At 34.6% G+C, this 57,671-nt stretch carries 56 protein-coding genes, 2 tRNA genes and 1 pseudogene (1 of these 59 only partly in view); 40 read left to right on the forward strand and 19 right to left on the reverse strand.

All coding sequences use genetic code 11. The annotated features are described in order from the left end of the window. The first annotated feature begins 221 nt into the window (after positions 1-221). The 7 genes from N3Z16_RS07590 to N3Z16_RS07620 all read left to right on the forward strand — a co-directional run bounded on the left by N3Z16_RS07590 (position 222) and on the right by N3Z16_RS07620 (position 5,941). On the forward strand, positions 222-1,208 hold the full coding sequence (locus N3Z16_RS07590) for a peptide MFS transporter (protein ID WP_282486029.1): 987 nt from the start codon (positions 222-224) through the stop codon (positions 1,206-1,208). 121 nt (positions 1,209-1,329) lie between these two features. Continuing rightward, positions 1,330-1,500 carry a hypothetical protein gene (locus N3Z16_RS07595; protein ID WP_282486030.1) on the forward strand — a complete coding sequence of 57 codons (171 nt, stop codon included), beginning with the start codon at positions 1,330-1,332 and terminating at the stop codon, positions 1,498-1,500. 46 nt (positions 1,501-1,546) lie between these two features. Next, positions 1,547-1,846, forward strand: a complete 300-nt coding sequence (locus N3Z16_RS07600) for a transposase (RefSeq protein WP_282485684.1) — start codon at positions 1,547-1,549, stop codon at positions 1,844-1,846. A gap of 7 nt (positions 1,847-1,853) precedes the next feature. Further along, complete coding sequence (locus N3Z16_RS07605; protein ID WP_282485683.1) at positions 1,854-2,672, forward strand: IS3 family transposase; 819 nt, start codon at positions 1,854-1,856, stop codon at positions 2,670-2,672. 254 nt (positions 2,673-2,926) lie between these two features. After that, positions 2,927-4,060, forward strand: a complete 1,134-nt coding sequence (locus N3Z16_RS07610) for an IS91 family transposase (RefSeq protein WP_282486031.1) — start codon at positions 2,927-2,929, stop codon at positions 4,058-4,060. Between the two features lie 62 nt (positions 4,061-4,122). Then, positions 4,123-5,160, forward strand: a complete 1,038-nt coding sequence (locus tag N3Z16_RS07615) for an IS630 family transposase (RefSeq protein WP_282485609.1) — start codon at positions 4,123-4,125, stop codon at positions 5,158-5,160. A 214-nt stretch (positions 5,161-5,374) separates the two neighbouring features. Continuing rightward, positions 5,375-5,941, forward strand: coding sequence for a POT-type proton-dependent oligopeptide transporter (locus N3Z16_RS07620; RefSeq protein ID WP_282486032.1), 567 nt, complete (start codon positions 5,375-5,377; stop codon positions 5,939-5,941). Between the two features lie 279 nt (positions 5,942-6,220). Here N3Z16_RS07620 and N3Z16_RS07625 read toward each other — a convergent pair. From N3Z16_RS07625 to N3Z16_RS07655, 7 genes are all read right to left on the reverse strand, one after another. Then, positions 6,221-6,297: transfer RNA gene (locus N3Z16_RS07625), tRNA-Arg, on the reverse strand. A gap of 75 nt (positions 6,298-6,372) precedes the next feature. Then, positions 6,373-7,668 (reverse strand): ABC transporter ATP-binding protein, encoded by a 1,296-nt coding sequence (locus N3Z16_RS07630; protein WP_282486033.1) that lies wholly within the window; start codon positions 7,666-7,668, stop codon positions 6,373-6,375. A 20-nt stretch (positions 7,669-7,688) separates the two neighbouring features. Continuing rightward, on the reverse strand, positions 7,689-9,386 hold the full coding sequence (locus tag N3Z16_RS07635) for an ABC transporter permease (RefSeq protein ID WP_282486034.1): 1,698 nt from the start codon (positions 9,384-9,386) through the stop codon (positions 7,689-7,691). Between the two features lie 223 nt (positions 9,387-9,609). Next, entirely contained in the window at positions 9,610-10,059 is a 450-nt protein-coding gene (locus N3Z16_RS07640) for a hypothetical protein (protein WP_282486035.1), read from the reverse strand. 571 nt (positions 10,060-10,630) lie between these two features. After that, positions 10,631-11,620: a virulence protein RhuM/Fic/DOC family protein gene (gene rhuM, locus N3Z16_RS07645; RefSeq protein WP_282486036.1), complete on the reverse strand. Its 990-nt coding sequence runs from the start codon at positions 11,618-11,620 to the stop codon at positions 10,631-10,633. Then, on the reverse strand, positions 11,613-12,032 hold the full coding sequence (locus tag N3Z16_RS07650) for a type II toxin-antitoxin system VapC family toxin (RefSeq protein ID WP_223939266.1): 420 nt from the start codon (positions 12,030-12,032) through the stop codon (positions 11,613-11,615). Before N3Z16_RS07650 ends, rhuM begins: the two co-directional genes overlap by 8 nt. Further along, positions 12,029-12,238 (reverse strand): type II toxin-antitoxin system prevent-host-death family antitoxin, encoded by a 210-nt coding sequence (locus tag N3Z16_RS07655; RefSeq protein ID WP_223939267.1) that lies wholly within the window; start codon positions 12,236-12,238, stop codon positions 12,029-12,031. The genes N3Z16_RS07650 and N3Z16_RS07655 overlap by 4 nt, the downstream gene beginning before the upstream one ends. A 393-nt stretch (positions 12,239-12,631) precedes the next feature. Between N3Z16_RS07655 and N3Z16_RS07660 the strand changes: the two genes are divergently transcribed. Together N3Z16_RS07660 and N3Z16_RS07665 are read left to right on the forward strand one after the other, a co-directional pair. Next, entirely contained in the window at positions 12,632-16,165 is a 3,534-nt protein-coding gene (locus tag N3Z16_RS07660) for a glycoside hydrolase/phage tail family protein (protein ID WP_282486037.1), read from the forward strand. Between the two features lie 26 nt (positions 16,166-16,191). Next, the gene (locus tag N3Z16_RS07665; RefSeq protein WP_282486038.1) at positions 16,192-16,848 is read left to right on the forward strand and encodes a DUF2793 domain-containing protein; all 657 of its coding nucleotides are present in this window, start codon (positions 16,192-16,194) and stop codon (positions 16,846-16,848) included. Here the strand turns inward: N3Z16_RS07665 and N3Z16_RS07670 are convergent. From N3Z16_RS07670 to N3Z16_RS07680, 3 genes and pseudogenes are all read right to left on the reverse strand, one after another. Next, complete coding sequence (locus tag N3Z16_RS07670) at positions 16,845-16,997, reverse strand: hypothetical protein (RefSeq protein WP_282486040.1); 153 nt, start codon at positions 16,995-16,997, stop codon at positions 16,845-16,847. The two genes, N3Z16_RS07665 and N3Z16_RS07670, sit on opposite strands and share 4 nt — an antisense overlap. Positions 16,998-17,184: 187 nt before the next feature. After that, positions 17,185-18,314, reverse strand: a pseudogene (locus N3Z16_RS07675) (IS91 family transposase). A 73-nt stretch (positions 18,315-18,387) separates the two neighbouring features. Continuing rightward, positions 18,388-18,642, reverse strand: coding sequence for a hypothetical protein (locus tag N3Z16_RS07680; RefSeq protein WP_282485543.1), 255 nt, complete (start codon positions 18,640-18,642; stop codon positions 18,388-18,390). A gap of 149 nt (positions 18,643-18,791) precedes the next feature. Here N3Z16_RS07680 and N3Z16_RS07685 point away from each other — a divergent pair, with 149 nt between their 5' ends. The 14 genes from N3Z16_RS07685 (at position 18,792) to N3Z16_RS07750 (ending at position 31,735) form a co-directional block, all read left to right on the forward strand. After that, positions 18,792-19,139 (forward strand): hypothetical protein, encoded by a 348-nt coding sequence (locus N3Z16_RS07685; protein WP_282486042.1) that lies wholly within the window; start codon positions 18,792-18,794, stop codon positions 19,137-19,139. Between the two features lie 18 nt (positions 19,140-19,157). Next, on the forward strand, positions 19,158-19,619 hold the full coding sequence (locus N3Z16_RS07690; RefSeq protein ID WP_282486043.1) for a lysozyme: 462 nt from the start codon (positions 19,158-19,160) through the stop codon (positions 19,617-19,619). Between the two features lie 389 nt (positions 19,620-20,008). Beyond that, positions 20,009-20,185 carry a hypothetical protein gene (locus N3Z16_RS07695; RefSeq protein ID WP_282486044.1) on the forward strand — a complete coding sequence of 59 codons (177 nt, stop codon included), beginning with the start codon at positions 20,009-20,011 and terminating at the stop codon, positions 20,183-20,185. A 10-nt stretch (positions 20,186-20,195) separates the two neighbouring features. Further along, positions 20,196-20,648 carry a JAB domain-containing protein gene (locus tag N3Z16_RS07700; protein ID WP_282486045.1) on the forward strand — a complete coding sequence of 151 codons (453 nt, stop codon included), beginning with the start codon at positions 20,196-20,198 and terminating at the stop codon, positions 20,646-20,648. A 142-nt stretch (positions 20,649-20,790) separates the two neighbouring features. Next, positions 20,791-22,176 carry a glutamate--tRNA ligase gene (gene gltX, locus N3Z16_RS07705; RefSeq protein WP_282486046.1) on the forward strand — a complete coding sequence of 462 codons (1,386 nt, stop codon included), beginning with the start codon at positions 20,791-20,793 and terminating at the stop codon, positions 22,174-22,176. A 16-nt stretch (positions 22,177-22,192) separates the two neighbouring features. Then, the gene (locus tag N3Z16_RS07710) at positions 22,193-22,993 is read left to right on the forward strand and encodes a DNA polymerase III subunit delta' (protein ID WP_282486047.1); all 801 of its coding nucleotides are present in this window, start codon (positions 22,193-22,195) and stop codon (positions 22,991-22,993) included. A 127-nt stretch (positions 22,994-23,120) separates the two neighbouring features. Continuing rightward, on the forward strand, positions 23,121-23,906 hold the full coding sequence (locus tag N3Z16_RS07715; protein WP_223938814.1) for a succinate dehydrogenase iron-sulfur subunit: 786 nt from the start codon (positions 23,121-23,123) through the stop codon (positions 23,904-23,906). A gap of 19 nt (positions 23,907-23,925) precedes the next feature. After that, positions 23,926-24,231 carry a hypothetical protein gene (locus tag N3Z16_RS07720; RefSeq protein WP_223938813.1) on the forward strand — a complete coding sequence of 102 codons (306 nt, stop codon included), beginning with the start codon at positions 23,926-23,928 and terminating at the stop codon, positions 24,229-24,231. A 57-nt stretch (positions 24,232-24,288) separates the two neighbouring features. After that, positions 24,289-25,611, forward strand: coding sequence for a tRNA lysidine(34) synthetase TilS (gene tilS, locus N3Z16_RS07725; RefSeq protein ID WP_282486048.1), 1,323 nt, complete (start codon positions 24,289-24,291; stop codon positions 25,609-25,611). A 9-nt stretch (positions 25,612-25,620) separates the two neighbouring features. Continuing rightward, the gene (gene ftsH / locus N3Z16_RS07730; RefSeq protein ID WP_282486049.1) at positions 25,621-27,558 is read left to right on the forward strand and encodes an ATP-dependent zinc metalloprotease FtsH; all 1,938 of its coding nucleotides are present in this window, start codon (positions 25,621-25,623) and stop codon (positions 27,556-27,558) included. Between the two features lie 31 nt (positions 27,559-27,589). After that, positions 27,590-28,522, forward strand: coding sequence for a thioredoxin-disulfide reductase (trxB, locus tag N3Z16_RS07735; protein WP_282486051.1), 933 nt, complete (start codon positions 27,590-27,592; stop codon positions 28,520-28,522). Between the two features lie 9 nt (positions 28,523-28,531). Next, complete coding sequence (locus N3Z16_RS07740; RefSeq protein WP_282486052.1) at positions 28,532-29,953, forward strand: replicative DNA helicase; 1,422 nt, start codon at positions 28,532-28,534, stop codon at positions 29,951-29,953. 16 nt (positions 29,954-29,969) lie between these two features. Then, positions 29,970-31,076 (forward strand): glycoside hydrolase family 3 N-terminal domain-containing protein, encoded by a 1,107-nt coding sequence (locus tag N3Z16_RS07745; protein ID WP_282486054.1) that lies wholly within the window; start codon positions 29,970-29,972, stop codon positions 31,074-31,076. A 17-nt stretch (positions 31,077-31,093) separates the two neighbouring features. Next, on the forward strand, positions 31,094-31,735 hold the full coding sequence (locus N3Z16_RS07750) for a superoxide dismutase (protein WP_282486055.1): 642 nt from the start codon (positions 31,094-31,096) through the stop codon (positions 31,733-31,735). 34 nt (positions 31,736-31,769) lie between these two features. Here N3Z16_RS07750 and N3Z16_RS07755 read toward each other — a convergent pair whose 3' ends face one another. Genes N3Z16_RS07755 through N3Z16_RS07765 form a run of 3 tightly spaced genes read right to left on the reverse strand, consistent with a single transcriptional unit; the run spans position 31,770 to position 33,544 of the window. After that, positions 31,770-32,150 carry a fluoride efflux transporter FluC gene (locus N3Z16_RS07755; protein ID WP_282486056.1) on the reverse strand — a complete coding sequence of 127 codons (381 nt, stop codon included), beginning with the start codon at positions 32,148-32,150 and terminating at the stop codon, positions 31,770-31,772. Positions 32,151-32,201: 51 nt separating this feature from the next. Next, entirely contained in the window at positions 32,202-32,837 is a 636-nt protein-coding gene (locus tag N3Z16_RS07760) for a 3-oxoacid CoA-transferase subunit B (RefSeq protein ID WP_223938617.1), read from the reverse strand. Beyond that, positions 32,837-33,544 carry a CoA transferase subunit A gene (locus N3Z16_RS07765; RefSeq protein ID WP_282486057.1) on the reverse strand — a complete coding sequence of 236 codons (708 nt, stop codon included), beginning with the start codon at positions 33,542-33,544 and terminating at the stop codon, positions 32,837-32,839. Before N3Z16_RS07765 ends, N3Z16_RS07760 begins: the two co-directional genes overlap by 1 nt. 173 nt (positions 33,545-33,717) lie before the next feature. Here N3Z16_RS07765 and pgsA point away from each other — a divergent pair, with 173 nt between their 5' ends. Beyond that, positions 33,718-34,266, forward strand: coding sequence for a CDP-diacylglycerol--glycerol-3-phosphate 3-phosphatidyltransferase (gene pgsA / locus N3Z16_RS07770; protein ID WP_282486058.1), 549 nt, complete (start codon positions 33,718-33,720; stop codon positions 34,264-34,266). A 59-nt stretch (positions 34,267-34,325) separates the two neighbouring features. Here pgsA and N3Z16_RS07775 read toward each other — a convergent pair whose 3' ends face one another. Further along, complete coding sequence (locus N3Z16_RS07775; RefSeq protein ID WP_282486059.1) at positions 34,326-36,092, reverse strand: ankyrin repeat domain-containing protein; 1,767 nt, start codon at positions 36,090-36,092, stop codon at positions 34,326-34,328. A gap of 360 nt (positions 36,093-36,452) precedes the next feature. On the opposite strand from N3Z16_RS07775, the gene N3Z16_RS07780 reads away from it, so the two are divergent. Further along, positions 36,453-39,578, forward strand: coding sequence for a translocation/assembly module TamB domain-containing protein (locus tag N3Z16_RS07780; protein ID WP_282486060.1), 3,126 nt, complete (start codon positions 36,453-36,455; stop codon positions 39,576-39,578). Positions 39,579-39,762: 184 nt separating this feature from the next. Then, positions 39,763-40,674 carry a signal recognition particle-docking protein FtsY gene (gene ftsY, locus N3Z16_RS07785; RefSeq protein ID WP_282486061.1) on the forward strand — a complete coding sequence of 304 codons (912 nt, stop codon included), beginning with the start codon at positions 39,763-39,765 and terminating at the stop codon, positions 40,672-40,674. A 462-nt stretch (positions 40,675-41,136) separates the two neighbouring features. Here ftsY and N3Z16_RS07790 read toward each other — a convergent pair whose 3' ends face one another. From N3Z16_RS07790 to N3Z16_RS07805, 4 genes are all read right to left on the reverse strand, one after another. Beyond that, positions 41,137-42,450, reverse strand: coding sequence for an IS5 family transposase (locus N3Z16_RS07790; protein WP_282485558.1), 1,314 nt, complete (start codon positions 42,448-42,450; stop codon positions 41,137-41,139). A 117-nt stretch (positions 42,451-42,567) separates the two neighbouring features. After that, on the reverse strand, positions 42,568-43,008 hold the full coding sequence (locus N3Z16_RS07795) for a phasin family protein (protein WP_282486062.1): 441 nt from the start codon (positions 43,006-43,008) through the stop codon (positions 42,568-42,570). 146 nt (positions 43,009-43,154) lie between these two features. Continuing rightward, positions 43,155-43,364, reverse strand: a complete 210-nt coding sequence (locus N3Z16_RS07800; RefSeq protein ID WP_223938604.1) for a hypothetical protein — start codon at positions 43,362-43,364, stop codon at positions 43,155-43,157. Positions 43,365-43,391: 27 nt separating this feature from the next. Further along, positions 43,392-43,646, reverse strand: coding sequence for a BolA family protein (locus N3Z16_RS07805; RefSeq protein WP_223938602.1), 255 nt, complete (start codon positions 43,644-43,646; stop codon positions 43,392-43,394). 76 nt (positions 43,647-43,722) lie between these two features. On the opposite strand from N3Z16_RS07805, the gene N3Z16_RS07810 reads away from it, so the two are divergent. Both N3Z16_RS07810 and N3Z16_RS07815 read left to right on the forward strand, forming a co-directional pair. After that, positions 43,723-44,961, forward strand: a complete 1,239-nt coding sequence (locus tag N3Z16_RS07810) for an EAL domain-containing protein (protein WP_282486063.1) — start codon at positions 43,723-43,725, stop codon at positions 44,959-44,961. Positions 44,962-45,355: 394 nt separating this feature from the next. Next, positions 45,356-46,741, forward strand: coding sequence for an FMN-binding glutamate synthase family protein (locus tag N3Z16_RS07815; protein ID WP_282486064.1), 1,386 nt, complete (start codon positions 45,356-45,358; stop codon positions 46,739-46,741). 2 nt (positions 46,742-46,743) lie between these two features. On the opposite strand, the gene N3Z16_RS07820 is transcribed toward N3Z16_RS07815, so the two are convergent. Continuing rightward, a complete protein-coding gene (locus tag N3Z16_RS07820; RefSeq protein ID WP_282486065.1) occupies positions 46,744-47,406 on the reverse strand; it encodes a phosphatase PAP2 family protein in 663 nt (220 codons plus the stop codon). A gap of 21 nt (positions 47,407-47,427) precedes the next feature. On the opposite strand from N3Z16_RS07820, the gene N3Z16_RS07825 reads away from it, so the two are divergent. The 12 genes from N3Z16_RS07825 to rpoB all read left to right on the forward strand — a co-directional run. Then, entirely contained in the window at positions 47,428-48,174 is a 747-nt protein-coding gene (locus tag N3Z16_RS07825; RefSeq protein ID WP_282486066.1) for an MBL fold metallo-hydrolase, read from the forward strand. Between the two features lie 153 nt (positions 48,175-48,327). Beyond that, a complete protein-coding gene (rpsL, locus tag N3Z16_RS07830; protein WP_223938595.1) occupies positions 48,328-48,705 on the forward strand; it encodes a 30S ribosomal protein S12 in 378 nt (125 codons plus the stop codon). Between the two features lie 34 nt (positions 48,706-48,739). Then, entirely contained in the window at positions 48,740-49,219 is a 480-nt protein-coding gene (rpsG, locus tag N3Z16_RS07835; protein ID WP_282486067.1) for a 30S ribosomal protein S7, read from the forward strand. A gap of 12 nt (positions 49,220-49,231) precedes the next feature. Beyond that, positions 49,232-51,316, forward strand: coding sequence for an elongation factor G (gene fusA, locus N3Z16_RS07840; RefSeq protein ID WP_282486068.1), 2,085 nt, complete (start codon positions 49,232-49,234; stop codon positions 51,314-51,316). A 91-nt stretch (positions 51,317-51,407) separates the two neighbouring features. Then, positions 51,408-51,483 (forward strand) — tRNA-Trp (locus N3Z16_RS07845). 29 nt (positions 51,484-51,512) lie between these two features. Continuing rightward, positions 51,513-51,710: a preprotein translocase subunit SecE gene (secE, locus tag N3Z16_RS07850; protein ID WP_223938590.1), complete on the forward strand. Its 198-nt coding sequence runs from the start codon at positions 51,513-51,515 to the stop codon at positions 51,708-51,710. A gap of 27 nt (positions 51,711-51,737) precedes the next feature. Further along, positions 51,738-52,268, forward strand: coding sequence for a transcription termination/antitermination protein NusG (gene nusG / locus N3Z16_RS07855; protein ID WP_282486069.1), 531 nt, complete (start codon positions 51,738-51,740; stop codon positions 52,266-52,268). A gap of 160 nt (positions 52,269-52,428) precedes the next feature. After that, on the forward strand, positions 52,429-52,863 hold the full coding sequence (gene rplK / locus N3Z16_RS07860; protein WP_223938588.1) for a 50S ribosomal protein L11: 435 nt from the start codon (positions 52,429-52,431) through the stop codon (positions 52,861-52,863). Between the two features lie 33 nt (positions 52,864-52,896). Then, entirely contained in the window at positions 52,897-53,583 is a 687-nt protein-coding gene (rplA, locus tag N3Z16_RS07865) for a 50S ribosomal protein L1 (RefSeq protein WP_223938586.1), read from the forward strand. Between the two features lie 21 nt (positions 53,584-53,604). Then, on the forward strand, positions 53,605-54,117 hold the full coding sequence (rplJ, locus tag N3Z16_RS07870) for a 50S ribosomal protein L10 (protein WP_282486070.1): 513 nt from the start codon (positions 53,605-53,607) through the stop codon (positions 54,115-54,117). A gap of 35 nt (positions 54,118-54,152) precedes the next feature. Beyond that, entirely contained in the window at positions 54,153-54,524 is a 372-nt protein-coding gene (gene rplL / locus N3Z16_RS07875; RefSeq protein WP_282486071.1) for a 50S ribosomal protein L7/L12, read from the forward strand. A 579-nt stretch (positions 54,525-55,103) separates the two neighbouring features. After that, positions 55,104-57,671: the 5' portion of a DNA-directed RNA polymerase subunit beta gene (rpoB, locus tag N3Z16_RS07880; RefSeq protein WP_282486073.1), read on the forward strand. 1,533 nt of this gene lie beyond the right edge of the window; the window shows 2,568 of its 4,101 coding nt (coding positions 1-2,568); the start codon lies at positions 55,104-55,106; the stop codon falls past the right edge of the window.

Consider the following 57,671-nt stretch of genomic DNA (forward strand, 5'->3'; position numbering starts at 1 on the left):
AATTTTTACTTATACTTGTTTTAGTTTTGCAGTAAGTCATAGCAAGCGGTTAAACATTGCTTATTAGCTTTCGTAATGCTTATATTTTGGTAAATCAGCGTTGCGTTTTATAGCTTTATAAAAATGCTATATCATATGTTACTCTTCTACCATTAGTGGTTGGGCGGGCTAAACCCAGTATTTAAGTAAAATCCATTTTATATTATTATGAGGTATTCATTATGAGTAATTCTGCAAACCTATCTAACGTAATTAGTATAGGTAAAGACGACCGGGAGGTCATAAGATATCCAAAATTTTTAAAACTTATATTTTTTGTGGAGATGTGGGAGCGTTTTAGTTATTATGGTATGAGAGCGTTACTTGTATTATTTCTTACATCACATCTCGGTTTTAGCGACGCTAAAGCTTATGCCATATATTCTTTATTTGCTGCTATTGGTTATACTGTCCCTGTAATTGGGGGAATCATGGCTGATAAATTGATGGGATTCCGTAATATGATTCTCATTGGTGGTATTGTGATAATAATGGGCCATATTTGTATGACTTTTGTAGGGTGGAATACATTTTTGGTATATTTAGGCTTGGCATTGATAGCTATAGGAACAGGACTATTTAAAGGTAATATAACAAATTTACTAGGTTCGTGTTATAAGGATAATGACCCTAATAGGGAAAGAGGGTTTACCTTATTTTATGTTGGAATAAATTTAGGCTCATTTTTTGCGTCTATCTTGTGTGCTATCGTTGCAAGTAATTATGGGTGGGATTATGGTTTTGGCCTAGCCGGTATTGGTATGTTTATTGGCCTTGTTGTATTTACTAAATTTCAGCATATTTTAGGATCAAGTGGAACATCACCAAAGCCGAACCTTATAAATAAGAAGTTATTTTTTGGTATGAATTTAATTACCATAACAATAGCAGTTAGTTTTGGCTTGGCTTTTCTTGTGTCTAAAATGTTAGAATCCGCTGAGTTTTTTGCCAATATACTTAGTATCGTAGGGTTGGTAGTTTTCGGGATATTTGCTTATATCGTAGTGAAATCTCCTTCTATTCAGAGGCGCAACTTAATTGCTTTGGCTATCATGGTATTTTTCTTAATGTGTTTTTTCGGTTTAGAAATGCAGCTTGGCTCTCTTATCAACTTATTTACAGCAAGAAATATAGATAACAAGATAAGCCACCTATCGGTGGCAGCTTAAAAGAAGATACTCTTGACCGATAAATATTTATGGAGGATTATAATACTGGTATTTGATTTGTTTTAACTTGAGTTATAAAGACTGAATGTTAGACATACATAAGATAATATATAATTGAGTTATGAGTAACTTGCACTCTGAGCAGCATTTGGTCAATGAATTAGCGGTAAAAACTCTTAAGGCCATTTCTAAAGAGCAAGCAATTCCTTACAGCAGGATCAAAAAGATTTTTTCCGAAGGAGATAAGGAAATAGCCAAGGCTTATAATGGTACCCAAAAACTGGACTGCTAAAAATGAAGAATGAGATATAATTTCACAACAAGGAAATGGAAATTATATGTCTAAAAAAGCGAAGCAATATAGTGCGACGGAAAAAACAAAAATTGTTATAGAAGCAATAAAAGCTGAAATGACAATAGCACAAATAAGCAGTAAGTACGGGGTTCATGCAACTCAAATACAAGCATGGAAAAAAAGAGGTATAGAAAATTTAGTTAGTGGTTTTCAAGTTAAGCCGGCAACAAAAGATCCAGACAATCAAGATTTGATAAAACAATTATATGAACAAATAGGACAGTTAAGCGTTGAGCGTGACTGGCTGAAAAAAAAATCTACATTGTTTGGACTTGGAAACTAGGAAAAGTATGATTGATAATAATTGTATAAATCTAAGCATTGTTAGGCAATGCGATCTACTTTTAATTAATAAATCTACTTATTATTACAAGGCAAAAGGAATAACTACAAGAGACTTAGAAATAATGAAAGTAATTGATGAAATCTATACAGAGCATCCGTATTTCGGGGCCAGAAGAATGTCCAAGCATCTTGTACCGTTTGGAATTGTTATTGGTCGCAAAGCGGTAAGTCGTTATTACGGAATAATGTCAATAGAAGCCATTTATCCTAAAATGAATTTAAGCAAGCGCAACCAAGCTCATAAGGTATATCCTTATCTTTTAAAAGGCGTTGAAATTACTAAGACAAATCAGGTATGGAGCACCGATATAACTTATATTAGAATGGCACAAGGATTTGTATATCTAGTAGCCATTATTGATTGGTTTAGCCGTTATATTCTGAGCTGGAAGGTTTCTATTAGCTTAGAAAGTGATTTTTGCATCGACGCACTAGAAGAAGCCCTAGAAAAGCACGGTCAACCTGAGGTTTTTAATACCGATCAAGGTTCTCAATTTACGTCAAAAAATTTCATCTACGAACTTGTTAAACGTGAAATCAAGATTAGCATGGACGGTAAAGGTAGGGCTTTAGATAATGTATTTATTGAAAGATTTTGGCGTTCATTAAAACAAGAAAAAATATATTTGATAATTTTAAATACTGTCAAGGAGGTAAAAAATGCTATAACAGATTACATAACTTTTTATAATAGTAAAAGGATGCACCAATCCTTGGAATATTTAACTCCAGAACAGGTGTATTTAACAAAAATTATTGGCTAATATTATAACGCAAATTATATCTCATAATTTCTGATTTTTAGTCTAGACAAATTGGGCCACCTTAGCTTTCTGGATAATGTTGCGAAAAATATCTCCCAATCATAAGTATAATTCTGTTTACTATTGCCCTGATTGTAAAGAATTTGATTTAGAACGCAAAGGAAGAAAGATTCCTTGGTAAGAAAACATTAACTATAAGTAATTTATGGAAATAGTCGGTAAAGGAATATCTATAAAACATATTTTTCTAGACCGTGGTAATTGGTCTCGATTTCGCTAAAAAATACGGCAAGCTAAGATACGGCATTATTTTCAACGTCACTAAAGTTATATCGTGTGGAACGAAATATTTAGGATTTAAACGTTATAGCTGCCGTGATTGTAACCGCAATAAATCGGTAGCATTCAGCTGTAAAGGTAGGTTTTGTTCTCGTTGTGGTAAGAAACAAACGGATCAATGGGTGAGTAAGGCTAGCAATGTTCTACCAAAAACACGATGGCAGCACATTACATTTACAATGCCGGACTCTTTATGGCCGATATTTTGGCTCAATCGTGATCTGTTTGGATTGATTTCCGGTATTGCAGCAGGAATTATTAAGGAGATAGCTACAAAGAAAAATCTTGTGGTTGGTATATTTACTGCCTTACACACTTTCGGTAGAGATTTAAAACGCAATGTTCATATCCATTTATCGGTTACTTGCGGCGGTATAAATAGCAAAGGCAAGTGGCAAAAATTATTTTTTCCTGCCGAACCTATTAAAAAAATGTGGAGACATAGAGTCCTTGAGTTATTTCGCTTTCAATATATCTCAAGTAATTTGAAGTTGCCGTCCGCATATCAAAATGCTGAGAATTTTAATAACTGGATGAGTAGTTTATACGAAATCAGTTGGTATGTTTATTTACAAAAACCATCGGATGATCATAAACGCAACATAGAATATTTAGGGCGGTATATAAAACGACCCCCTATTTCCGAGACAAGAATAGAAAATTACGACGGAAAGCAGGTAACGTTTAAATTTCTTGATCACTATAATAATACAATTGATCGCATAACTATGCCCGTGATGCAGTTCATAGCTAGTCTGATTATGCATATACCAGATCGTTATTTTCGAATGATTAGGTATTACGGTTTTTTATCTAATAGAACTAGGGGCGTACAATTACCTATCGTATATAAGGCAATTAATCAAATCGTTCATAAGAAAACTAAGCTCATTAGTTGGAGATTAATGATTTGGTTGAATTTTAAAATAGATCCTCTGTTTTGCTATAATTGCAATAAATGTATGAATCTGCGGCAAGTTTATTACGGTTTATCTCCGCCATTGTTATTAATAAGAATCAATGAATTATTATCAACGCCTAGATATTAACCCACCAATTAAATACCCGACATAACTATTGCCAAGAAGGAAGGAATTTGTATAATGCAATAATGTCAAAAAGTGAAGATTTTAGGAAATTATCAATAAGCGCACAAGCGTCGATGAGAAAGATTGCTCTAAAACTAGTAAAAAGAGGAGAGAGTCAATCGTCGGTAGGTGAATTAATAGGAGTGAGTCGCCAGACAGTAAATGAATGGGTAAGGAGGGAAAAGAGAGGCGACAAGTACGCAATTAGTGGGAAGTTAAGAGGTAGAAAGATAGGAGAGAAAAGGCTTATAACCGAAGATCAAAGTAAAATAATACAAGGGTACGTAAATATCTCTAGACCAGAAGATCACAATATCAAATCAGCATTATGGTCAAGAAAATCAGTTAATGCACTCATCAAAAAACATTGTGGATTTTTTCTTCCCCTAAGTACAATAGGCGAATATTTAAGAAGATGGGGGTATACTGCACAAAAGCCAAAGAAGTTAGCATATGAGCAGCAACCCAAAAGGGTTCAATTTTGGTTAGATGAAGAATATCCGTCAATAGCCAAGCAAGCAGAATATGAAAAGGCAGAAATACATTGGTGCGACGAAGTAGGGATAAAACAAGAGTGTCAGGTATTACAAAGCTATTCTTTAAAAGGAAAAACCCCTGTTGTGATTCATAAATCGAAGAGATTTAGTATAAACATGATATCCACTGTTACAAATAACGGTAAGCTAAGGTTTATGCTGTACGAAGAGACACTAAAAACAAATGTATTTATAGAATTTTTACGGAGGTTGGTAAAATACTCCAAGAAAAAAATCTTCTTAATCCTAGATAATCTCAAGGTTCATCATAGCAAAAAAGTACAAATATGGACTCGGAAACATAAAAAGAAAATTTCTTTATTTTTTCTGCCTCCGTATACTCCGCAACATAATCCGGATGAATATTTAAACAACGATTTAAAAAGAAATGTAAATAGGAAACATATACCTCTTACAAAATCTGAACTCCAAGGGAATTTAAAATCTTACCTAAGGACTCTGCAAAATAACCCAGAACATATCAAAAGATTATTTCAGGCGAAAGAAGTAAAATATGCCGCCTAAGTCGGGTATTTAATTGGTGGGTTAATAACATCATTATGGCGAACACTTCTTTCACGTCTTAGCCACATAATTTGTAAAACTGAACCTATTTTTAGATAGATTCTGGCAGAGATTTTTATAAAAGTGTTGATAATTTCTAATATTGTGGCTTGTAACTACATTTTATTAAACGAATTTTCAAAGTTTTGATTAACAATTTTTCTGGTTACAAATTTTGAAATTCCTATACTATGAAATATTTGGTATTATAATACCGCCTTCAGTATCTCAAGCAATAAACCCTATATCAATAGTTTTAATTGGCTCATTACTTGGTACTTATATGACATTTGATAGAAAATACTCAACGTTAATGCTAGGCCTTGGTTTAGTAACGTTAGTTGTATGCTTTGTTGTGCTTTATGTAGGATGCATAAATGCCGATAATAATGGTAAAGTAGGGTACTTATACTTAGTTGTTGCCATAGCTTTTATGAGCTTAGGCGAGCTTTGTATAGCCCCTTTGGTTCAATCACAAGCTACTATGCTAGCTCCCGCAAATCTACGTGGATTTATTATGGGCATAGTAATGTTGTCATTGGCATTTTCTAACTTAGCTGGTGTTATTTTATCAAAATTTATGTCAGTACCTTCTGTGGGAGGAAAAGTAGATATAGTTGAATCTCTTGCCATATACAAATCTGGTTTTCTAAATATAACTTTCTTCAATTTAGGTATAGTGGTCGTATTTTTAGTGTGTTCAATTTTCTTACACAGAATTTTATCAAGGCAAAATACTTGATGGGATAATAGCTAGAGGTCTAATAAGATCGGTATTCAGAATACAGAATAATAAAATTACAGATGTGTTGTAAAGTCAGTTTTATTGACATGTCCCTTTTTGATTAGCCTAGCCTATGATATTTTCCGAGTTCTCGTGTAACGACTATAATCTTAAATTTTAGTTCAAGATTCATAGCTATTTATAGTATCCATATGATACTATAAATAGCACATATTAAGGGTACGTTATTTACGCTTGCAGTTTTACATGGTTGTAAAATTACCTAAAAATGAAGAATGGCGCGCCCTAGAGGATTCGAACCTCTGACCTACGGATTAGAAATCCGTTGCTCTATCCAGCTGAGCTAAGGGCGCTTTTTAGGGTAAAATAAAAAAGATACGAGTCTTATACCAGTAATTAATTAAAACTTCAAGTATTTATAGCGCACATTAAGTCGGATTATCCAAGCTGAATAATTGTTTATTATCATCGTAGGAAAATAGTTCAGCATACCTGCCAGCTACTATTATCGCTTTTAAAGCTGTGGAGGCTTCGCTAGCTGATAATTGGTCTTCCAGATGGGTTAAGAAACGGGATTTAGGTGCTTTGTTGTCTGCTCTGCCATTTAAGACATTAACTATATATGACGCAAGGGGCACGTTTTTGAGTAGTTGCTCGGCAAAGATTCGTTTTCGTTCTTCTAATTCTGTAGTTGCAAAAAGTTTTCCGGTTTTTGTCAGTTTGATGTTACCTTCGTTAACTGTTGCAAATTTAAGTATAGATAGAGCTTCGGAAATATGAATTACGTCAAATGTTTTAATCTGTAGAGCTTTAACGAGATCTGCTAGATCGCCTGAGCCGTTATAAGGCGGGGTAGCCAGGGTTCCTGTTATAGCAGCAAGTTGATTTGGAGAGGTGTAGATCAAATTTTGAGTTATATCATGTTCACGTACTTTCTTGGCCTTATCTTCAAAAATTTGTTTACCGGCTTCTGACATTTTGCTATAAATTTGGTCAACTAACTCTTGAAATTCCGGGGTATGAGCATGCCTTGGTCTGCTTAAATTAATCTTCAATTCAGAGACTACCCGCCCTGGATTTGAAGCTAAAATCAAAACCCGATCAGCCATCATCACTGCTTCTTCAATACTGTGCGTAACTATTATTACCGATTTTAGATTCGTTTTCTTAGCAACCCAAAGATCAAGAAAATCATTTTTTAAAGTATCTGAAGTAAGTATATCGAGAGCAGAAAATGGTTCATCCATAAGCATTACCTGCGGTTCTACTACTAAAGCTCTAGCAAATCCTACTCTTTGTTTCATACCGCCCGATAGTTCTCTTGGCATGGCTGATTCAAATCCATCAAGACCTATTAAATCTATGGCTTCCAACGCTTTTTTGCGCCGCTCCATCCTTGGAATATCCATCGCCTCTAAACCGAGTTCTACATTTTCAAGAACAGTAAGCCAGGGAAACAGAGCAAAGCTCTGGAAAATCATACTAATACCGAAAGTTTTATCTGTTGTTTCATTATTGTATTTTACTTTCCCTCTGCTGGGTTTGACTAATCCTGCAATAATCCTTAGCAGTGTTGATTTACCGCAACCGGATTTACCAAGTATTGCCAGTATTTCTCTTTCCTTAACATTAAAACTGATCTGATCTAATATTTTTTGGATATTGCCATCAGGTTTTGTAAAACTTTGGGTAATTGATGAGAGTTCAATTAAATTATTATTCATAAATTCTGTACTGAAAACTATTAAAACTTATATTTTTTTGCGGAGTAATTATATAGCGGCTGCCAAAAAAAATGGTTAATTAATGCTATGCAGAGAGACATAACCCCTATTCCTAGAACTATCCGATGGAAATCTGCCTCTATGGTCATCTGCGTTATATAACTACCGATACCTTTTAGCACTATTTTTTTATCTCCCCAGCTAACCACTTCTGCTACTATACTAGCGTTCCAAGCCCCTCCAGAGGCTGTAATTGCTCCTGTGATAAAATAAGGCACAATTCCTGGTAACATAACCTTACGCCACCACAGAAGGCCTTTTATATTAAAATTTTTAGACGCTTCTCTAAGCTCGGTAGGGAAAGAGGAACTTCCTGTAATCACATTGAATAAAATGTACCACTGCGCCCCTACAATCATTAAGGGGCTTAACCAAATATTGGGGTTAAGGTCGTATTTACTGATTCCAATTACTGCCAGCGGAAAAAGTAAATTGGCGGGAAAAGCAGCAAGAAATTGAGTTATTGGTTGCATAACTGCTGCGAGTTTTGGGTGTAAACCGATATATATACCAATTGGTATCCAAATAATAGAAGCAATAATTACTAACGTAAAAACTCGTAGCATAGTAATTAAAACTAGTTGTAGCACTTCGAGCAATTCACTTAATTTTATTTGATTCTGTAAAAAGTTAAATAAATAGTAACTTGCTAGGGCAAATATAACGAATAATGCAAAATACCATAAATATTTAGAGGTTCTGTTGTAGTGGTAGCTAACAAATTCTTGTTTTTGTTCCAGGTTTTTGTCCTGATTTGAGTGGTTAAATAATGGAAAATATACTATAAATCTGAAAAAATAAATTATAGGCAGGAATAATTTATTTATAAAAAGGTTTCTGGTAAACAAGGTTAAAACCCACGATTTTGGATCATTACTACTTCCGGTGCTTTCGTAGTGAAATTTATCAGACCAGGCAACAAGCGTCCTCAATATTAATTGGTCATAAATTATTATTATTAATATCATAGCTGTTAGAGCATATATAATAGATGGTATGTTTTCTTGTTCAAGAGCTAGTGATATATACGATCCAATGCCAGGCAAGCTTATTTTATTATTACCGACGCTAATTACTTCAGCAGCCACGACAAAAAACCATCCACCGGACATGGATACTACAACGTTTCCAACTAAACTTGGTATACCAAAAGGCAGCTCCACCCGCCAGAACCTTTGCCATTTCGACATTTTAAATATGGAACTTGCTTCTATTAATTCCTTGGGGATGGTTTTTAAGGATTGATAAAAGCTGAAAGTAAGATTCCATGCTTGAGAGGTGAAAATGGCAAAAATAGCGGCGCATTCAGCCCCCATAATGCTATTAGGGAATAATAGCAAGAATCCCGTAACGGTGAATGAAATATAACCAAGAATCGGAACTGATTGTAAAATATCAAGTAAAGGTACTAAAATTTCTTCTGCATAGCTATTTTTAGCAGCAATAGTGGCATATAATAAAGAAAAAATTAAAGAGAAGACCAAAGCAATAAACATCCGAAGAGTGGTGCGCAAGGAATATTCAAATAAATTTACCGGATCTAAAGATATTTGTTCTGATTTTAATATGCTTATTGGGGCAGACATTTCTGTAAATCCTACCCCAATTAATGCAAGACCTGCAGTTATTAGCAGAAAAGCTAAAATGTTAAACAACAAATTGCTTGTTCTATTTTTAGCGGTTTTGTGATGACCACTCGCATTAAAACGAGCCGGTATATAAGTTAACCTCATAAATAATCAACTTGATTCTTTAATTCTTTAAAAAATAATGGAGTAAAATTTTTAAAGAGGACAGAAAATTAAAGAAAACTTATAAGATTTATCAATTGATGACACGTTTTTACAATAGGTTGATTCTGTTTCTTATTTTAAGTTAAAACTATTTCACAAGTAGCCATTTATCTTCATCATAATTGAACTTTAATAAATAGATATTGCCATCCCTGCATTTAGCTACGTAACTTTCGGTTTCGCTGGTGTATTTAGGCCCTTCCGTTATTCTATCACAAACTGCTCCTTTATTTTTGAGGAATTGCACAAAACCTAGTTTTTCAAGCTGGTAAACGTAATTATTAGTATAAAAATGGTGCTTTAGTAGCTCTGGTTTGATCTTTTTGTTGTTAAGTTTAAGTAGGCATTTGCTTTTTTCCTGGGAAGATAAAGCATAGCATTGCAGGTAATCAAGGCGGGTTTGTGTATCTGTAAATTCAGCATCAATAAGTGCCTGGTCTTTTTCTTCCTCCCATTTTTCGATTTCATCTTTTCCGCAGGAAGATAGAATACCGGAAGAAAGGATTACTGATAGGGCTGTGATCTGGATTTTTTTCATAATGATAACTCCTTTAAACTTAAAAAATGAAATTAAGTTCGACCACCAAAGAACTTGGCTGTTTGGTGATCGGGGAGCTGAAAAAACCGTACAAACGAGCAGCTACAATGGTCTTTAAGTTTTGGAAGTACAAAACTCTGGACATAACCATTATCACCCCGATCTTAAATAAGGAAACGAGGATTAGTTGTTAACGGTGCAGCCAAAACTACACCGCGTTTGAAAGAGGTTTTCAGACCCCGGAAAGGTTTTAACCGTTCGGGCAGCGATTCTAACCAAATTTATTTTGGTGGTCAATTCTTAAAATAAACTAAAAATTGTAATTAAGTTCGACCACCAAAAGAACTTGGTTATTGGTGATCGGGGAGCTGAAAAAACTGTCCAGTAGAGCAGTCATAATGGTTTTTAAACGTAGAAAAAACTACATTCTGAACATGACCATTATCACCCCGATCTAAAGATACAAGGATATGTTACGGTGCAGAATTCTACACTGCGATTTAAGATAGTTCGCTATTTTCTGCGACTGCTTTATCTTAAAGAGAAATTCCTTTCGGTCTTGTTTGATTTTCTAGTTTTTCTCATTTAACAAATTTATTACTAATCTAATTATTACTTTTTTATGTTTTGGGTCACTTTCGGCTATCAATAAAGCAAGAGCCGTTAAACTCTCTGGACTCACAGATGTTAATTTAAATTCATTAATACTCAAAAATAACAAAAATAATAGGCATCCAATTCTTTTATTACCATCATTAAACGGATGATCTTTAATGATAAAATAAATAAGATGAGCGGCTTTCTCTTCAATTGACGGATACAAATCATCTCCTCCAAAAGTCTGATACAGACTACCTATTATACCATCTAAAGCTTTTCCTCTTTCTTGTCCAAACAAGTTACTTGCTTCCGATTTTTGCAGTAATTCTGTTTTTAGGTTAATAATCGCCAATTTTGCTTCTTTATATTTAAGCTCTCTACTGATACCGGATTTTCCAGATTTTGGTAATTCCAGTCTGTTTTCGTCATATTTAAGAAGGATATCCCAGGTTTTAGTATAAGTTCTAATTAAGTTTAAAAGCTCTGAACCGGTTTCATTAACTAAATTTTGATTTAATAAGGTATTTGAGAGTAATAAAACAGTCTGCTTTAATTCCTCAAGCTCTTTCCTCATAATTTTTTTATAGTTAACACTATAACCTTTGATTAAATAATCTTTTAAAATATTGCTTGCCCATTTTCTAAACTCTACGGCTTTTCTTGAGTTAACTCGGTATCCTACCGAGATGATCATATCCAGATTATAATATTCTAATTGTCTAGTAACGCTTTTATCTCCTTCGGCTTGAACTGTTGCAAATTTTGCAACAGTTGATACCTCGGATAATTCTTGCTCTTTTAATATATTTTTTATATGCCGTGAAATTACAGATTTATCTCTGACAAATAACTCTGATAGTTGAGTTAAATTTAACCAAACCATTTCATCACGTAATACTACATCAACTGAAATTTGTCCGTTTTTATCTTCGTAGATAATTATCTGATCACTATTAAACATTTTCTACTCCAAAAGGATTCGGGCATTTAGTACAAAACATTTTTAAATGCTTAATGTTTCTGGTAACTAATACCATATTATTTGTAAACGCTTGAGCTAATAACAAACTATCAATAGCATTAGCACTATCAATAGTTAAAAGCTCTGCCCATTTCTTGCAAATTTCCAGGTCAATTAATACTATCTGGTCTTCATAAGAATTAATCAGTTCATCTATCCATTTGATTAACAATTTCCCAGCTATCTTGTCCTGTTTAGCTTTCTTTAAAGCTTCTGACCTAAGATCGCCAATTGCTATACAACTCAAATATACTTGATCAGAAGGAACATCTTCCATCCACTTTACTACTCTAGGATCAGGTAGCTTTTTCCTTAATTCCGAAACTATATTGGTATCTAGCAAGTACTTCATACATCCAATTTTCTAACTTTACCGATTCCCCTTTCTACTACAAAATCATCAATCTTAGCGCCCTTAAGCAGAAATTTGTTTAAACCGAGCTTTGGTTTAGTCATTTTTTTATATTCTTCTATTGATATGACCACCACCGCTTCTGCTCCTCTTTTAGTATTACATTGAGGCTTTCCTTCCATTGTTACGTCAATCAAATGACTCAATTTATTTTTTGCTTCGTGTAATTGCTATTTATACATGGTTACCTCTTAATTAACCTAGATTATCTAGATTAATTATAACATAATAAATAGTTATTTTTTTTGCCTAAAGCAAATCCTTGAATCATTAACAGCTTGCTCTCCTGATAGACTACAACCGTTATTTTCCATATCTAAAAGCAGTTAAGGGTGGGTTACCGGCCTAGAATTCTACATGGCTAATGAGAGAAACTGACACTCCGGAAAAGTTTTACCCATTCCGGCAGCGATTCTAACCAAATTTATGCTACCAGTCAAATTAAAAACCCAAGGTTGTTTTATATCCCTATCAATAATTAGTGCTGATGGATTTTTCTGCTAATTATGTTTCTAGCAAAAAAATAATAAGGAAATAATATGCTTGGATCATTTTTTTCTGCTATCGGCGGTAGTATCGGTAAATATATGGGCAGCGGAATATTATCATCAATAGGGAGGTATGCAGGTAAGTATATTGGTGATTTCCTAGAAAGGAAGTGGTTTTATAAAAAAGAAGTTTTTCTGAAATATGCAAGTCTTAAGGAAAGTTTTACTCTTTCGATAGCTACTTTAGGAGCTCCAATACCCCTTGTGTTCGGTAAAACCAGAGTTTTTGGTAAAATTATCTGGGTTGATGAAATAAAGAATGTAGCTAAAACTAGTTCAACTTCAAGATATTTTGCGCAGCCAAAATTTTTTAGGCTACCTAAGCAGGCTAAATCCACAACTTATTATACTGAATATGAATATTTTCTATCTTTTGCTGTGGCTATTTGCCAAGGGGAAATTAGAGAAATTACTAAAGTATGGAACGGCAACGAAATTATAGATATTAGCCATTATAAATTTCGGCTCTATAAAGGGTCACAAGGTCAAATGCCAGATCCGTATATACAAGCTAAAATGAACGGTTGTGCGCCGGCTTTCCGAGATCTTGCTTATATTGTGTTTGAGGATTTGCCGCTGGCAGATTTTGAAGATGTCATCCCTAATTTATCATTTGAAGTTACCAGAAAAGCTAACGTTCCTACCACTTACACAGTTGAAGATATGGTAAAATCGATTGTGATGATCCCGGGTTCTGGAGAGTATGTTTATGATACTGTTATCCAGAAAAAACAAATAATTGCTCGGAACGGTTCTGTTAAATGTGAAAAAGTAATTAATTCACATAATTTTTACAATATAGCAAATTCCATTCATAGCTTAAATCAACTCAAAAACACTTGTGAAAATATAGAATGGGTAGCACCGGTTATCTGCTGGTTTGGAAACAGTCTCGATTTATCAGAATGCTTAATTAGGCCTGCAGTTGAATTTAAAGATCCGTTAATTAGGTTTAGTGAAGAATGGAGGGTAGGGGAGTATAACAGGGAAAATGCTCACGAAATAGCAAAAGATATTAATGGCAATCCCAGATATGGCGGTAGTGTAAACGACCAAAGTGTAATTCGTTATTTACAGGAATTAAGATCCCGTGGCCTTAAGGTCATGTTTTATCCTATGTTTTTTATGGATGTAGACCAAAAACCTTGGCGTGGGCATTTAACGGGTGCTGCCGGTGAGGTAGAGCGGTTTTTTCGCAAAAGAGGAGGCTATAATGAATTTATTTTGCACTACGCTAATTTGGTTAAAGACTACGTGGATGCTTTTATTATCGGCAGTGAATTAATTGGTCTTACCAAAATAAAGGACTCAGGAAATAATTTTCCTGCAGTTAATGAACTAGTTAATCTTGCTGGCTTGGTAAAGGCAATAGTCGGGCAGAGAGTTCTGGTTTCCTATGCAGCTGACTGGTCGGAATATCATCATACGGAAGGTGGTTGGTATAATCTAGACCCTTTATGGTCTTCTCACGCTATAGATTTTATCGGTATGGATGCCTATTTTCCGCTAACTAATAGCGAAGGATCATTAATTACTGATAAGGAGATTAAAGATGGATTTTCACAAGGAGAAGGATATGACTTTTACGTATGTTATGAGCGAAATCAAAAAATACCACTAGCGCCTGCTTTTGCCTGGAAAAATCTTAAATATTGGTGGGAGAATACCCATAGAAATCCAGATGGAATAATTACAGCATGGCAACCACGATCAAAAAAAATCTGGTTTACCGAATATGGTTTTCCCTCGATTGATAAGGCTTCTAATCAGCCAAACGTTTTTTTCGATCCTTTATGTAAGGATGGCGGAATCCCAAAATATTCAAACGGTGAGATAGATTTTTCTATTCAAAGGAGATGTATTAGAGCCTTTATAGAATTCTGGGGTAAAGAGGAATATATTGAAAACATGTTTCTGTGGACCTGGGATGCAAGGCCTTATCCTGCTTGGCCTCATATGGATATATGGCGGGACGGTTATTTATGGGAAAAAGGCCACTGGGTTAACGACAAATTCGGAATGGCAAGTGTTGCCTCAATAATTCTTGAGATATCAAATAGGTGTAAAATAGACTTAAAAAACGTAGAAGCATACGGGGTAGATGAAGTTCTATCCGGAGTTATTTTTAACCATCAGCTTTCTGCTAAGGATGCTATTAGTATTTTAAGAAGCAGTTATTTTTTTGATATTAATGCAAGCGACTGCCAGAAAATATCTTTTATTAAAAGAGGGCAAAGCTTACCTGCCGGAATTGAGTCAGGAGATTTAATAAAACTTACAGAAAATAGTTATATAAATGAGGTTATTATTGCTAGAGAACAAATGCTTGCAAAAGCTAATATATATTTCCAAAATCAGCTGCAGGATTATGAAACTGGTTATTTGCATGTTAATAATGAGCAGTTTTCACATCTAAAAAACGCTACTTTACGATTGCCGTTTGTAATAACAATATCCGAGGTTGCGCAGATAGGTAAATTATTGCTAAAAAATGCAGCAGCTGAGAGTAAGATACTGGAATTTAATCTCCCGATTTCATATATTGACCTAGAGCCAGCCGATTTTATCTCCTTGGAATATAAGGAAGTAAAATATTACCTACGTGTAATAAAAATTAGCTTTACCGGTTTAATGATAAATGTTATTGCCGTAGTAGATGATATCAATAGCTACCATAGCATAACCAGTTTTAAAAATAGGATTGAGCTGTTCCATGAGAAAAATATAGAAACCGAGTTCAGGGTCATTGAGCTGCCGTTTAAATTATACGGTTATGATTTCCCTTATCTAACCGTTCATTTGAACAATAAAATCAAGTTACCTCTTTACGTTCGAACTAAACAAAGTCTAAATCCGAATTGGAATAAAATAGCACTAATAGAGCCAACTAATTCTATTGCTAGAATCGTTAATTTTCATGTGGTAGATGAGGCAAATCCATTTCTTATCGACGATCTTAGTACAATCGAAGTTAAAGGAATAGAGCTTGAGAAATTAAATGATAATAATTGGAAATTACTAGAGATAAATAGTGAATTAATTGCTTTTAAAAATATTAAGAAAATCCCTTCTGAAGAAGAAATGTACTCTATTTCTTATCTAATAAGGGGAACATATGGAACTCAAGGATATATTAAAAAACATGAGGCTGGATCGGTTGCAGCTATTTTTACCCATGATGTAAACATATTACCTATTTCCGAAGATGCGGTAGGTCAAACTCTTGAATTTAAAATTGGCTCTATTGCGGAGGAAGTAAATTTTACAAATTGCGCTTGCCATCATTCTATACCATTAACGGTTTCAAATTATGTTGAGGGTTCAAAAATGTATCTCCACTGGATAAACAGAAACTTTAAATCAGATAGCTGGATTCGAGGAATCGTTAGATTAAAGGATTTTTCCATTAAGCTTACTGCTAACAGCCGAGTACACAATTTTATTGCTGCCTCCGATGCGCATCAAATTGAAATAAATATTAGCGATGTAGATATTAGTGAGGGCTATAAAATCGATATAATTTAGTCACTAACGGTATAAGAGAATATGTTATGAAAACTACGAATTACCAATTTGATCTTATGTATCAAGGGCAGGAGCATAAAGATATAGTATATAATGAGTCCATACTAAAACTTGATGCAAATTTGAATTTAAGTGTAGATAATTTTGTTGAAAAGCCTCCTGAGACTATCACCTATGGTCAGCGTTTCATTCTTACTTCTGGTGAAAATAAAAACAAAATTTGTTACTTTGCCCATTCTACCAAAGGGATTCAATATATATCCCCTTATAATAATATGTTTGTTTATATGATAAAGGATGGTTGTTTTGCCATATTCTCGGATAATAGCTGGCAGAAAGTAACAACTGGTTTTGAAGAACAGGCCTCTTCTTCCTCGCTTAAATTTATAGGCATCAAAGATGAATATCTTCTGCCAAGTAAGGTTGATTGCCATTATCTGTACCTTGAGGGGAAGTGTGCTTTTAATTTTGATGAAGTTAAGAATTCCTCTTTTGTGATAATGATTAAGCAAAATTATGAAGAGGTTTTTAATATTAAGTGGCCTGAAAATATTTTGTGGCCTGGAAAAGAGTCTGTTCAAGTCACTGCTACAGCTAATGCGATTGATTTTTTTAGATTCCAGAAAATAGCTGAATCTAAACATTTCCTAGCTGAGACAATCAAAAAAAACTATCAATATTAATCACCAAAAATTTGAGGAAAAATTATGATTACTTTACTTGCTTCAATTGCCGGTTTTATCAGCTCAATAATTCCTGAAATAGTCAAATATTTTAAAGATGCAAACGATAAAAAGCATGAACTAGCTATTTTATAGTATAGGAAATTCAAAATTTGCAACCAGAAAAATCATCAATCAGCTTTTTAAAAATTCGTTTAATAAATATGTAGTTACCAGCCACAATATTAGAAATTATCAACACTTTTACAAAAATCTCTGCCAGAATCTATCTAAAAATAGGTTCAGTTTTACAAATTATGTGGCCAAGACGTGAAAGAAGTGTTCGCCATAATGATGTTATCTAGGCGTTGATAATAATTCATTGGTTCTTATTAATAACAATGGCGGAGATAAACCGTAATAAACTTGCCGCAGATTCATACATTTATTGCAATTATAGCAAAACAGAGGATCTATTTTAAAATTCAACCAAATCATTAATCTCCAACTAATGAGCTTAGTTTTCTTATGAACGATTTGATTAATTGCCTTATATACGATAGGTAATTGTACGCCCCTAGTTCTATTAGATAAAAAACCGTAATACCTAATCATTCGAAAATAACGATCTGGTATATGCATAATCAGACTAGCTATGAACTGCATCACGGGCATAGTTATGCGATCAATTGTATTATTATAGTGATCAAGAAATTTAAACGTTACCTGCTTTCCGTCGTAATTTTCTATTCTTGTCTCGGAAATAGGGGGCGTTTTATATACCGCCCTAAATATTCTATGTTGCGTTTATGATCATCCGATGGTTTTTGTAAATAAACATACCAACTGATTTCGTATAAACTACTCATCCAGTTATTAAAATTCTCAGCATTTTGATATGCGGACGGCAACTTCAAATTACTTGAGATATATTGAAAGCGAAATAACTCAAGGACTCTATGTCTCCACATTTTTTTAATAGGTTCGGCAGGAAAAAATAATTTTTGCCACTTGCCTTTGCTATTTATACCGCCGCAAGTAACCGATAAATGGATATGAACATTGCGTTTTAAATCTCTACCGAAAGTGTGTAAGGCAGTAAATATACCAACCACAAGATTTTTCTTTGTAGCTATCTCCTTAATAATTCCTGCTGCAATACCGGAAATCAATCCAAACAGATCACGATTGAGCCAAAATATCGGCCATAAAGAGTCCGGCATTGTAAATGTAATGTGCTGCCATCGTGTTTTTGGTAGAACATTGCTAGCCTTACTCACCCATTGATCCGTTTGTTTCTTACCACAACGAGAACAAAACCTACCTTTACAGCTGAATGCTACCGATTTATTGCGGTTACAATCACGGCAGCTATAACGTTTAAATCCTAAATATTTCGTTCCACACGATATAACTTTAGTGACGTTGAAAATAATGCCGTATCTTAGCTTGCCGTATTTTTTAGCGAAATCGAGACCAATTACCACGGTCTAGAAAAATATGTTTTATAGATATTCCTTTACCGACTATTTCCATAAATTACTTATAGTTAATGTTTTCTTACCAAGGAATCTTTCTTCCTTTGCGTTCTAAATCAAATTCTTTACAATCAGGGCAATAGTAAACAGAATTATACTTATGATTGGGAGATATTTTTCGCAACATTATCCAGAAAGCCTTGGCTATTTCCTTATCTCCTTCGGAAAAAATCTTTTTGATCCTGCTGTAAGGAATTGCTTGCTCTTTAGAAATGGCCTTAAGAGTTTTTACCGCTAATTCATTGACCAAATGCTGCTCAGAGTGCAAGTTACTCATAACTCAATTATATATTATCTTATGTATGTCTAACATTCAGTCTTTATAACTCAAGTTAAAACAAATCAAATACCAGTATTATAATCCTCCATAAATATTTATCGGTCAAGGGTATCTTCTTTTAAGCTGCCACCGATAGGTGGCTTATCTTGGAAAAGCAAATTCAATATAACCAGACAGCCGCAAGCCGATCTTTAGAAGAGATTCATATATCACGAGATATCCAGGAACAAGCATCGTTATATGCAACGTATAAAACTGAGATTACATGGGTAGATGCAGTTAACGGTCTAGTTAGGCCTGTTCTTGCTTACAGCTTTTTCATTATGTATATGGTTGTAAAATACCTCCAATATGCTGCGATTTCTAGAACTAGCCATGTAATCGAGTATATTGAAATTATTTGGAGTACTGACGATCAGGCGATTTTTGCTGGTATTATCAGTTTTTATTATGGACAGCGTACTTTTCAAAAATTATGGAAAAATAAAATATAGTGCAAAATTAGAAAATCGATGCACCGATTTACCAACCCAAAAGGAATTCAGTTAATTAAATCCTTAGAAGGCTTTAAAGCCGAACCGTATATTTGTAGTGGCGGCTATCTTACCATAGGTTATGGACACAGGATACTCCCTAGTGATCCTTATAAAATAGTTACCCAGGAAAAAGCCAGTCAAATATTAGAAAATGACTTGCGCAAAATAGAAAGGTCAGTCCTGAAATATATTGATGTAGAAATAAATGATGATCAGTTTGCTGCACTGGTCTCTTTTACATTTAATGTGGGTACTGCTGCTCTTCAAAGATCAGTTTTAAGACAGAAAATCAATTACGGTCATTATGAGGAAGGGGCAAAAGAGTTTTTAAAATGGATATATGCAGGAGGTAGAAAAATTATAGGGTTAATGCGTAGGAGAAAACTTGAGAGCGATTTGTTTAGTAGTTATAGGATTTTAGATAAGAGTTTACTTTAAGGTAAAAAACTAAAAATAATAATAACTTATAGTTATTGTTGACGAAACGTATGAAATCTTATAAAGTCACCGGCGGAGTAAGTAGGTATATGTATGTTTTTTTTAATCAAAATCATGCAGATGCGTCATGCTTTGGGGTCTAGAAAACCTCTTTAGAAATGGTTTGTATTAGCCTAATTGGTACACCCTCAATCAAGATTGGGGAGATGATAACTATGTACAAGGTCCTAAGGTGTAAAATAAAGTGATTCTTTAGGTCCTAAAAGTTATTGTAACTGAATTTCTACGGTTTTTTCTACTCCCCGATCGCCATTGATACAAATAATGTTATTTTATGCCAGGGTATGGCGGTCACATCTATTATGGTAAGTTTTATTTAAGGGATATAAATGGGTTTAGCAACTAGTACTATAGGTGATTTAGAACAACGGATTAGGGAAGAAGAACTGCTTACAAAATTATTTTCTTTTTACTATAAAGAGGTTGTAGAAGCAAATTATAGTTGCCAAGACATTATTGGAGCGATTTGGAGATCTAGGGGAGATATTTTACACCGACAAATATAAATTATCGGTTATGATGCCCGAAGAGAAGCGCGTACTAGAGGTCTTAGAATTATTAAAACAATTAATTAGCGATATCTTGCGTACCAGAATAAAAAATACAAATGTGATTAGTAATCGAAAGGAACTTCTAGATTATTTGAAATTTACAATGGGTGGTTTAGATGTGGAGCAGTGCAGGCTCTTACTTTTAAACAAGAAAAATATTGTTTTGGTAGATGAGGTCGTTTCCGAAGGTAGTTTGGATGTAGCTCCGTTATATTTACGGGAAATAATTAAAAAAGTTTTGTTTTACGGAGCGGCAGCTATTATTGTTGTACATAACCACCCTAGTGGTAGTCCAGTACCTTCCGAGAATGATTGGATAATTACCGATAAAATAATTAAGGCATGTAAAGTTTTTGATGTATCAGTGCATGACCATATAATAGTAACTAAAGACAGTTATTTCAGTATTTTAACTTGATGTTTGGATTATCACGAGATATTTTAGTCTGCGACCATTTCAGTTCTGGTCTTTACTGAAGTATATTTTATATTGTACTCAAATAACGCCAGGCTGGAGATTGGATAAATTTATAATTTAAGAATAAATATTTAACCCAGGCATGACTGTAGTTACAAGATTTGCACCTTCTCCCACAGGATTTCTACATATTGGATCAGCTAGAACTGCTTTGTTTAATTATCTGTTTGCCAGAAAAAATAACGGCAAATTCCTGCTTAGGATTGAAGATACAGATAAAGAAAGATCAACACAAGAAGCGATGCAGGCTATTCTTGAGTCGCTGAAGTGGTTAGGCTTAGATTATGATGATGAGGTAGTATACCAATCAGCAAGAGAAGCAAGGCATCAGGAAGTAGCTTACAGTTTGGTTGAAGCTGGAAAAGCTTATTTCTGTTTCTCATCGCAAGAAGAGATAGCAGTTTTGCGGGCAGAAGCTATGGCTAAAAAACAGCATTTTATTTTTAATAGCCCTTGGAGGAATGCTGATGTTGCTCAGTATCCAACAGGTGTAAAACCGGTGGTGCGGTTAAAAGCTCCACGGGAAGGTGTAACCGTAGTTAAGGACCTTTTACAAGGCGACGTAGTAGTTCAGAATTGTCAGCTCGATGATATGGTAATGCTCCGTAGCGACGGTAGTCCCACCTATATGTTAGCAGTTGTTGTTGATGATCATGACATGGGTATTACGCATATCATTAGGGGTGATGATCACCTAAGCAATGCTCATCGCCAGCAAATTTTATATGAAGCTCTTGGGTATAAAGTACCAGCTATGGTACATATCCCTTTGATTCATGGTCCAGATGGTGCAAAATTATCGAAAAGGCACGGAGCTCTCGGTACGGAAAGTTATAAAGAAATGGGTTATTTACCGGAAGCCTTATGTAATTATTTGCTGAGGCTTGGTTGGAGTCATGGTGACGATGAAATAATTTCAAGAGACCAAGCAATAAAGTGGTTTAGTATTGATGGCCTTGGCAAATCAGCAGCCAGGCTTGATTTCCATAAAATGAAAAGTTTAAATGCCCATTACCTAAGGCAGAAAAATGATTCGGAACTTGCTGAAATAGTAATAAATATGATTGAGGAAGATCGCAAAATATCGGCTGTTTCAAAAGGTAATATCTTAAAAGCAATGGCTAGCTTAAAACCCAGAACTGAATTACTGATTGATCTTAAACAAATGGCTCTTATGTACGTAGTAGATTTCCCGCTTTCCATTACTGCGGAAGCAAGGCAGATAATTTTAAACACTGATGACAATCTTTTAATGCAAGTAAGAGAAACCCTTACCGGTCTTGGAAATTTCTCTAAAGATGTAATTCAAGAAAAATTAAAAGAGCTTGCGGAATTAGCTAATATGAAACTTGGTGAATTAATGCATTTTATCCGAGCTTTTATAGCTGGGGACGTTAAATCACCAAGCGTATTTGAAATGATTGAAATTTTAGGATTGGAACACTCGCTTAATAGGTTAAAAAAATAACCCTACATTTATAGGCATGATCAAAAAATATCTGGCTCAAGCTCTAGACTTTAATAAGCTATATAACTCTTACCTGGTGGGTGTAGATGATGTAGAAGCTGCAATGAATGAAATTGTAGAATTTATTGGTAAAGCTTTTTATCAGGAGCAGAACGCTTTACGTCATCCTGACTTTATGCTGGTGAGAAAAATTGGGGATAGCGCAAAAAACATTTCGATGCAGCAAATTAGGGAATTACAGAATTTTCTGAATAAAACTTCCATTATTTCTGGTTATAAAACTGCTATTATTTACGGCGCAGACCAAATGAATTTAAATGCAGCGAATTCCTGTTTAAAGCTACTTGAAGATACTCCCAAAAACACTTATATTTTCCTTATAACAACTAATGCAGCTGCGATTTTATCGACTATTCGCTCAAGATGCAGAAAAATTACATATAATTATAATTCCACTGTACCTGATAGTTGCATAAGCAAACAGGTGGATGATTATTATGTAAGGCCGTTTCTTAAAACAACTAAAATTGATGAGCATTTAGCTTATCTTAAAGATTTTAGCTCAAAAGATAGGGAATTATGGGTTAAGTTTACAAGCAATGCTCAAAATTTAATTGTACGAGTCTGTAAAAAACTATCCGGCCATGAAGTTGCATTATCGCCTTTAGAAAAGAAATTTTTAGATCAATTAATGCCAGTATCGATTAGTTACCTTACTAAACAATATGATAAACTGGTAAAATTAACTGATGATACAATTAATTTTGATCTTGAGCTAAGAGCTAGTTATATTTTACTAATAAATATAATAAACTAAATCGGTTTTACATAAAATTAATTGCAATATAAAATAGCGTTTTGTAGATTATATACTGCATATATTATATAATATTGCAATTCCTTGATAAAACGCTTTTTTAGAAATTAAATTTTTTGAGGGAAATATGGCAGAGTTAAGATTACCACCCAATTCCAGAATTTCTGAAGGAAAAGTGCATGAAAACCTAGAAGCCGCAGGTTCTCCCAAAAAAATTATTATATATCGTTATGATCCTGATTCTGGAGAGAATCCAAGAAGAGATACATTTTACATAGATTTAAATAAATGCGGACCAATGGTCTTGGATGCTTTAATTAAGATTAAAAATGAGGTTGATTCTACACTAACTTTTAGGAGATCTTGCCGTGAAGGGATTTGCGGTAGTTGTGCGATGAATATAGATGGAACTAATACCCTTGCTTGTACTAAATCTATAGACGAAGTTTCTGGTGATATTAAAATATATCCTCTCCCTCATATGAGTGTAATTAAAGATTTAGTTCCTGATTTAACCCATTTTTATGCTCAGTATGCTTCCATAGAACCATGGCTAAAAACTGATACTCCGGTAGAACAAGGACAGGAACGTTTGCAATCTGTAGAAGATCGAGAAAAACTGGACGGGTTATACGAATGTATATTATGTGCCTGTTGTTCTACCTCTTGCCCAAGTTATTGGTGGAACGGCGAAAAATATCTGGGCCCTGCTATATTGCTCCAGGCTTATAGATGGCTTGCTGATTCAAGAGATGAAGCAAGCGGTAAAAGGCTTGATGCCTTAGAAGACCCTTTTAAGCTTTATAGGTGTCATACAATCATGAATTGTACAAAAACTTGTCCAAAAGGTTTAAATCCTGCTAAAGCGATTGCCGAAACTAAGAAAAAAATGCTTGAAAGGCAAGGTTTGTAATTTTACTAATGGAATCTGTATGAGTTTTAATAAGAATTTTATATATACTTTTTTAATTATTTTATATCAATTACCTGTATATAGTGCCTTTGCTTATACTACTGACCGTAGTTTAATTAGTTATTTTAGCAACAATATTCTTTGGCGGCTGTTAGTATATGGCGGTTATTATAGCTTAGGGGCTATAGCAGTAAGTGCTTTATTAGCGTTAGTTTTTAAATCTTTTAGAGTATATATTGCCAGTTTAGGCATGGCTATTTTTGCAATATATTTATTGATATTAATGTACGAAGTAGCAGAAGACCTCTCGTGGTTACCTGAGTAAGTAAGCGTGGCCGAAATTTCATCTCTTTTTCCTCTAGAAAAAAAGCTCACCTTTAATATGAATAATATTTTAGGTGCAAATAGTATTAGCAGATTAGCAGTTGCAGTTTCTGGAGGAGCTGATTCAATAGCTTTGTTGTATCTAATAGCAGAATGGGCTAAAGCAAGGAAAGTTGATATTACAATTTTTACTGTTAATCATAATTTGCGGCCAGAATCAAAACTAGAAATTAACTATGTTGAAAAATTAGCAGGCAGATTCAAATTCAAATTTGTGCCATTATCCTGGAATTCAGGTGATAAAATAACAGCAATACAAGAGAGAGCAAGGAAAGCCCGTTACGATTTAATGAGCGAAAATTGCAAAAAGCTTGGAATTTCTTTATTGCTTACGGCCCATCATTTTGATGATATGCTGGAGACTTATTTAATAAGAAAATCCAAAAAATCTAGTCTTCTTGCTCATTTTCCTAATATTACTTATTTTTGGAACAATGTATGGATAGTACGCCCCTTATTTAATATAGAAAAGAAAGAACTTATAGAGTATTTGTATAAGAATAATATTACTTGGTTTGAAGATCAATCCAATCAAGCTGATAAATACGAAAGGAATAGAATAAGGAAAAAACTTGCCACTCTTGCTAAAGCAGAAAAGGCCAACTTACTAGCTAACTATAATTTATCTAGTGAAAAAGCTAAATTGCTAAACCAGAGCTTAATACAATCTCTTGCGGAGGTAGTATCAATATATGAATACGGTTTTGCAAAAATTAATATTGTTAAATTTAATGGATTAGGAGATGAAATAAAAATTCATATAATTAATTACGTTTTAACAGTAATTAGTGGTAAAACTCTTATCCCTCGATACAGAAACGTAATTAACATAATATCTTTGCTTTCATCTAAAAGGTTTGTAACCTCTACTTTGAATCATTGTAAGCTAATTGTTAAAAATGAGGAGATAATAATTTATAAAGAAAAGGTATTTGTCGAGAACAGCTGCGATGGGAAGCAAGCATATCAATATATCCAGCCAGGACCACTCACTAAACACGATTATCGGTTTCAACCTCCTTATTATGTTTATTATTGGGATAATAGATTCGAAATTGTTCTTAATAAACCAGGCTATATTATTTCAAATCTAAAAATGGAAGAGTATATAACGCTAATACCCCAGTTAAATTTGGAAAATTTAGCTAAAGATAGTGATAATAACCATAAATCTATATTATTTACCCTACCAGTAATTAAAAATCTTGAAAAAGTGGTGGCTATTCCTCATATATCTTATTATGATGGTGGGGTGTTAAGTGGTGCTATAAAAGTGATTTTTAAACCTAACTTTATTTCACGTTTTACTCATTTTTTCTAGGAATTTTCAATGAACAATCAGAACAGAAATATTTTTATTTGGATATTTATTTTTATATTAATGATCGTAACTTTTAACGCTCTTCAGGGCGAAGGTTTTGGCTCGAGTAAGGAGAAGTTAGCCTTCTCTGATTTTTTGAATAAAGTTGATGCAAAACAAGTTTCCTCAGTTAAAATTCAAGGAAGAACATTAGACGGTACTTTTACCGATGGCACAAGCTTTTCTACTTATGCTGCTGACTATCCAGGATTGATTGATAAGCTTACTATGCATGGAGTATATGTTGATGTTATTCCGCCTGACACTAAAATGAATTCCATATTCAGTATTTTTATTTCCTGGTTTCCAATGTTGCTTCTAATAGGGGTATGGGTTTTCTTTATGCGCCAGATGCAAGGCGGTAGCAAAGGAATGGGTTTTGGTAAATCCAAAGCCAAACTCTTATCTGATAAAGGACCAAAGATAACTTTCGCAGATGTAGCTGGTATTGATGAAGCGAAAGAAGAATTGTCTGAAATAGTAGATTTTCTGAGAAACCCTAGTAAATTCCAGAAACTAGGAGGTCAAATACCAAAAGGTTGTTTGTTGATAGGACCTCCTGGAACCGGTAAAACTTTGCTTGCAAAAGCTATAGCAGGCGAAGCGAATGTCCCATTTTTTAGTATATCTGGTTCTGATTTTGTCGAAATGTTTGTTGGTGTTGGTGCTAGCAGAGTAAGAGACATGTTTGAGCAGGGAAAAAGAAATGCTCCATGTATTATATTTATTGATGAAATAGATGCAGTAGGCCGTCATAGAGGAATAGGTCTTGGGGGTGGTAATGACGAGAGGGAACAAACTCTTAACCAGATGCTTGTGGAAATGGATGGTTTTGAAGCAAATGAAGGAGTGGTAATTATTGCCGCAACCAATAGGCCAGACGTCCTTGATCCTGCCCTTCTTCGCCCTGGAAGGTTTGACAGACAGATTACGGTGTCAAATCCTGATATTAATGGTAGGGAGCAAATTTTAAAGGTGCATTTGAAGAAAATCAAACATTCTGATAAAGTAGATCCAAGAATTATTGCTAGGGGAACTCCAGGTTTTTCTGGGGCTGAACTGCAAAACCTTGTCAATGAAGCTGCCCTGCTTGCGGCAAGAGCTGGTAAGAAAATTGTGGAAATGGAAGATCTTGAAAACGCTAAAGATAAAGTATTAATGGGTGTGGAAAGAAGGTCGCTAGCCATGTCTGATGCAGAAAAAAAGCTGACTGCTTATCACGAAGGTGGCCACGCTTTAGTCGGTCTTTATTGTAGTGCTTCTGATCCGATTCATAAAGCAACTATTATCCCTAGGGGTAGAGCTCTTGGTATGGTTATGCGCCTACCTGAAGGTGATAGACTTTCAATGACTTTCGAAAAAATGAAAGCAGATATCGCCGTTGCCATGGCTGGAAGGGTTGCAGAAGAAATAATTTTTGGTGCTGAAAAGGTTACATCCGGTGCGTCCTCTGATATAAAAATGGCTACTAATATGGCTCAAGCAATGGTAACAGAATGGGGACTTAGTGAAAAGTTAGGGCCAATTTTCCATGGTAGAACTAACGAGGATATTTATGCTTCAGGTGGCGGAGGTGATAAGGGGAGATCAGAAAAAACTTCAGAAATTATTGATGATGAAGTAAAAAGAATAATAAAAGAAGGATATGATTTTGCTAAAAATATTCTTACAACTCACTTAGATCAATTACATATTCTAGCTAAAGCTTTAATAGAGCGTGAAACTATGTCAGGGAAAGAGATCAAGAATCTTCTTTCAGGGCGTGATATAGAGAGTGAAGAAGAGAATGATTTTCCTTTTGGAAAGGACCAAAAAATTATTTCCAAGACTGTAAAGAAAACAGAACCAAAAGGAAGAGGTGTCAAAACAGCCGCAATTAAAAAAGTTAAGGAATCTAAGCCATCTTAAGTAAGGACAATTTCCAAAGGAATTTAAAGGTATGACAAAAACAAAAGTTCTAATTATTGGTTCTGGTCCTGCAGGATTTACCGCTGCTATATACGCGGCCCGTGCGGCTCTAGAACCGATATTAATCTGCGGTATGCAACCTGGTGGACAGTTAACTATTACTACTGACGTTGAAAATTACCCGGGTTTTGCAAAACCGATACAAGGTCCGCAGTTGATGCAAGCAATGGAAGCCCAGGCAGTGCATGTGGGGGCAAAACTCGTTTATGATTATGTTGAAAGGGTTGAGATAGCTAATAAACCTTTTCGAGCCTTTACTTCCTCAGGTGATGTATACGAAGCTGATACAGTTATTATTTGCACCGGTGCGGAAGCAAAATGGCTGGGGCTAAAATCTGAGCAGGAATTTCAAGGGTTTGGGGTATCAGGTTGTGCTACCTGTGATGGTTTTTTCTTTAAAAACAAAGAGGTCGTAGTAGTGGGGGGCGGTAATACGGCAGTAGAAGAAGCCTTATTTTTAACAAATCATGTGAGTAAAGTTTACTTGGTTCATAGAAGGAATGAGCTCCGAGCAGAGAAGATTTTGCAGGATAGATTATTTGCGAACAAAAAGGTAATTCCTATATGGAATCATGTATTAAATGAAGTTGTAGGTACTAAAGACCCAAAATCAGTGACTGGAGTTCATCTTAAAGATGTAACTTCTGGCCAGATCAAAGAAATTGCTTGTGAAGGTGTATTTATAGCAATAGGTCATAAGCCTAATACTGATATCTTTAAAGGCGTTGTTGATATGGATAGCGAAGGTTATATAATAACATCACCAGGTTCTACAAAAACTAGTGTTGAAGGAGTGTTTGCAGCTGGTGACGTTCAGGATAAAATATATCGTCAGGCGATAACTGCTGCCGGAACGGGCTGTATGGCCGCCCTGGAAGCTGATAAATATTTAAGAGGTTTATAGTTAGTAGGAATGATGGACACAACCATAGAGAGGGTACTGCCTGCAAATATTAAAGCAGAGCAGATGCTGCTTGGGGCTGTTTTAATTAATCATACCTTGATTGAACAAGTAAATGAGTTCTTAAGAGCTGAACATTTTTTTGAACCTTTGCACCAAAAAATTTATAATTCGATTGAGGTTGTTGCTGATAAAGGCCTTACACCTTCAGTAATAGCCTTAAAGTCAATGCTTGATAAAGAGCCGTTATTTATTGAGTTAAACGGAGAGGAATATCTGATAAAATTAACGACCATGGCTATGGTTGTGATTAATCCTCATGATTACGGCAAAATAATATTTGATCTTGCAATTAAGCGTAATCTAATACAAATAGGCGAAAATATTGTAAATACAGCTTATGATTCCACTTTGGAAAATACTGGAGCTGAGCAACTTGAAATGGCTGAAAGTAAGTTATACCAACTTGCTAGTGAAGGAATTAATGAAAAAAGTTTTGTATCAATCAAGGACCACGTAGCTTCTTCCCTCAATAGCATTAACAGAGCGATGAAGAATTCTGATCATGTAACTGGAATCTCTACGGGTCTTACCGATCTTGATACAAAACTTTCAGGATTCCATAATTCGGATCTTGTCATTATTGCAGGTCGTCCAGGCATGGGTAAAACTGCTTTTGCCATTAATTTTGCTTTTAATGCGTGTAGGTCTCTGCTTAAAAAAACTGCCCCCGATTCCCCCCCGCCTTCAGTTGGTTTTTTTTCTTTGGAAATGTCGTCTGAGCAGCTTTCTACTAGATTACTCTCAATGTTGACTAAAGTTGATTCTACCTTGCTGAGAAGTGGAAAAGTTAATGAAGAGCATTACAACGATTTAAGGAAAGCGGCAGCAGAACTTGCCCAGATACCATTCTTTATTGATGATACTCCCGCACTGACAATATCAGCAGTTAGAACGAGAGCCCGTAAATTAAAAAGAAAGCATAATTTAGGAATTTTGTTTATAGATTATCTCCAACTCCTCCGTGGTTCTAATAAATCCGAAAATAGGGTTATTGAAGTCGCAGAAATTACCCAAGGGTTAAAAGCGCTTGCTAAGGAATTGAACATACCGGTTATAGCTTTAGCGCAGCTTTCAAGAGCAGTAGAACAAAGGGAAGATAAAAGGCCTATGCTATCTGATTTGCGCGAATCCGGCTCGATAGAACAGGATGCTGACGTGGTGATGTTTTTATACAGGGAAGAGTATTACTTAAGGAGGCAAGAACCCAAGCAAGATGACGTTAAATATTCTGAGTGGGTGGATAAATTAAGTAAAGTCCATAATTTTGCCGAAATTGTAGTTGCAAAACATCGTAACGGTGCTATCGGTAACGTGTCAGTGTACTATGAGGATAGGTATTCGACTGTTAGCAATCTAGAAAAAATTCATTAAATTAATAAATTTTTTTATGAAAACTCAAACCAGTAATATTATTTTTGGCTTAGCAGGAACGAAACTAGATGGTAAAGAAAAGGAGTTTTTTTTGAAAGCTAAACCATTAGGGTTTATTCTATTTTCTAGAAATGTTGAATCTAGAGAGCAGCTAATAGCTCTTACAAAATCACTGAAAGAGTTGTTTCCTGGAAGAAAAACTTTTATTTTTGTCGATCAAGAAGGGGGAAAAGTTGCAAGAATTAAACCGCCTGTTGTAGACAAATTATATCCAGCTGCAAAAATTTTTGCCGATATGTATTTGGATGACCAAATCAAGGCTAAAAGGGCAGTTAAGGAAAACTATTTGCAAATTATGGCAGACCTTAACAGCTTAGGGATTGATTCTCCATGTGCTCCAGTTTGTGATATCTATTACAAAGAAGCCGATCCTATTATTGGCGATCGCGGTTTCGGTTCTACTCCAGAACAAGCTATTGATTTATGCAAGGAAGCTATAGCTGGCATTAATGAACAAGGAGGAATAGCATTTATTAAACACGTTCCCGGGCATGGGCGAGCAGAAATTGATAGTCATCTTGCTTTACCGATAATTAATACGGACTTAAAAACTCTTGAAGAAACAGATTTTAAAGTATTTAAAGAGCTCTCAAGCCAAGAAGTATGGGGGATGAGTGCTCATATAGTGTATAAAGCACTTGATTCTAAGAAACCTGCGACTTTATCAGATAAAGTTGTTGATTATATAAGAAATAAAATCGGCTTTAAAGGTATTCTAGTAACGGATGATATTTGTATGTATGCTTTGCATGGTAAAGTGGGGCAACAAAAATCCTTGCTTACAAAGATTTCTCTTGCGCTTCAGAATAAGGAATGGAAGAATGAATATCAGGAAGATTTAAAAAAATTATTTGCAGTTGATGTAACTGATAAAGAGGGGCAAGAAATAATAGACATTTGCCAAAAGCAGCAGGAGCTTATAAAGCCGTTATTTTGTAAGAGCCTTGCTACTGTTACCAAAGAAGCTATTGTTGCTGGGTGCGATATAGTTTTGCACTGTAGTTCTGATTTACAAGAAATGAAAGCTGTTTATGAAGCTACAGAAAATATATCAACTCATTAATAATATGGAGAATAGAAATGACTTACTGTAACCATTCAAATCAAAAAAAATATCCTTTTGTTTTACCAGAATTGCCATATAGTAAAGATGAATTTAAACCTCATTTTACTGCTGAAACTTTCGATTATCATTATAACAAGCATCATAATGCTTATGTTACTAATTTAAATAATTTACTCCAAGATAATAAGGAAATGATAGATATGGATCTAGAATCCATAATTTTAGCTTCTAATAATTCAAACGCTGCTATTTTCAATAATGCAGCACAAGTATGGAATCATAGTTTTTTTTGGCACTCTATTAAACCAAACGGTGGAGGGAAGCCAACAGGAGAAATTCTTAGCCAGATTGAAAAAGATTTTGGTTCTTATGAAAAATTTGTGGCTGATTTTAAAGGAGCAGCGGTAAGCCAATTTGGTAGTGGCTGGGCTTGGCTTGTCTATAAAAGTGATAAACTCCATATTATAAAAACTGCTAATGCTGAAACTCCTATTACAGAAGGTTATGAACCTATAATTGCCTGCGATGTTTGGGAACATGCTTATTACATAGATTATCGTAATAGAAGACCTGATTATGTCAGCAGTTTTATTGATCATATGATTAACTGGGAATTTGCCGGTTTGCACTTAAAAAAGGCCAAAAAGCAAGTCTGAAAAAGGCTATTAGAAAGGTAGGAGCGGCAGATTATTAGATTGTAAAGATTTTAGCAATTTTGCTTCCTAGGAAAAAACAGCAAATGCTTATTCCAAAGCTAAGTATAGCATACGAAACAGCTATGCTATACTCATTCTTTGCTATAAGAGACCCAAAATCTAAGGCGAATCCTGAAAAAGTAGTTAAGCCTCCTAATATACCTGGCATCAAAAAATATTTTATATTATCCGATGTAATCCAACATGAAAGAGCTAGTTGAGCTAGGATTCCCATGGCAAGACACCCTAGACTGTTAATGATTAAAAGCTGGAAAGGTATGCCGATTATTGTTGAAGGGAGAATTCTAGAAATCGCTATGCGCATTACAGCACCGATAGCTCCTCCTAAACCAACTGCTATATATTGTGATACCATATTCTCCTTAGCTTTACCTAATAATTAGTATAAAATTATGAACTCGACGACTTATAGAAATAAAATTTCAGCAGAGCTTTTTTTTATTATTTCTTCTACAGTTACATCATCAGCTTTTTTTATTAAATATGTTTTGGAGTCTTTGATATCAAAAACCCCAAGGTCTGTAATTACTCTATCAACTACATTTACTCCTGTTAAAGGTAAGCTACATTTATTTACTAATTTTGGAGCGCCATCTTTGGAATTATGAGCCATTAGAACTACCACCCTTTTTATATTAGCAACCAAATCCATGGCGCCCCCCATGCCTTTTATCATTTTACCTGGTATTGCCCAATTAGCTAAATCACCGGTTTCTGATACTTCCAAAGCTCCAAGAATAGTTAAATCCACGTGACTGCCACGAATCATAGCAAAAGATGCAGCACTATCAAAATAACTACTTTCTGGCAGAGCGGTAATAGTCTGCTTGCCGGCGTTGATTAGGTCCGCATCTTCTTCCCCTGGATAAGGGAAAGAGCCCATGCCAAGCATGCCGTTTTCACTTTGGAAGCATACTTTTATATGTTTTGGTATGTAATTCGGTATATTTGTAGGCATGCCAATACCGAGATTAACAAATAGGCCGTCTCTGATCTCCATTTCTGCAGCTATTCTGCACATTTCATCATTTGTCCAAGCCATCAGGTAGCCTCTCTGTTTCTAGTAGTTACTTTTTCTATCCTTTTTTCATATTTATCCCCTTGTATTAACCTATCAACAAAAATACCAGGTGTATGAATGTTGTCGCTGTTAAGCTCCCCTATTTCAACGATTTCTTCAACTTCGCAAATAGTTGTTTTTGCTGCTGTTGCCATTATAGGATTGAAATTTCTGGCAGTTTTATGGTAAATAACATTGCCAAATTTATCAGCTTTATATCCTTTAATTATTGCAACGTCGGCAAATATTGCCCGTTCCATTAGGTATTTTTTTCCATTGAATTCACGTACTTCTTTTCCTTCGGCAACAATTGTTCCAACGCCGGTTTTAGTATAGAATGCCGGAATGCCTGCGCCGCCTGCTCTTATTCTCTCAGCTAGAGTGCCTTGGGGATTAAGTTCGAGTTCAAGCGACCCATCTAGATATTTTTGCTCAAATAACTTATTTTCCCCAACATAAGATGAAATCATTTTTCTGATTTGGCCATTTTTTAATAATAATCCAAGACCGAAATCATCTACACCGCAATTATTACTGACAATTGTTAAGTTTTTTACACCGGATTCGGCAATGGCTGCAATGATATTTTCCGGAATTCCGCAGAGGCCGAAACCACCGGCCAGAATTGTCATCCCACTTTTAATTACATCTTTTATTGCTTGACTTGCTGTATTATATATTTTTACCATTGCTAGTTGTATTATATAGTTTATAAACCATTAATCTATTACTAAATCCTTGCTTCTTGCAAGTTATTAGTTGGTTTTTAACAAAAATTATATTAAGAATTCTAAGGAGTAGCTAAAATTATACTATAATAGAATAATTTTGCCCTCAAATATGAAGTATTGATAAAAGCCAGATGCGAATTGATAAAAACATACCGAATTATTTAACAATTCTTAGAATAATTGCAATTCCGCTTATTGTAATGTCGTTTTATTTTGAGGATTCAAAATTTGCTCATAGATTTGGAGGAATAATTTTTGCTGCAGCCAGCCTAACTGATTTCTTTGACGGCTACTTAGCGAGGAGATACGATATAGTTTCGAATCTTGGTAAGATGCTTGATCCCATAGCAGATAAAGTACTGGTAGGATGTGTTCTGGTATTGCTTGTTAAAGCAGGAAGAGCTGATGAGATTCCTTGTCTTCTAATTCTGGCCAGGGAATTCGTTGTAGCTGGTCTACGAGAGTTTCTAGCCCAGGTAAGTGTTAGCGTACCGGTAACAAGGTTGGCCAAGGTTAAAACGGCTATACAAATGATTTCCATGACGATGCTTATCATCGGCTCGGTCGGTTCAGGTATTAAGTGGCTGGACCTGGTAGGTCACGTTTTTCTATGGATTTCAGCTTTTCTGACGCTCGTAACAGGTTATTCTTATCTGCACGCCTGTAGCAAGTATTTCTAATTATCATAAGTAGTTTAGTTTTAAAAAATACTTATGATAATTAAGGGGAGAATAGGTTATTAATCCGGATGATAAAGCTCTATAGAACTTTCTTCTCCTGATAATGAGCTACTGGTACTGTAGCTTTCTGAAGAGGAACTGCTAGACGAAGATGAAGATAATGAAGAAGAGAAAGAATAAGAGCTTTCCGAAGAACAAGAAGAGGATGAAGAAGTAGAAGAATTATTTTCCTCCCTAACTTCAAAAAGCGGCAAATAATCTATTATGATTTTATAAACATCTTCAGGAAAGCCCGTGGAACTGTAAACAGTTTTGGCGATTTTGTTTAGATGCTCTTGGAAAATACCTAAATGGCTAGTTAGTTTTCCAATTTCAGTTTTTTTAGATATCTTTCCTCCTTTTTCTAAAAAGAAACTTATAATTTTTTCTTGCAGCTTCGGAGCTTCTATTGTTTCTGATCTGTTTAAAACAATATCTAATGGATTGCCTATTTTAGAAGCATGCTCTAATTGCTGAGGAACAAATTCATATAGCTTTTTCAACAATTCAAGATTTTTATTATCAGATTTATTAGTTACGGTATTGAGGGCTAGTCTATGGAGTAGCGGTAACCCGTGGTTTTGTATTTTACTTAAATCAAAACTGCTTTTGCTTTTTTCATAGTATGATAAAACACCTTCTAGACTTAATTCATTTATTGGCATATTCAAATAGGATAGTATTATGTCCAAAACTGCCTCTGTTATATAAGCATTAAAGGTTTCTTTCATAGGGGAACTTATTTTATTTCTGACAAAGCTGCATAAACTATTGTAATCATATATGTCCGGTAAGCTTTTTTCTGCTGATAAATGAAAGTATTTTGACCCTAGTAAGAACATATATCTTACATCTTGCCCGTTATGATTTATTAAACTGAAAGCTCCTTCTTCCTCGCCTTGAGGAGTTGTTAATTTATCAAAGAAGCTGCTAGCTAGTGTGGTTATGAATGTATGGGAGATAGGAGTCAGTAACGACTTTCTACCCCATATATGTAAGACATTGTTACCGAACTTATCTATAATATTTACATCTGCTCCTTGACCGAGCAGCATTGCTATAGCGTGTAGACTATTCGCATAAAATAGAGCAGAACGGCCATATTCATCTTTAATATTTACATCTACCCCAGTTTTTTTTATTAAATTTTTTGTACCAATTACCATATTTGATTCTACATACCTTATTAGTAAAGGCTGCTCTGTTAGAGCTTCATCCCCTTCATCATCCTCAACATCACTCGTATAATAACCTGTATCAGTATCAATATCTGTATAATAACTAATAGGGGGCATCGTGGACTTGGATACAATAATTTCTTGTATTTTTTGAGGTAACAGTTCTTTATTATATGAACTATCCTCTTGTGATCTCCTATATTTATAACTAGCAACTAAGGTGCGATATATTCCTTGGGAATATGCAAATACTATTTCATCAAGCTCAGCCTGGATTTTAGAAGATAGAAGAATCCTAGGTAATGTATTTGTAAGAGTAAGTTCTGGATCGTAATGCGGCTTCCATAAAGCTCTTTCTATAAAAGCAAGTCCTGTTTCGGGAATTTGTTGAGCATATTCGTCTTTAACAGCTTTGGCAATAATTTCGTATATTTTTTCAATATCTATCAAGCTTTTATCTGTTAATGGGATATCTTCTGTTTCAAATTTATATATTAGAAAGTTATAGATTTTTTTGGAATATTCAAAAACCATTTCATCAAATGCACTAATTAGTTCTTGTGGAATTCTGGATGCAGACTTCCCCTTGTCAATGTAATGTTTTTTCATAGTTATTTGAAAATGTTTTTTTAACTTAAAATTGCAGTATTGTAAAATACACAACCTTAAGTGTCAATAATTATCATATTATCTGCTATTGGGAGCAACGAAAAAGCATTGTGTTTTTTAGATAGAGTTCTAAAATATGGTCTGTTAGACAAATAGTTAAATAAAGTGAAATTTTTATTACGGTCTTTATTATTTTTAACCATCATATTTACAATATCGCTATTATCGATTCTTTTATGGCTTAAGACCGAGAGCGTTATTGCGATGGTCACTAACTTTGTTAGTAGATCTGTAGAAGAAGCCACAGATTATAATTATAAAGTAAAAATTGTAAATCTACGGTTTTCTTTGCCTTTAGGCGTGAAAACTCAGAAAATTATTTTTAGTGATAAAGAAGCTGAATTTCTTATTATTGAAAATTTTGGTATTAACATAACACCTTCTTTACTATTGCTCGGGGAAGTTAATGTAAAGGATATAACCGCTGAGCATTTAATTTTAACAAGGTTACCAAATTCCCACTTAAATTCTGAAAAACAGGATTTAACAAATAAAAAGCAATTAGGGTTTGTACCTAATATTAAAGTTACAAATATTACTATTAGTAATTTTATTTTATCTCCCGAACTTACTGAGCTTTCAGAGGATATTGGTTTCAGTTTTGCTGCTAATCTAAATTTTTATTCTCAAAACCAAACAATTCATTTTCGGACAAAGTTAAAAGCTAATACGGGAGGTAATGGATTAACTGATAAGAAAGTATCATTGATAAATGATACTGTTTTGCATACTGAAGGCCAGTTTGATTTTGCCAATAATACTCTAATTATGGAGGAATTTAATCTTTCCTCCGATTATTTTAATCTTGAGGGAAATTTTAATATTAATTTGTTAGAGAATTCTTTAGCTGGAAGTGCAAACTATAAGAGTTCTATATTAGAATACTTGCTTTCCGAGCGTAAGTCTTTAAAAAGTTTGTTTAAAGGGAAAATAGATTTTTCCGGGTTGTTATCTGCCCCTCATATTATTACCAATGGAGAAGTATTTTTTGAAGATGAAAGCCAGAACTATTTTCGATTACCGAAATTAAATTGGCAATCAGATTTAATAGTTAATAAAGAGGGTATAAATGGCCAAATTTCATTTGATACGGCTTCTATCAAGGCTAGAGGAGAAATAGGTAAAAACGCTGCGCAAATGTATTTGAAAGACTTTACTGTTAAAGGGCGCAATTTAAGTGGTAAGGGAAATTTATCTTTGGATAATAAAGGGAAAAGTGCAATAGGCGAATTTACTGTAAATAGTAATAATATTTATGAGTTAAAAGATTTCTTTCCTTTATTAGAAAAAGGGCAGGTGGATATTAAGGCAGGATATAAAAGAACTGATGCCGGAAAAGGACAATTAGATATTTTAGGTAAGGGTAAGCACCTTTCTACATCCCTTGTTAATTGTGATTTTATCGATTTTTCCTTATCTCTAAAGGATTTCGAAAAACTTATAATTAGTCATGCCGATATAAAGCTGCGTTCATTAGCCAGTAATTACGGGACAGTTAAATCGTTTATCTTCCAAGCTAAGGAAAATGTCTTAGGTATTGATTTTACTACGCATTTGGAATCGGTAGAACCTTATCTAATTAACTTAAAGGCTAATGGCCAGATAACCGGTAATTATTTGCAGAAACCCGGGGCAGGTGCTGTGAATCTTGAAATTATCAATAATATTAGCGGTACAATCGGTAAAATTAAAATTGCTACTCCAGAAGCTATTAAACTTAAGTTAGGGGAAGATTTCTCAGTTGTGATTCCAAGTCTTATAGCAAATGATGGTAAATTAAATTTGGATTTAAAAGGTAAGGGTTCTAACATAAATGGAACATTAAAAGTTACAAAATTTCCGTTAGCTATTGCTTCCAATTTTTTACCTGCAGTTTTTGATCAGTCACTTATTTCCGGAAGTGTAAGTTTAAGCGGTAATTCTCGATCCCCACTCCTTGATTCCAAATTAGAAATATATAATGCTAATCTTGCTGCTAAAGGTAGTATTCCTTCGATTTTAGCATTATCTTCGCATGTTGAAAATAATAAACTGCTCCTTAACGCTAATATAAAGCAGGAAAAGAGAGAGTTGGCAAGTTTTAAGCTCCAAGTTCCTTGTAACTTTTCTTTGTCTCCGTTGGAATTTTCAATATTGAAAAAGGGTAATCTCAAAGCAAATCTTACTCTGAATAAAGAAATTAACATTTTGTCTTTGATACCTTTACCTTTAGGTCATAAATTACAAGGATATCTGGACGGGGAAATAACAGCGTCTGGTAATATTGAATCATTAATAGTTAACGGTGGGATGAGCCTAGAAAAAGGTGAATATAGATATCAGGACTACGGAGTTAAACTAAAGGATGTTTCTGGTAAAATACTGGCCAAAAATAATAATATTTCAATATTAGACTTTATTGCCTATGATAATTACTCTAATTCTTTAGAAGCAAAAGGCGATTTATTTCTTAGCAAAGAGTTGCCGTTTAAATTATTAGTAAATACTAAAAAATTTAGTTTGATAAATAGCCCTTATCTTCAGGGCGAAATGGCTGGAAATCTTTCAGTCTTTGGTAATAATAAAAAAGCCTTGGTTAAAGGAAACTTTGACCTTGGACCTATGGAAATTAAAGTTCCAGAGCATTTTTCGGAAGATATACCTGCTATAAATGTTATTAGAACTATTAATAGCGGTAAAATTATTTACGAAACTGAAAATAAACCATCACCTTATGTATTAGATCTAGATGTTGGTCTAAATGCAAAACAGCAGGTTTATGTAAGGGGAAGAGGAGTAAATACTCTTCTTGCAGGAAATTTAACAATTGCCGGTAATGTTAGTAATCCAAACATTTTTGGTGAGCTTAGATCGATAAGAGGTAGATATCAAGAATTTGGTAAGCTTTTAACCGTTAAAGAAGGTATATTAACCTTTAATGGACCAATTTCTCCTTCTCCTTACTTAAATATAGTGGGTGCAACAGTAGTAGGAGATACAGAAATAAGGTTGATATTAGGAGGGTCTATTTTTACACCTGATATAAGAATTGAATCTACCCCATCGCTTAGCCAGCAAGACGCTCTATCGCTGCTCTTATTTGGAAAGAATCCGGATAGTATTTCTCCAGGGCAAGCTATTGGTCTTGCTAACGGAATGCGAAAATTATCTGGTAATGGAGGGGGATTTGACCCTGTTGGTTTGGGCAGGAAAATTTTAGGAGTTGATGATATTAGCATTAAGGAAGATGATAATACGGAAAGCTCTTATGTAGGAGTTGGTAAATATCTTACAGATAAAGTGTATCTAGAAATAGAGCAGGGCAATGAGGCTTTTGGCACAAAAACTAAAATAGAAGTAGAATTAACGCCTAAAATATCTCTTGAGGCAATAACAGGAGAAAAAGGTAATAGCTCTTTTGGAATTAATTGGCGTGTTAATTATTAGTAAAACATAAGGCTAATTTAATTAATAATATTAATAAAAAATAATGGTTAGATTTACATAAAGTACTTTTTGTGCTAACTTGAATCTGATAAATACTAAAAAGATAATTATGAAAATCCCGTACTACCTATATAAACAGTTTTGTTATAAAAAGAAGTTAAGAAAAGCAATTTTTAGGTAGATGATGTCAGGTTTTTTTAATAAGTTAAAGTCTGCCCTTAGTAAAACTTCCAACAAATTAAGTGTTGGGATAGAAAGTATCTTTAATAAGAAAAAGCTTGATTTAAACAGCTTAAACGAGTTGGAAGAGCTTCTTATATCCTCTGATACTGGTGTAAAGGTCGCAGAACAGATTGTTAATCTTTTAAAGAAGAAAAAATTTAACAAAGAAGTAACAGCTGATGAAGTTAAACTTGAACTTGCTTTGACTATCGCTGAACTTATGGAAAAGCATGACCGTAAATTTCAGCTAAATAGTGGCCTAAACATTATTTTAGTATGCGGTGTCAATGGTAATGGTAAAAGCACTTCTATAGGTAAATTGGCATCATTTTATGCTCGGGAGGGTAAGAAAGTGGCGATTGCTGCTTGTGATACTTTTAGAGCAGCAGCTACCGATCAAATAGCTAAGTGGGCAGAAAAAACTGGCGCTATTTTATTTATGGGAGAAGAAAAATCTGATCCTGCAAGTGTTGCTTATAAAGCTGTTACTGAGTCATATGATCGTAATATAGATGTGCTGTTTATAGATACTGCAGGTAGGTTGCATAACCAAAAGAACTTAATGGATGAATTAGCGAAAATAGTGAGGGTTATACAAAAAGTCGATCAATCAGCTCCTCACCATATTTTATTAGTTATAGATGCTACTACCGGTCAGAACGCTTTTGTGCAGACAGAAGAATTTAAGCGACTTGTTTCAATTTCAGGTCTAGTTGTTACAAAATTAGACGGCACGGCAAAAGCCGGTGTAATTATAGGCATATCAGAAAAATATTCCTTACCAGTATATTTTATAGGAGTGGGGGAAGGGGTAGAAGATTTAAAACCGTTTAACTATATAGATTTTTCTAAAGCCTTAGTTGGCATCAAATAAGCAATTGCTATTTGCTTATTGCAGTTTTTATTTCTGCATGAAGCTTTTAGCTGGGTTAACTTATTACAATATAATTATTTATAGTTACTACTTTTTGTGCCTAGTAGTAACCAAGCTAATCTAGATAAGATCTAGCATTACGTAACATTATGGCACTTTCTGTGGTTATATTAGCTTAACCTGGTATGCCATTCGGTAGCAGGGAAAATTAACCAATACTACCGACACGCCTTAAATAACTTAATTTAAATATCTTTTAATTAGTCTTTCCGTCAAAATTCTAAATTTTTGATGTAGTTTTAATAATTTTAAAAGTCAATCATCGCATTTTTATTTTTTTGGGGTATTTTTTTACCAAAAATATAAAATTTAGGTGCTATGATGGCAAAAATTCACAATTTACTCATGATTCTCTCTTGAGCAATGCTAATTGCTTAAATTATTAAGATTTTCGGAAAATTATTATGCGGTGGATTCTTTGAGAATATTAGTGATTCTACGCAAATTCAAGCCAACGGCAGAGATAAGCGGATTAACGATATCTCCAATTATTCCCTTAAGGTAGTTTCTACCCATACGACCAAAATTCTTTAGATGACCTATTATCGGTTCAATTGCACTTCTCCGCTTTTGCATCTTTTTGTCATCGGTTGATAAAGCTTTCTTGGTCTTGGCGGTAAAAACCTTGCCTTTTTCTTTGAAGTTATGGCCGGTGTAACCAAGATCTACAAAAATTTTGCTAGTCTCCGGACTTAGCTTGCGCAGCTCCGATACCGTTTGATCTAAAGTATGTCCGTCGTAGGGGTTACCGTGAAAAGATTTAACCCCAAGAATAAAGTTGCCTCGGCCGCTTACTGCAATCCCGACTTTGTTACCAAATTCGTAAGGTTTATTCATTTTACCCTTGCCGATACACTCTACCTCCGGAGCATGAAAGCTATAGACTATCTTATGCTCTTTTTTATAAATATCCTTGTCCTTTTTCTTAAGCACAGACTGGGCATGAATATTTTTAACTCTCGTAAAAATGGCGCTATCCTCAGCAGATAGTTCTAATTTTGATTTTTCTATACCTCTCCAGCATATACGGATCAACCTACCTAAGCGGACTTTTAAGCTTATCATTATTTTTCTACGTTGCCTTGCTTTACTATCTTCCTTGTACTTCCAAAGCTTGATCGTCTTATATTTAAAACTCTTGGCGTATGTCTCGTTAAGCGAAATACCAAGTCGTTTACAGAGATCTACTACTTTTGCTCTTGCGGTCTCCATTAAATGTACGTCATGTGGATGTTTGATATTCTTAATCTGTACAGTCGTATCTATAATCGCCGATTCCAAGTCTTTTTTTTTGAGTGCTCCGACCTTCAGTCCTATACGCAAAAGCTCTTTTAGAATCTCTTTATATCCTTCCTCTCCCAGAGCATTGCGGAATCTACGTATAGTCGCCTCCGATACGTCAATATCTTGTTGCATATACTCATAGCCGCAAAAATATTGCCAATATATATTTTCCTTTAATTCTTCCTCCGTAAACGAATCAGAACCGTTATACATAGCTTGCAGCATTGATAGTCCTAGCATTACTCTATGATCCTTCTTATTTCTACCGAATTGCTTGATTTCAACCTTAGCTAATGCCAGCGCTTCAAGTTCAGACCAATTTACCAAATCTCTCAGTTTATATAATTTGTTTTTGCGATTTAGTTGTATAGATAATTTTTCACCAAATAATCTTTCTTGTTTTTGAGAAAAACTAATATTTTCTATAGGCATATACTTTAAAATCCATAAGCTTTATGCGCTAATTATAACATTTTCTTATGGATTTCGTAAGCCATTTATAACATGAAACCCCTTCTAATTCAGGGGTAGAGAGTTTTGACGGAGAGACTAATTATGCTTAGTTTTTGCAGCAAAAGGTTTATTCATTTTTTCAGTAAAGTTTTTGCCCATAACTTCTAGCACTTCTATTGAAGATTTAGATGCTGTGTCTAAAATTTCTTTAGCGCTATTGATGTTGTGTTCTACTGTTGATTTCCAGTAATTTTGCTGGCAATTGGCAATTTGTTCAACATCCCCGGCTGAGGCAGCTTCTTTCATTGTATTAAACATTTCAGAAGTATTTTTTTGAAAAGAGTCAGCTCCCCTTTTTGCAATCGATTGAACAGTATCTGAAATGAGTTGGTTGGTAGATGTAATAGCTTCAGCAGTGTCCTTCATTATATTCCCAAGGGATGACATATCCATATTTGGCATCCATTTCATTGATTTTGCCAAGTTTTCTTGGTTCATAAATGATTGAAAAAACTCAAAAGGGTTATTGTTATTCATTATCTCTTCTCCATATTACTTAGTTAAATGCGCAATCAGCAACACGAACTTCAGGTTAGCATGCTTAAGCATTATTATATCAAAATTTTGATTTGCTACCAAAAAATAAATTAAAAGTTGATGTAAAGTAATTACTATATAAGCAGTTAATGAAGCTTTTTTTCTATAGTTTTAATTTCTTCTGATAATTTCAGCACAAGCTGGCGAAGTTGATTATACTCTTCACGAGTAACAAATTCATTTTGTAAAATTTTTTCTTTAATATACTCTGAGCTTTTCTCCTTTAAACTTTCAGAAGTTTTTTTAGCTACCATAGTAGCCCCAGCCAGAACCTTTATTATACTTTCTTGATTCATAAAGAGGTATACCTAATATTTATTTTATCATTTGACTATTATAATTGATAAAGCATGAAGACCTCTACTAAATTCTTCTTTTAATAAGTTTTTAATAATCTTATGTTGATCAAGTAGTGGGTGAGGGAAGAGGGAATCTGCTAAAATCTTGATAGTGAAATGGGATTCACCATTGGCAGGGCTGGAATTGTGACTGTTATGAAGGTAACTGTTGTTGATAATTTCTAAATATTGTGGCTTTAACACACTTAATTTTTGTTCAATTGTTTCTTGTCTCTTCATGCTTTTTTAAAAATTGTGAATGTATTATAGTTTTGCTACGATAATATCGCTGATTAATGAGAATGGCAAGTTGTTCTTGATCGGTAATTTTCATTTGGTGTTAGAGGATATGAACTACAAAAATGAGGCAACTACAGATTTGCAACAGGAAATAGAAAGGTGCAAGCAAGGTACTATGATGGTAGTTTGTTTGGTCAATAAAAATGAACTCAGCATATTATTTGATCACCCAAGCAAGATCGTTGAAAAATTTTATGTTGTTGTAGATATTGCGTGCCAAAAAGTAGATGGGTGTAAAATTATAAAAGATACAGATGCCACCAAATTATATATTTTGATTCCAAATGATAATAAAATAGCGGAGGAACTAGCTTATTCTATTTATTCTCAGGTGCAGCTATACGTTGATAAAGAATCTCCGGAAAGTTACCTAAAATGTTCAATAGGAAGCATAAGTTTCCCTCAAGATGTAGGTAATAAAGCAACAAAATTGCTTGCTTTGTTGAATTATGGAAATTTTACTTCAAGTGATAAATCCTATTATTTTAATTACGATGATGACCCAGTTGATATTAATGAATTAAGAGCGAGAAACGTACAACTTAACCTATTAAGAAGTGCTTTACTTGAGCAAACTGCTAAATTTATGTATCAGCCTGTGGTCGATCGTGAAACAGGAAATATTATTTACTATGAATGCTTATTAAGGGTTAAAAACAAAGAAAATAAATGGATATCAGTCGGGCCAATGATATGCGATGCTGAAAGTAAGGGGTTAATTAGTATTGTTGATTTTACAGTAATAGAGATGGCAATATCAGAGCTTGCTAGGGATAAAAAGATCAGCCTTTCAGTAAATATTTCTAATGTTGGTGTGCTAAATCACAGATTACTAAAGAGATTAAAAATATTGCTTAAAAAGTACGATGTGGCAACAAGGTTAATCATTGAAATCACGGAAACATCTTTAAACGATGATTTCGAAGCTATTAAAAGTTTTATTGATACTTTGCATAAGTATGGTTGTAAATTTGCTTTGGATGATTTTGGCTCTGGTTTTACTTCTTTTCAACAGCTTTTAAATTTACCAATCGATATTATAAAAATTGATGGTAGTTATATAAGGGACATATTAAGAAACGATCACAGTCGGTTTTTTGTTGAAACTCTTATTAAACTGGCAGCTGATCTGGGCATAAAAACCGTTGCTGAATTTGTGGAAAATGGTGAGATTGCTAAATTTCTGATTGATATAAAAATAGGTGGAATGCAAGGGAATTTCTTTTTACCAGCCTCGGAAGAAAGGATAACTTAATATAATGCTTTTTTTCTATTATTGTTATTAGTGTTAAACTTAAATTGCGTTTTAATTCTAATTATTAGTATTTTATGCCGGAAATAGCAGGGTATTTTACAAGATTAAGTAAGTAAGCAGTAGAAAAGCTACTTATTAATAAAAACTGAAGTTATACTTGAAGTTCATATTGGGTTAAAACCTAAGTAAAAATAAAGCAGTATATATGCGTGGGTTATATTATTTAATTTCTGTAAGTGGGTTAGTTACTACTTTTATTGCTTATCAATTCTCAGAAGCTGCGCTATATATTCTTTATTTTCTAATTCCCTATATTGTAATAGGGCTATGGGATATTTTTTCGACTAAGCATACTATTCTGCGTAATTACCCAGTGATTGGTCACTTGCGGTACATGTTTGAGTTTATTAGACCAGAAATTCAACAGTATTTTGTTGAATCAGACAAAGATGGTACACCTTTTAGCAGGGAAATAAGATCACTTGTATACCAAAAAGCTAAAGGAGTTAGGGATACGATAGCTTTTGGTACTAAGAATGATATAACAGCTATAGGTTATGAATTCTCTTATCATTCTCTTGCGCCTAAACATGTTAGGGAGGACGAAAATAAAGTGATTTTTGGTGGCGATTGTACAAAACCCTACAGTGCATCAAGGCTAAATATTTCTGGTATAAGTTTTGGAGCAATTAGTCCAAATGCTATTAGGGCTTTAAACAAAGGAGCAAAAATTGGTAATTTCGCTCATAATACCGGAGAAGGAGCAATTAGCCCTTATCATCTTGAGAATGGCGGAGATATTATTTGGCAGATCGGTACCGGTTATTTCGGTTGCCGTTATAAAAACGGCAGGTTCAATCCCGAAGCTTTTGCAGAAAATTCTAGTGATGACATAGTCAAGATGGTTGAGTTAAAGTTATCTCAAGGAGCCAAACCTGCTCATGGGGGCATTTTACCTGGAGTAAAAGTTACTGAAGAAATTGCTAGAATCCCGATGCTTGAGGCAGGAGTTGACGCAATATCTCCTCCTATGCATCCTGAATTTTCTACACCTATAGGGTTACTTGAATTTCTTGCTAAGCTTAAAAATTTATGCGGGGGGAAACCAGTCGGTATTAAATTATGCATAGGGCATAGAGGCGAGTTTATGGCTCTGTGTAAGGCAATGATTGCCACGGGTATAATCCCTGATTTTATTACAGTTGACGGAGCAGAAGGAGGCACTGGTGCAGCCCCTTTGATTTTTGCCGATAAGGTGGGGACTCCTATTAATGAGGCAATAATTTTTGTTCATAATGTTCTAGTAGGCGCAGGTTTACGAAATAGGATGCGTTTAATTGCCAGTGGTAAAGTAGCAACTGGTTATGATATGCTAACAAAAATTGCTCTAGGGGCTGATACTTGTAATGCCGCAAGAGCTATGATGTTTGCTCTTGGTTGTATACAATCTCTTCAATGTAATACCGATAAGTGCCCAACGGGGATTGCGACGCAAAATAAGCATAGATGGAAATCACTAGATGTACCAGATAAATCACTACGTGTAAGCAATTTTCATCGCCGTGTATTATCTGATTTTTCCGAAATTGTGGGGGGCCTTGGGTTAAGTAGTCCAGAGGAGCTGGACGCTTCGCATGTTAGAAAATATACGGATATAGGAGTTAGCAAAAGCTTTGCCGAAATCTATCCAATGGCGAAAACTGGGGAGCTTTTAGACCCAGCTGCTCAAGGGGTGTATGCGGATTTATGGAAAAGTGCCAAAGCTGAAAGTTTTAATTAACTTTATGAACTTAGAGAGTTCTGACTAAATAGCGCATTCGCAATAAAACTACCTATTGGTTGTATAATTATATTTTGTAGGGAATCAACTAGTTTATTACTACAAAAAATTAGAAGGTAAACTATAAAAATACTGTAAATTATATCGGCCGGATAATGCATTGCGAGGGTAATTCTAGAGATTGGTACAAGGGTTACTAACAATAACATTCCTGCTTTCTGGTATTTTGTAAGGTGTGGACATAAATAATAAGCTATAAGGATAGCAAGTCCAGTGTGGGCGCTTGGGAATGAGGATAAGCAGCGTTCTTTCGTTACGTCAAGGATGGTGGTAAATTCCGAAGGAAAAAGAGAGCAAAAGGGCCTTGGTAGGTTAATACCAAACTTAAAAGCAGCATAGGCAAAACCAAATAAAGCATAACATGTTCCGGCTTTTACTAGTGTATTGTAAATAGGAACGAATTCCATTTTTGGATTTGAAAGTTTTTTTAATTTGAAATAGCAATATAAGCATATTATAAGATAGTATGCTGCAAAATTCCCGATAAAGAAAAATTGTGAAATTATTTTAAGGATATTAGGAACTATGCTGACGTTAGTAATTTTATTAACAAAGATAAATATTTCTTTATTAAGGCCAAAAAAATTATAAATAACGTTATACATACTATTCATAGAGTAAAATACATGTTAGAAGTTAATATTTTAGGATGCGGATCATCTCTAGGTGTTCCTGTTATAGGTTGTAGCTGTTTAGTTTGTAAATCTGATTCACCATATAATAAAAGACTTAGATCTTCAATAATAATTAGCCAGAATGAGACAAGAGTCCTGGTAGATTTCGGTTTTAATATTAAGGAGCAATTGATTAATTCAGGTATTTATCATCTAGATGCTGCAATTTTAACTCATGAGCATGCTGACCACCTTAGCGGTATAGATGAATTAAGAGTGTTTTTTTATATTCACGGAAAACCTCTTAATGTTTTTATTCTTGAATCTATCGCACCCTTGATTTTTGAAAGGTATAAATATTTATTTGATAGTGGGTTGCTTAAAATGAATATTGTTAATGAGTTTCAGGAAATTAAAGTTAATAATACTGTTTTTCAGTTATTCCCTCAAATTCACGGAGCAATTAAGAGCCTCGGTATTAGGATAGAAGAGTTTGTTTATTCTTGTGATGTTTCCTCTATCTCTGTTGAATCAGAAAAATATTTATATAATACCAAAGTATGGATAGTAGATTGTGTGGATTATAAATCCACTATTAAACATGCGGGGCTTGAAAGAGTTTTTGAATGGGTTAAAAAATATGTACCCGAAAAGGTTTATTTAACTAATATGAGTCATAATATTGATTACCATGAAATTATTACCAAGATGCCGCCTCATATTGCGCCCCTTTATGATGGATTTAAAATAAAACTTTAATTATATAGTATTTGTGTATATAAAATTCTTGCTATTGATTTAAAAGTTAGATATAGTTCTTCAGAAATTTTAATTAAATATTAGATTACTGATGGACATTAGTATTCCATTTGTAGTTGTTTTTTTAACTTCAGTTTAGAGTGTATTTAGTAGATGCCAACAAATAATCAGCTTGTTAGAAAGGGACGCCAACCAAAAATTAAGAAAACAAAGTCACCCGCTCTTAGAGGAAATCCGTTTTTAAAAGGTGTGTGTGTTATTGTAAAAACAGTTACTCCAAAAAAACCGAATTCAGCTCTTCGTAAGATGGCTAGGGTTCGTTTAAGTAATGGTGAATATGTAAATGCTTATATTCCCGGGGAGGGGCATAATCTTCAAGAACACTCTGCGGTTCTTGTGAGGGGTGGTAGAGTCCCAGATCTTCCTGGTGTAAAATATCATATAGTTCGCGGTGCACTTGATACGCAGGGTGTTAAGGGGCGTAAGCAGGGTCGTTCTCGCTATGGTACTTCTTCTAAGGGTAATAAATAGTTATTTAATGTAAATTGTATAGTTAAGGTATAAAATGTCGCGTCGTCATGCAGCAGTAAAAAAGGTAATAAAGCCGGATACTAAGTATAATAGTGTGTTGTTATCTAGGTTTATCAACAACGTTATGAAAGATGGGAAAAAGTCTCTCGCAGAAAAAATTGTTTATGGAGCTTTAAATAGAGTGGAAAAAAAGCATAATGCTGATGCTTTTAAAACTTTTACCGATGGTATAAATAACGTAAAACCTTTTGTCGAGGTTACTTCTGTAAGGGTTGGTGGTGCTAATTACCAAGTGCCATCGTCTGTTGATGAAAGGAGAGGTTATGCTTTGGCGACAAGATGGCTTATTAATGCGGCTCTAAAACGTTCTGGCCTTAGTATGGTTGAGAAATTAGCTGAAGAGTTATTCGATGCTGCTAATAACCGTGGGGTTGCAATTAAAAAGAAAGAAGATACTCATAAAATGGCTGAGTCTAATAAGGCTTTCGCACATTTTGCCCAAAGAACTTCCTAGAGGTAACGTATCATGTCTAAGTATAAATTATCTGAAGTTCGTAATATTGGTATATGCGCTCATATAGATGCGGGTAAAACAACAACTACCGAGCGTATTCTATATTATACTGGTAAATCTCACAACATAGGAGAGGTCCATGATGGTGGTGCAACCATGGATTGGATGGAGCAGGAGCAGGAGCGAGGTATTACTATTACCTCTGCGGCCACTACTTGTTTTTGGAATGAAAAAAGAATTAACATCATAGATACTCCTGGACACGTTGATTTTACTATTGAGGTAGAACGGTCTCTTAGAGTTCTCGATGGTGCTGTTACTGTATTTGATGGGGTAGCAGGTGTTGAACCTCAGTCTGAAACTGTTTGGCGGCAAGCTGATAAATACTCTGTGCCGAGAATGTGTTTTGTTAATAAACTAGATAGAATGGGTGCCGATTTCTTTAGATGTGTCGGTATGATAAAAGATAGATTAGGTGCTTTGCCTTTGGTTTTACAATTGCCTATAGGTAACGAAGAAACATTTGTGGGTGTTGTTGATCTGGTAAAAATGCAGTCCGTGATTTGGAAAGATGGTTCACTGGGAGCTGAGTATGTTTATGGTGAAATTCCGGCTGATCTAAAGGCGCAAGCGGATGAATACAGAGCTAGTATGTTAGATATTGTAGCAGAAATAGACGATGCAATAATGGAAAAATACCTAGAAGGCACGGAGCTTTCGGAAGCAGAAATTAAGTCTTGTATTAGAAAAGGTACTATTTCAAGTAAGTTTGTGCCGGTAGTTTGTGGTTCAGCTTTTAAAAACAAAGGCGTGCAGCCATTGCTTGATGCGGTCGTGGATTATTTACCTTCGCCTTTAGATATACCAGATACTAAGGCAATTGATGCCAAGACCGGTGAAGAGAAATCTATAAAGAATTCTGTTGATGGTTCTTTTGCTGCTCTGGCTTTCAAGATTATGAATGATCCTTTTGTGGGTTCTTTAACCTTTATTAGAATTTATGCTGGTAAGCTCTCCGCCGGTAGTACTGTACTTAACACAGTAAAAGGTGAAAAAGAAAGAGTAGGGCGTATGCTCCTTATGCATGCTAATAATCGTGAAGATGTTAAAGAAGCGGTGGCGGGAGATATTGTTGCTCTTGCGGGTCTAAAGAATACTACCACTGGTGATACTTTATGTTCACTTGAAGGTAATGTCATTTTAGAAAAAATGGATTTTCCAGAGCCTGTTATCCAGCTCGCTGTAGAGCCAAAATCTACAGCTGATCAAGAAAAAATGTCTTTTGCATTACAAAAATTAGCTGCTGAAGATCCATCTTTTAGAGTTTTTACCGATGATAGTGGTAGAACTAATATTAGTGGTATGGGTGAACTCCATCTGGAAATTCTTGTCGACCGTATGAAAAGGGAATTCAAGGTAGAAGCGAATGTTGGAGCTCCGGAAGTAGCTTATTGTGAAACTATTACCAAACCTTATGAAATTGATTACACTCATAAGAAACAATCAGGTGGTGCTGGTCAGTTTGCAAAAGTCAAAATCTTATTTGAACCAGCCGCTCTTGGAGAAGGTTTTGTTTTTGAAAGTAAAATTGTTGGCGGTGCAATACCTAAGGAGTATATACCGGGTGTAGAGAAAGGTTTAAATGCGATAAAGAATTCTGGTATTATTGCGGGCTACCCGATGATTAATTTTAAAGCTACATTGCTTGACGGTTCTTATCATGATGTTGATTCTAGTGTGCTTGCTTTTGAAATAGCTGCTAAAGCTGCTTTTAGAGAAGGTATGCCGCTTGCTGGGCCAAAATTACTTGAGCCGATTATGAAAGTTGAGGTTGTTACGCCTGAGGAATATATGGGTGATATTATTGGAGACCTAAATTCTAGAAGGGGGCAGGTAACTAGTATGGACAATAGAGGAAATGCAAAAGTTATTTCAGCTAATGTGCCTCTTGCAGAGATGTTTGGTTATGTGAATACTTTAAGATCCCAATCTCAGGGTAGAGCTAGTTTTTCCATGGATTTAGATAGTTATGCTCAAGTGCCTCAGCATGTAGTGGATGCTATTTTATTAAAACAACAAGGTAAAAACAAACCTTAATTATTAGAAATATTTCTCTTTTAAGAGAAGTAAATAACTAATCGCTATTCTCTAATAATTAAATATGTTGATTTATTGGGAGAACTGTGATAGGAGTGTAGCTCAACTGGTAGAGCGCCGGTCTCCAAAACCGGAGGTTGCGGGTTCGATTCCTGTCGCTCCTGCCAAATAAAATAAGGCAGATGTTGGGATTGTAATGAAACAAACAAAAGTATATAAATTTTTTGATCAAGTTCGGCAGGAAGCAAAAAAAGTTGTTTGGCCAGAAAGAAAAGAGTTAATTACTTCGGTAGTAGTTGTAATTATCGCTGTATTTTTGTTTAGCTTGGCAAGCTTGATTTTAGATTATGGTATTCACAATATGATAAGATTTTTCTTGAATATTGGAAAATAAAGCAGGGATTAATAGAAGTAAAATAATATGGTTGCTAAGTGGTATATACTACATACTGTTTCTGGTTCTGAGAAAAGGGTAAAACAAATGATACAGGATCAGATTGCCAAAAAAGGTATGTCTGACCAGTTTGAAGAGATAGTTGTACCGGTAATAGAAGTTCCCGAGATAAAAAGAGGAAAGCAGGTTATTACTGAGAAAAAGTTTATGCCTGGTTACATTTTGATTAAGATGAAAATGACGGATGAGTCTTGGCATTTAGTTAAAGGTGTTCCTAAAATAACCGGCTTTTTGGGTACTAAAACCAAACCGAATCCTATGAGTGATGAAGAAGTAGGAAGGATATTTAAGCAACTAGAATCTGAAAATAAAAATGCTACTGCTTCAAGTTTATATAATGTTGGAGACAAAATACAGGTTATAGATGGTCCTTTTGATAGTTTTTCAGGTTTTGTTGAGGAAGTTGATATTGAAGGTCAAAAGCTAAAAATTTCTGTTTCTATTTTTGGTAAGGCAACACCTATTGAGCTTAATTTTAGTCAGGTAAAGAAAAATTAATAAAAGTTGAATGTGGCTAACTTTTAGACAGGTTTGTATATAATATTTAAACAATAATTTGATTAATTTTAAGATAAGGGCTATAAGTATTAAACTGATTGTAAATTTTAGAATTAGTGTTGTTAATTAGAGGATATAAGTTTTTAAGGTAATAGTAAAAATGGCAAAAAAAATTGATGGGTATATTAAATTAACAGTCCCAGCGGGTAAGGCAAACCCTGCGCCGCCGATAGGTCCTGCTCTTGGCCAGAAAGGGGTGAATATTATGGAATTCTGTAAGGCTTTTAATGCTGCAACCAGCTCTATAGAGCCTGGTACTCCCTTGCCTGTAGTAATTACTGTTTATGCTGATAAAAGTTTTGATTTTGTTACTAAAACCCCACCCGCTTCTTTCTTTTTAAAGAAATTTGCCAAAATTGGAAAAGGTTCTTCTGCTACTAAAAAAGATGCAGTGGTAGGTACTGTTACTATGTCTGATTGTGAAGAGATTGCTAAAATTAAAATGCAAGATCTAAATGCTAATGATATTGCAGCTGGTGCAAAAATTATAGCAGGAACAGCAGAGTCTATGGGGATCAAAGTAATAAAAGGTTAAATGATATAATTTAAAGATTGAGAATAAAATCTTATGGGTAAAAAAATAGCAGCAGCAAAAAAAGCCATTGAAAGAACAAAAGAATATTCTTTACAAGAAGCTATATCTTTAGTGAAGAGTTCTTGCTTTGCTAAATTTGATGAAACATTAGACATCGCAATTAATCTCGGTGTTGATCCGAGACATTCTGATCAAATGGTAAGGGGTATGGTTTCTTTGCCAGCTGGTACCGGTAAGGATGTAAGAGTTGCTGTAATTTGTAAAGAGGATAAGGTTGCAGATGCAAAGGCTGCTGGTGCTGATATTGCTGGTTCTACTGAAATTATCGATAATATTAAGGCTGGTAAAATAGATTTTGATGTATGTATCAGTACACCCGATATGATGGGTGTAGTAGGACAGGTAGCAAGGATTCTAGGTCCAAAGGGACTCATGCCCAATCCAAAGCTTGGAACTGTAACTGCAGATATTACAACAGCAGTAAAAAATGCTAAGAGTGGTCAAGTAGAGTATAGGGTTGAAAAAGCGGGGATAGTTCATGCTGGTATTGGCAAAATATCTTTTGCGGATGCTGATTTATTAAAGAACGCTGTAACTTTTATAGAATCTGTTGTTAAGGCAAAACCAGCTGGTGCAAAAGGAACTTATTTAAAAAGGATTCATGTGTCTTCTACTATGAGTCCATCTCTTAGGGTTGATTTGTCAACAGTTTTACAGTAGAAGTTTTTTGGAGAGTATAAGGTGTTAAGATCAGAAAAAAAGACTTTCGTTTCAGAGTTAGAAAAAATTTATCAAGATGCTAATTCAGTAATTATTACACATTATCACGGTCTCACAGTTTCGCAGATTACAAATTTGCGTAAAACTTTAAGGGAGAATGGCGCGTCTTTTAAGATAGTAAAAAATACACTTTCCAAGATAGCTGCTACTAATGTTAAGTTAACATATGATCCAGAAGTTTTTTCTGGACCAACTGCAATAGCTTATTCTAAAGATCCCGTGGCAGCTGCAAAAGGAGTAGTTGAATTTGCTAAGGCTAATGACAATTTAAAAGTTATTGGTGGGATAGTGAATGATAAAATTCTGAACGTAGGTGAAGTGCAACAATTAGCTAAGTTACCATCACTTGATCAATTAAGAGGAAAAATAGTTGGTATACTACAAGCTCCAGCTGCGAATTTGGTTAGAATTGTTCAAGCTCCGGCTGGTTCTCTTGCTAGAGTTGTTCAAGCTTATTCAGAAAAGAACAGTTAATTTTTAATTTTTAAAGTCAATAGAGGTAATTTATTATGGCGAATATAACAAAAATAGCAGACGAACTTTCTGCTCTAACAGTAATGGAAGCTGCTGAGCTTTCAAAACTTTTGGAAGAAAAATGGGGTGTATCAGCAGCAGCTCCAGTAGCAGCAGCTCCGGTGGCAGCAGCAGCAGGTGAGGCGGTAGCTGAAAAAACTGAATTTGATGTAATTTTAGCAAGCTCTGGTGACAAAAAAATTGAAGTCATTAAGGTTGTTAGAGCTCTTACTAATCTTGGTTTGAAAGAAGCCAAAGATTTGGTCGATGCTGCTCCATCATCTTTGAAACAAGGAGTGTCTAAAGCAGAAGCTGATGACATAAAAGCAAAACTTGAAGCTGCTGGTGCTAAAGTAGAAGTAAAGTAATTAGTTAAAGCCGATTTATGGAGGTAACTTAATAAAACCTCTGTGATCGGCTTATTTTGTAGGAAGGGGTAAGTGTCTTTATTTGTAAAATTAGTTAATTATTACGTATAAAAAAGTTCATAAAAATCTTTTTTGAGCTCTTTTAAAGTATCTGTAAATTAACAGATTTGCCTAGTTTTATTATATAAGTTGTAACTTTTATAAAATTCCTTTTCTAGACAACAAATATAAAGAGGTGCAAATTCTTTTCTTATTTTAATTAATCTTTGTAAAAAGTAGGCATCTGTCACGCTGTTATTTGACTAAAAATAAAGAAAGACAGTTTTAAATTAGAGTATAAGGGGTTTATATTTGTTAAGCATACACTTAACATAGAGCAACGCTAAGTTTACGAATAGTTTGTTTTCTAAAAAAATAACCATAGTGTAGATTTTATGAAGGTGTAGTATTAATTTAGGTTTAAGCAAGTTTTACTTTTAATTAAAAATAATTAGCTTTACAGTTGTTTCTTTCGATGGTGTTTGTTGCATTAGTAACTAATTTAATATACAAAAAAATATAAAAATATCTGGAGATCATATGGCGCAATCCTTACAAACAAGTAAGCGTGTTAGAAAAAACTTCGGTAAAATCAAGTTGGTAGCTTCAATGCCTAATTTGATTGAAATACAAAAAAATTCTTATGAAGCAAATTTTTTACAGCTGGAAATTCCTGAATCTGAAAGAAAAGATAAGGGGTTGCAAGCTGTTTTACGTTCGATTTTCCCAATTAAGGATTCATCTAATACAGCAACTTTGGAGTTTGTAAAATACAATTTTGATGCCCCAAAATATGATGTTGAGGAGTGCCTACAACGGGGGCTCAGCTTTGTTGCTCCTCTTAAAGTCACATTACGTCTTACCGTATGGGAAGTAGATGAAGCTACTGAAGCTAGAGAAATAAAAGGCATCAAAGAACAGCAAGTTTATATGGGAGAAATCCCTCTTATGACTCCTAACGGTACTTTTGTTATTAATGGTACAGAAAGAGTTGTTGTTTCTCAGATGCATAGATCCCCGGGTGTTTTCTTCTACCATGATGATGGGAAAACTCATTCTTCCGGAAAGTTTTTATATTCTGCTCGGATAATTCCTTATAGAGGTTCTTGGCTAGATTTTGAATTTGATGCAAAAGATACTATATTTTTTAGAATTGATCGCAAAAGGAAATTACCGGTTACCACTTTGCTTATGGCCCTTGGTATGACTCCTTCTGAAATGTTGACTACTTATTACTCAACAATAAATTATGAATTAGAAAAGAAAAGCTGGGTAGTAGATTTTCAGCCAGAGACATTGACCATTTATAGATTAAATTACGATTTAGTAAATGCGGAAACTAACGAGATAGTTTTGGAAGCAGGCCAAAAAATTACCCCAAGGCTTGCCAAAAAATTTGCAGAAGCGGGGTTAAAAAAAGTTATTATTCCTAATGATACTTTACTTGGTGCTTATTTAGGTAGTGATTTAGTTGATAAATCCAGCGGAGAGGTTTTGGCAAAAATTGGTATGCAAATAACAGAAGATATGCTAGCTGCAATTGATACTGCAGGGATAAAATCTCTTTCTGTTCTTAAAGTACCAGCCCAAGGAGATGCTTATATAAGAAATACTTTATTTGCAGATAGGAATCAGGATCAAAATGCTTCCTTAATAGACATATTCAGGGTTTTAAGGCCAGGAGAACCAGCTACTGTTGAGGCTGGTAGTGTTTTATTTAATAATTTGTTTTTTGATCCTGATAGATACGACCTTTCTGAAGTTGGTAGGATTAAAATGAATGCGAGGCTTAATCTTAATGTAGCCGAAAGTAATACTTGCCTGACTAAAGAAGATATTAAAACTATCGTGCAAGTACTAGTAGACTTGAAAGATGGCAAAGGAGCTGTTGATGATATAGATCATCTAGGTAACAGAAGAGTAAGGTCTGTTGGTGAATTGATTGAAAATCAGTTCAGAATCGGCCTAGTAAGGATGGAAAGAGCAATATTAGAGAGGATGTCAGTAGTTGATATTGACGCCGTTATGCCGCATGATTTGGTTAATTCTAAAGTTTTAGTTTCAGTTGTAAAAGAGTTCTTCAGCACTTCGCAGCTTTCACAGTTTATGGATCAAACTAATCCATTATCTGAAATTACTCATAAAAGAAGATTGTCTGCTCTCGGGCCAGGTGGTGTAAGTCGTGATCGTGTTGGGTTTGAGGTACGTGACGTCCATCCTACTCATTATGGTCGTATTTGTCCTATTGAAACACCAGAAGGTCAGAATATTGGGTTGATTAATTCCATGGCTACTTATGCCAGAATCAATAAACACGGTTTTATAGAGAGTCCTTACAGAAAGGTCACAGATGGGTTTGTAACTGATGAGGTAGTTTACCTTTCTGCTATTGAAGAAGGGAAATATAAAATTGCTCAAGCGGATATGGAAATACAACCAGATGGTAGAATAAAATCTGAGATGGTTAATTGCCGGGTTGAATCAGGTAATTTTGTAACTGTACCACTTTCCAAAGTTGATTTTATAGATGTAACCCCTATGCAAGTTGTTTCGGTTGCAGCATCGTTGATTCCGTTTCTAGAAAATGATGATGCGAATCGTGCACTTATGGGTTCAAACATGCAACGTCAAGCAGTACCTCTTATTAAAACTGATGCTCCTCTTGTTGGAACAGGAATAGAAGATGTGGTAGCAAGAGACTCTGGTGCTGCCGTAGTTGCGTTAAATGACGGTATAGTTGAACAAGTTGATGCAACTAGAATAGTTGTTAGAACTTTGGAGCGTAAGAAAAACGGTTCGCCGGAAGTTGATATATATTCATTGCTGAAGTTTCAGAAATCAAATCATAATACATGTATCAATCAAAAACCTCTAGTTAACGTTGGCGATCAAGTAAGGCGTGGTGAAGTTATTGCTGATGGTTCTGCGATTGATAATGGGGAGATTGCGCTGGGTAGAAATGTACTTGTAGCCTTTATTCCGTGGAGTGGTTACAATTTCGAAGATTCAATTTTAATTTCCGAACGAATTGTAAAGGATGATGTATTTACTTCTATTCACATTGAAGAATTTGAGGTGGTTGCAAGAGATACAAGGCTGGGACCTGAG

Origin of the sequence: Candidatus Megaera polyxenophila (genome assembly GCF_029982035.1) — a bacterium.
Classification (GTDB): domain Bacteria; phylum Pseudomonadota; class Alphaproteobacteria; order Rickettsiales; family Rickettsiaceae; genus Megaera; species Megaera polyxenophila.

What these genes read in the sequence shown, in the direction of transcription:
- N3Z16_RS07690 (WP_282486043.1), top strand. Translation starts at nt 19,158, where the DNA reads ATGCACCGATTTACCAACCCAAAAGGAATTCAGTTAATTAAATCCTTA.
- N3Z16_RS07715 (WP_223938814.1), top strand. Translation starts at nt 23,121, where the DNA reads ATGGCAGAGTTAAGATTACCACCCAATTCCAGAATTTCTGAAGGAAAA.
- N3Z16_RS07720 (WP_223938813.1), top strand. Translation starts at nt 23,926, where the DNA reads ATGAGTTTTAATAAGAATTTTATATATACTTTTTTAATTATTTTATAT.
- N3Z16_RS07815 (WP_282486064.1), top strand. Translation starts at nt 45,356, where the DNA reads ATGTTTGAGTTTATTAGACCAGAAATTCAACAGTATTTTGTTGAATCA.
- rpsL (WP_223938595.1), top strand. Translation starts at nt 48,328, where the DNA reads ATGCCAACAAATAATCAGCTTGTTAGAAAGGGACGCCAACCAAAAATT.
- pgsA (WP_282486058.1), top strand. Translation starts at nt 33,718, where the DNA reads ATGCGAATTGATAAAAACATACCGAATTATTTAACAATTCTTAGAATA.
- N3Z16_RS07615 (WP_282485609.1), top strand. Translation starts at nt 4,123, where the DNA reads ATGTCAAAAAGTGAAGATTTTAGGAAATTATCAATAAGCGCACAAGCG.
- N3Z16_RS07805 (WP_223938602.1), bottom strand. Translation starts at nt 43,646, where the DNA reads ATGAAGAGACAAGAAACAATTGAACAAAAATTAAGTGTGTTAAAGCCA.
- N3Z16_RS07665 (WP_282486038.1), top strand. Translation starts at nt 16,192, where the DNA reads ATGAAAACTACGAATTACCAATTTGATCTTATGTATCAAGGGCAGGAG.
- N3Z16_RS07640 (WP_282486035.1), bottom strand. Translation starts at nt 10,059, where the DNA reads ATGAAAAAAATCCAGATCACAGCCCTATCAGTAATCCTTTCTTCCGGT.
- ftsH (WP_282486049.1), top strand. Translation starts at nt 25,621, where the DNA reads ATGAACAATCAGAACAGAAATATTTTTATTTGGATATTTATTTTTATA.
- rplL (WP_282486071.1), top strand. Translation starts at nt 54,153, where the DNA reads ATGGCGAATATAACAAAAATAGCAGACGAACTTTCTGCTCTAACAGTA.
- N3Z16_RS07680 (WP_282485543.1), bottom strand. Translation starts at nt 18,642, where the DNA reads ATGAGTAACTTGCACTCTGAGCAGCATTTGGTCAATGAATTAGCGGTA.
- N3Z16_RS07820 (WP_282486065.1), bottom strand. Translation starts at nt 47,406, where the DNA reads ATGTATAACGTTATTTATAATTTTTTTGGCCTTAATAAAGAAATATTT.
- N3Z16_RS07760 (WP_223938617.1), bottom strand. Translation starts at nt 32,837, where the DNA reads ATGGCTTGGACAAATGATGAAATGTGCAGAATAGCTGCAGAAATGGAG.
- N3Z16_RS07745 (WP_282486054.1), top strand. Translation starts at nt 29,970, where the DNA reads ATGAAAACTCAAACCAGTAATATTATTTTTGGCTTAGCAGGAACGAAA.
- N3Z16_RS07595 (WP_282486030.1), top strand. Translation starts at nt 1,330, where the DNA reads ATGAGTAACTTGCACTCTGAGCAGCATTTGGTCAATGAATTAGCGGTA.
- ftsY (WP_282486061.1), top strand. Translation starts at nt 39,763, where the DNA reads ATGTCAGGTTTTTTTAATAAGTTAAAGTCTGCCCTTAGTAAAACTTCC.
- N3Z16_RS07590 (WP_282486029.1), top strand. Translation starts at nt 222, where the DNA reads ATGAGTAATTCTGCAAACCTATCTAACGTAATTAGTATAGGTAAAGAC.
- rplA (WP_223938586.1), top strand. Translation starts at nt 52,897, where the DNA reads ATGGGTAAAAAAATAGCAGCAGCAAAAAAAGCCATTGAAAGAACAAAA.
- N3Z16_RS07660 (WP_282486037.1), top strand. Translation starts at nt 12,632, where the DNA reads ATGCTTGGATCATTTTTTTCTGCTATCGGCGGTAGTATCGGTAAATAT.
- N3Z16_RS07700 (WP_282486045.1), top strand. Translation starts at nt 20,196, where the DNA reads ATGATGCCCGAAGAGAAGCGCGTACTAGAGGTCTTAGAATTATTAAAA.
- N3Z16_RS07765 (WP_282486057.1), bottom strand. Translation starts at nt 33,544, where the DNA reads ATGGTAAAAATATATAATACAGCAAGTCAAGCAATAAAAGATGTAATT.
- N3Z16_RS07825 (WP_282486066.1), top strand. Translation starts at nt 47,428, where the DNA reads ATGTTAGAAGTTAATATTTTAGGATGCGGATCATCTCTAGGTGTTCCT.
- rplK (WP_223938588.1), top strand. Translation starts at nt 52,429, where the DNA reads ATGGCAAAAAAAATTGATGGGTATATTAAATTAACAGTCCCAGCGGGT.
- N3Z16_RS07630 (WP_282486033.1), bottom strand. Translation starts at nt 7,668, where the DNA reads ATGAATAATAATTTAATTGAACTCTCATCAATTACCCAAAGTTTTACA.
- trxB (WP_282486051.1), top strand. Translation starts at nt 27,590, where the DNA reads ATGACAAAAACAAAAGTTCTAATTATTGGTTCTGGTCCTGCAGGATTT.
- secE (WP_223938590.1), top strand. Translation starts at nt 51,513, where the DNA reads ATGAAACAAACAAAAGTATATAAATTTTTTGATCAAGTTCGGCAGGAA.
- rpsG (WP_282486067.1), top strand. Translation starts at nt 48,740, where the DNA reads ATGTCGCGTCGTCATGCAGCAGTAAAAAAGGTAATAAAGCCGGATACT.
- nusG (WP_282486069.1), top strand. Translation starts at nt 51,738, where the DNA reads ATGGTTGCTAAGTGGTATATACTACATACTGTTTCTGGTTCTGAGAAA.
- N3Z16_RS07795 (WP_282486062.1), bottom strand. Translation starts at nt 43,008, where the DNA reads ATGAATAACAATAACCCTTTTGAGTTTTTTCAATCATTTATGAACCAA.
- N3Z16_RS07775 (WP_282486059.1), bottom strand. Translation starts at nt 36,092, where the DNA reads ATGAAAAAACATTACATTGACAAGGGGAAGTCTGCATCCAGAATTCCA.
- N3Z16_RS07600 (WP_282485684.1), top strand. Translation starts at nt 1,547, where the DNA reads ATGTCTAAAAAAGCGAAGCAATATAGTGCGACGGAAAAAACAAAAATT.
- N3Z16_RS07710 (WP_282486047.1), top strand. Translation starts at nt 22,193, where the DNA reads ATGATCAAAAAATATCTGGCTCAAGCTCTAGACTTTAATAAGCTATAT.
- fusA (WP_282486068.1), top strand. Translation starts at nt 49,232, where the DNA reads ATGTCTAAGTATAAATTATCTGAAGTTCGTAATATTGGTATATGCGCT.
- N3Z16_RS07650 (WP_223939266.1), bottom strand. Translation starts at nt 12,032, where the DNA reads ATGAAGTACTTGCTAGATACCAATATAGTTTCGGAATTAAGGAAAAAG.
- N3Z16_RS07695 (WP_282486044.1), top strand. Translation starts at nt 20,009, where the DNA reads ATGGGTTTAGCAACTAGTACTATAGGTGATTTAGAACAACGGATTAGG.
- N3Z16_RS07790 (WP_282485558.1), bottom strand. Translation starts at nt 42,450, where the DNA reads ATGCCTATAGAAAATATTAGTTTTTCTCAAAAACAAGAAAGATTATTT.
- tilS (WP_282486048.1), top strand. Translation starts at nt 24,289, where the DNA reads ATGAATAATATTTTAGGTGCAAATAGTATTAGCAGATTAGCAGTTGCA.
- gltX (WP_282486046.1), top strand. Translation starts at nt 20,791, where the DNA reads ATGACTGTAGTTACAAGATTTGCACCTTCTCCCACAGGATTTCTACAT.
- rhuM (WP_282486036.1), bottom strand. Translation starts at nt 11,620, where the DNA reads ATGTTTAATAGTGATCAGATAATTATCTACGAAGATAAAAACGGACAA.
- N3Z16_RS07750 (WP_282486055.1), top strand. Translation starts at nt 31,094, where the DNA reads ATGACTTACTGTAACCATTCAAATCAAAAAAAATATCCTTTTGTTTTA.
- N3Z16_RS07605 (WP_282485683.1), top strand. Translation starts at nt 1,854, where the DNA reads ATGATTGATAATAATTGTATAAATCTAAGCATTGTTAGGCAATGCGAT.
- N3Z16_RS07755 (WP_282486056.1), bottom strand. Translation starts at nt 32,150, where the DNA reads ATGGTATCACAATATATAGCAGTTGGTTTAGGAGGAGCTATCGGTGCT.
- N3Z16_RS07800 (WP_223938604.1), bottom strand. Translation starts at nt 43,364, where the DNA reads ATGAATCAAGAAAGTATAATAAAGGTTCTGGCTGGGGCTACTATGGTA.
- N3Z16_RS07740 (WP_282486052.1), top strand. Translation starts at nt 28,532, where the DNA reads ATGATGGACACAACCATAGAGAGGGTACTGCCTGCAAATATTAAAGCA.